At 60.0% G+C, this 54,864-nt stretch carries 62 protein-coding genes and 1 tRNA gene (1 of these 63 only partly in view); 12 read left to right on the plus strand and 51 right to left on the minus strand.

Annotated features, from left to right (window positions below):
- Positions 1–244: 244 nt before the first annotated feature.
- Together ACZO0A_RS02620 and ACZO0A_RS02625 are read right to left on the minus strand one after the other, a co-directional pair.
- Positions 245–1,681: a sensor histidine kinase gene (locus tag ACZO0A_RS02620; RefSeq protein ID WP_302377162.1), complete on the minus strand. Its 1,437-nt coding sequence runs from the start codon at positions 1,679–1,681 to the stop codon at positions 245–247.
- Entirely contained in the window at positions 1,678–2,367 is a 690-nt protein-coding gene (locus ACZO0A_RS02625) for a response regulator transcription factor (RefSeq protein ID WP_302377164.1), read from the minus strand. The genes ACZO0A_RS02620 and ACZO0A_RS02625 overlap by 4 nt, the downstream gene beginning before the upstream one ends.
- Positions 2,368–2,674: 307 nt before the next feature.
- Here ACZO0A_RS02625 and ychF point away from each other — a divergent pair, with 307 nt between their 5' ends.
- Positions 2,675–3,805: a redox-regulated ATPase YchF gene (ychF, locus tag ACZO0A_RS02630; protein WP_215693086.1), complete on the plus strand. Its 1,131-nt coding sequence runs from the start codon at positions 2,675–2,677 to the stop codon at positions 3,803–3,805.
- 13 nt (positions 3,806–3,818) lie between these two features.
- Positions 3,819–4,502 carry a 5'-methylthioadenosine/adenosylhomocysteine nucleosidase gene (locus tag ACZO0A_RS02635; protein ID WP_215693084.1) on the plus strand — a complete coding sequence of 228 codons (684 nt, stop codon included), beginning with the start codon at positions 3,819–3,821 and terminating at the stop codon, positions 4,500–4,502.
- Positions 4,503–4,683: 181 nt separating this feature from the next.
- Here ACZO0A_RS02635 and ACZO0A_RS02640 read toward each other — a convergent pair whose 3' ends face one another.
- Together ACZO0A_RS02640 and ACZO0A_RS02645 are read right to left on the minus strand one after the other, a co-directional pair.
- Entirely contained in the window at positions 4,684–5,871 is a 1,188-nt protein-coding gene (locus ACZO0A_RS02640) for a DEAD/DEAH box helicase (RefSeq protein ID WP_302375268.1), read from the minus strand.
- Positions 5,872–5,966: 95 nt separating this feature from the next.
- Positions 5,967–6,551: an RICIN domain-containing protein gene (locus tag ACZO0A_RS02645; protein WP_291212153.1), complete on the minus strand. Its 585-nt coding sequence runs from the start codon at positions 6,549–6,551 to the stop codon at positions 5,967–5,969.
- Positions 6,552–6,805: 254 nt separating this feature from the next.
- On the opposite strand from ACZO0A_RS02645, the gene ACZO0A_RS02650 reads away from it, so the two are divergent.
- Entirely contained in the window at positions 6,806–7,210 is a 405-nt protein-coding gene (locus ACZO0A_RS02650) for a methylglyoxal synthase (protein ID WP_215693078.1), read from the plus strand.
- 17 nt (positions 7,211–7,227) lie between these two features.
- Here the strand turns inward: ACZO0A_RS02650 and ACZO0A_RS02655 are convergent, their stop codons facing one another.
- Positions 7,228–7,407: a hypothetical protein gene (locus ACZO0A_RS02655; protein WP_291232436.1), complete on the minus strand. Its 180-nt coding sequence runs from the start codon at positions 7,405–7,407 to the stop codon at positions 7,228–7,230.
- A gap of 186 nt (positions 7,408–7,593) precedes the next feature.
- On the opposite strand from ACZO0A_RS02655, the gene ACZO0A_RS02660 reads away from it, so the two are divergent.
- The gene (locus tag ACZO0A_RS02660; protein WP_302375264.1) at positions 7,594–8,517 is read left to right on the plus strand and encodes an Ig-like domain-containing protein; all 924 of its coding nucleotides are present in this window, start codon (positions 7,594–7,596) and stop codon (positions 8,515–8,517) included.
- 164 nt (positions 8,518–8,681) lie between these two features.
- On the opposite strand, the gene ACZO0A_RS02665 is transcribed toward ACZO0A_RS02660, so the two are convergent.
- From ACZO0A_RS02665 to ACZO0A_RS02675, 3 genes are read right to left on the minus strand one after another with little or no spacing between them, the layout of a single operon-like run.
- Complete coding sequence (locus ACZO0A_RS02665; protein ID WP_215691711.1) at positions 8,682–9,236, minus strand: DJ-1 family glyoxalase III; 555 nt, start codon at positions 9,234–9,236, stop codon at positions 8,682–8,684.
- A 16-nt stretch (positions 9,237–9,252) separates the two neighbouring features.
- Positions 9,253–9,648, minus strand: a complete 396-nt coding sequence (locus ACZO0A_RS02670) for a hypothetical protein (RefSeq protein WP_215691712.1) — start codon at positions 9,646–9,648, stop codon at positions 9,253–9,255.
- Positions 9,649–9,651: 3 nt separating this feature from the next.
- A complete protein-coding gene (locus ACZO0A_RS02675) occupies positions 9,652–10,407 on the minus strand; it encodes an alpha/beta hydrolase (protein ID WP_291232237.1) in 756 nt (251 codons plus the stop codon).
- A gap of 142 nt (positions 10,408–10,549) precedes the next feature.
- On the opposite strand from ACZO0A_RS02675, the gene ACZO0A_RS02680 reads away from it, so the two are divergent.
- Positions 10,550–11,590: a PTS sugar transporter subunit IIC gene (locus ACZO0A_RS02680; protein ID WP_291232236.1), complete on the plus strand. Its 1,041-nt coding sequence runs from the start codon at positions 10,550–10,552 to the stop codon at positions 11,588–11,590.
- 148 nt (positions 11,591–11,738) lie between these two features.
- Here ACZO0A_RS02680 and ACZO0A_RS02685 read toward each other — a convergent pair whose 3' ends face one another.
- From ACZO0A_RS02685 to ACZO0A_RS02700, 4 genes are all read right to left on the minus strand, one after another.
- A complete protein-coding gene (locus ACZO0A_RS02685) occupies positions 11,739–12,170 on the minus strand; it encodes a hypothetical protein (protein ID WP_215691715.1) in 432 nt (143 codons plus the stop codon).
- A 69-nt stretch (positions 12,171–12,239) separates the two neighbouring features.
- On the minus strand, positions 12,240–13,031 hold the full coding sequence (locus tag ACZO0A_RS02690; protein WP_215691716.1) for a GGDEF domain-containing protein: 792 nt from the start codon (positions 13,029–13,031) through the stop codon (positions 12,240–12,242).
- A 153-nt stretch (positions 13,032–13,184) separates the two neighbouring features.
- A complete protein-coding gene (gene malQ / locus ACZO0A_RS02695; protein ID WP_302375333.1) occupies positions 13,185–14,708 on the minus strand; it encodes a 4-alpha-glucanotransferase in 1,524 nt (507 codons plus the stop codon).
- A 55-nt stretch (positions 14,709–14,763) separates the two neighbouring features.
- Entirely contained in the window at positions 14,764–16,020 is a 1,257-nt protein-coding gene (locus tag ACZO0A_RS02700) for a hypothetical protein (RefSeq protein WP_302375258.1), read from the minus strand.
- A gap of 134 nt (positions 16,021–16,154) precedes the next feature.
- Here ACZO0A_RS02700 and ACZO0A_RS02705 point away from each other — a divergent pair, with 134 nt between their 5' ends.
- Genes ACZO0A_RS02705 through ACZO0A_RS02715 form a run of 3 tightly spaced genes read left to right on the plus strand, consistent with a single transcriptional unit; the run spans position 16,155 to position 18,986 of the window.
- Positions 16,155–17,306, plus strand: coding sequence for an alanyl-tRNA editing protein (locus tag ACZO0A_RS02705; protein ID WP_337757586.1), 1,152 nt, complete (start codon positions 16,155–16,157; stop codon positions 17,304–17,306).
- A 14-nt stretch (positions 17,307–17,320) separates the two neighbouring features.
- Complete coding sequence (gene trmB, locus ACZO0A_RS02710) at positions 17,321–18,055, plus strand: tRNA (guanosine(46)-N7)-methyltransferase TrmB (RefSeq protein ID WP_302375255.1); 735 nt, start codon at positions 17,321–17,323, stop codon at positions 18,053–18,055.
- The gene (locus tag ACZO0A_RS02715; protein ID WP_302375253.1) at positions 18,042–18,986 is read left to right on the plus strand and encodes a putative ABC transporter permease; all 945 of its coding nucleotides are present in this window, start codon (positions 18,042–18,044) and stop codon (positions 18,984–18,986) included. Before trmB ends, ACZO0A_RS02715 begins: the two co-directional genes overlap by 14 nt.
- A 172-nt stretch (positions 18,987–19,158) precedes the next feature.
- Here the strand turns inward: ACZO0A_RS02715 and ACZO0A_RS02720 are convergent, their stop codons facing one another.
- The 9 genes from ACZO0A_RS02720 to ACZO0A_RS02760 all read right to left on the minus strand — a co-directional run bounded on the left by ACZO0A_RS02720 (position 19,159) and on the right by ACZO0A_RS02760 (position 30,243).
- The gene (locus ACZO0A_RS02720; RefSeq protein WP_215691722.1) at positions 19,159–19,992 is read right to left on the minus strand and encodes an ABC transporter permease; all 834 of its coding nucleotides are present in this window, start codon (positions 19,990–19,992) and stop codon (positions 19,159–19,161) included.
- Complete coding sequence (locus ACZO0A_RS02725; RefSeq protein WP_302375252.1) at positions 19,980–21,497, minus strand: FHA domain-containing protein; 1,518 nt, start codon at positions 21,495–21,497, stop codon at positions 19,980–19,982. The genes ACZO0A_RS02720 and ACZO0A_RS02725 overlap by 13 nt, the downstream gene beginning before the upstream one ends.
- A gap of 12 nt (positions 21,498–21,509) precedes the next feature.
- Positions 21,510–21,995, minus strand: coding sequence for an FHA domain-containing protein (locus ACZO0A_RS02730; RefSeq protein WP_302375250.1), 486 nt, complete (start codon positions 21,993–21,995; stop codon positions 21,510–21,512).
- A gap of 76 nt (positions 21,996–22,071) precedes the next feature.
- Entirely contained in the window at positions 22,072–23,793 is a 1,722-nt protein-coding gene (locus ACZO0A_RS02735) for an FHA domain-containing protein (protein ID WP_302375248.1), read from the minus strand.
- A 29-nt stretch (positions 23,794–23,822) separates the two neighbouring features.
- Positions 23,823–25,163 (minus strand): hypothetical protein, encoded by a 1,341-nt coding sequence (locus ACZO0A_RS02740; protein ID WP_302375246.1) that lies wholly within the window; start codon positions 25,161–25,163, stop codon positions 23,823–23,825.
- A 140-nt stretch (positions 25,164–25,303) separates the two neighbouring features.
- Positions 25,304–26,302, minus strand: coding sequence for a GGGtGRT protein (locus ACZO0A_RS02745; protein WP_078783606.1), 999 nt, complete (start codon positions 26,300–26,302; stop codon positions 25,304–25,306).
- A gap of 20 nt (positions 26,303–26,322) precedes the next feature.
- Complete coding sequence (locus ACZO0A_RS02750) at positions 26,323–27,024, minus strand: iron-sulfur cluster assembly scaffold protein (RefSeq protein WP_078783638.1); 702 nt, start codon at positions 27,022–27,024, stop codon at positions 26,323–26,325.
- A 200-nt stretch (positions 27,025–27,224) separates the two neighbouring features.
- Positions 27,225–28,904: an O-antigen ligase family protein gene (locus ACZO0A_RS02755; RefSeq protein WP_302375243.1), complete on the minus strand. Its 1,680-nt coding sequence runs from the start codon at positions 28,902–28,904 to the stop codon at positions 27,225–27,227.
- Between the two features lie 175 nt (positions 28,905–29,079).
- Positions 29,080–30,243 (minus strand): MFS transporter, encoded by a 1,164-nt coding sequence (locus tag ACZO0A_RS02760; RefSeq protein WP_486846008.1) that lies wholly within the window; start codon positions 30,241–30,243, stop codon positions 29,080–29,082.
- Between the two features lie 243 nt (positions 30,244–30,486).
- Here ACZO0A_RS02760 and hisS point away from each other — a divergent pair, with 243 nt between their 5' ends.
- Together hisS and ACZO0A_RS02770 are read left to right on the plus strand one after the other, a co-directional pair.
- Entirely contained in the window at positions 30,487–31,734 is a 1,248-nt protein-coding gene (hisS, locus tag ACZO0A_RS02765) for a histidine--tRNA ligase (RefSeq protein ID WP_215691729.1), read from the plus strand.
- Between the two features lie 270 nt (positions 31,735–32,004).
- A complete protein-coding gene (locus tag ACZO0A_RS02770; RefSeq protein ID WP_302375239.1) occupies positions 32,005–32,967 on the plus strand; it encodes a DUF4349 domain-containing protein in 963 nt (320 codons plus the stop codon).
- A 172-nt stretch (positions 32,968–33,139) separates the two neighbouring features.
- On the opposite strand, the gene aspS is transcribed toward ACZO0A_RS02770, so the two are convergent.
- On the minus strand, positions 33,140–34,921 hold the full coding sequence (aspS, locus tag ACZO0A_RS02775; protein WP_291232211.1) for an aspartate--tRNA ligase: 1,782 nt from the start codon (positions 34,919–34,921) through the stop codon (positions 33,140–33,142).
- A 186-nt stretch (positions 34,922–35,107) separates the two neighbouring features.
- On the opposite strand from aspS, the gene ACZO0A_RS02780 reads away from it, so the two are divergent.
- Both ACZO0A_RS02780 and ACZO0A_RS02785 read left to right on the plus strand, forming a co-directional pair.
- Positions 35,108–35,183: transfer RNA gene (locus ACZO0A_RS02780), tRNA-Lys, on the plus strand.
- 162 nt (positions 35,184–35,345) lie between these two features.
- The gene (locus ACZO0A_RS02785; protein WP_143402656.1) at positions 35,346–35,597 is read left to right on the plus strand and encodes an IreB family regulatory phosphoprotein; all 252 of its coding nucleotides are present in this window, start codon (positions 35,346–35,348) and stop codon (positions 35,595–35,597) included.
- A 176-nt stretch (positions 35,598–35,773) separates the two neighbouring features.
- Here ACZO0A_RS02785 and ACZO0A_RS02790 read toward each other — a convergent pair whose 3' ends face one another.
- From ACZO0A_RS02790 to rpmC, 29 genes are all read right to left on the minus strand, one after another.
- Complete coding sequence (locus ACZO0A_RS02790) at positions 35,774–37,036, minus strand: methionine gamma-lyase family protein (protein ID WP_330035345.1); 1,263 nt, start codon at positions 37,034–37,036, stop codon at positions 35,774–35,776.
- Entirely contained in the window at positions 37,033–37,818 is a 786-nt protein-coding gene (locus ACZO0A_RS02795) for a GNAT family N-acetyltransferase (RefSeq protein ID WP_294719098.1), read from the minus strand. The genes ACZO0A_RS02790 and ACZO0A_RS02795 overlap by 4 nt, the downstream gene beginning before the upstream one ends.
- Positions 37,815–39,212 carry a UDP-N-acetylmuramoyl-L-alanine--D-glutamate ligase gene (gene murD, locus ACZO0A_RS02800; RefSeq protein WP_417065865.1) on the minus strand — a complete coding sequence of 466 codons (1,398 nt, stop codon included), beginning with the start codon at positions 39,210–39,212 and terminating at the stop codon, positions 37,815–37,817. Before murD ends, ACZO0A_RS02795 begins: the two co-directional genes overlap by 4 nt.
- Before the next feature lie 108 nt (positions 39,213–39,320).
- Entirely contained in the window at positions 39,321–40,493 is a 1,173-nt protein-coding gene (locus tag ACZO0A_RS02805) for a ribose-phosphate pyrophosphokinase (RefSeq protein WP_215691735.1), read from the minus strand.
- 330 nt (positions 40,494–40,823) lie between these two features.
- Entirely contained in the window at positions 40,824–42,095 is a 1,272-nt protein-coding gene (locus ACZO0A_RS02810; RefSeq protein ID WP_486846010.1) for an HlyC/CorC family transporter, read from the minus strand.
- Positions 42,096–42,314: 219 nt separating this feature from the next.
- Positions 42,315–43,085: a hypothetical protein gene (locus ACZO0A_RS02815; RefSeq protein ID WP_308132458.1), complete on the minus strand. Its 771-nt coding sequence runs from the start codon at positions 43,083–43,085 to the stop codon at positions 42,315–42,317.
- Between the two features lie 1,031 nt (positions 43,086–44,116).
- Complete coding sequence (rplQ, locus tag ACZO0A_RS02820) at positions 44,117–44,458, minus strand: 50S ribosomal protein L17 (protein WP_147609819.1); 342 nt, start codon at positions 44,456–44,458, stop codon at positions 44,117–44,119.
- Between the two features lie 43 nt (positions 44,459–44,501).
- On the minus strand, positions 44,502–45,461 hold the full coding sequence (locus ACZO0A_RS02825) for a DNA-directed RNA polymerase subunit alpha (RefSeq protein ID WP_291232343.1): 960 nt from the start codon (positions 45,459–45,461) through the stop codon (positions 44,502–44,504).
- A gap of 75 nt (positions 45,462–45,536) precedes the next feature.
- Positions 45,537–46,139 carry a 30S ribosomal protein S4 gene (gene rpsD, locus ACZO0A_RS02830; RefSeq protein ID WP_147609817.1) on the minus strand — a complete coding sequence of 201 codons (603 nt, stop codon included), beginning with the start codon at positions 46,137–46,139 and terminating at the stop codon, positions 45,537–45,539.
- Between the two features lie 20 nt (positions 46,140–46,159).
- A complete protein-coding gene (rpsK, locus tag ACZO0A_RS02835; protein ID WP_078783580.1) occupies positions 46,160–46,564 on the minus strand; it encodes a 30S ribosomal protein S11 in 405 nt (134 codons plus the stop codon).
- A 14-nt stretch (positions 46,565–46,578) separates the two neighbouring features.
- Complete coding sequence (gene rpsM, locus ACZO0A_RS02840) at positions 46,579–46,950, minus strand: 30S ribosomal protein S13 (RefSeq protein WP_078783579.1); 372 nt, start codon at positions 46,948–46,950, stop codon at positions 46,579–46,581.
- A 113-nt stretch (positions 46,951–47,063) separates the two neighbouring features.
- The gene (gene rpmJ / locus ACZO0A_RS02845; protein ID WP_078783578.1) at positions 47,064–47,177 is read right to left on the minus strand and encodes a 50S ribosomal protein L36; all 114 of its coding nucleotides are present in this window, start codon (positions 47,175–47,177) and stop codon (positions 47,064–47,066) included.
- Positions 47,178–47,210: 33 nt separating this feature from the next.
- Positions 47,211–47,447, minus strand: a complete 237-nt coding sequence (gene infA / locus ACZO0A_RS02850; protein ID WP_078783577.1) for a translation initiation factor IF-1 — start codon at positions 47,445–47,447, stop codon at positions 47,211–47,213.
- A gap of 26 nt (positions 47,448–47,473) precedes the next feature.
- Positions 47,474–47,722 (minus strand): KOW domain-containing RNA-binding protein, encoded by a 249-nt coding sequence (locus ACZO0A_RS02855; protein WP_302375228.1) that lies wholly within the window; start codon positions 47,720–47,722, stop codon positions 47,474–47,476.
- Complete coding sequence (gene map / locus ACZO0A_RS02860) at positions 47,710–48,483, minus strand: type I methionyl aminopeptidase (RefSeq protein ID WP_215691741.1); 774 nt, start codon at positions 48,481–48,483, stop codon at positions 47,710–47,712. Before map ends, ACZO0A_RS02855 begins: the two co-directional genes overlap by 13 nt.
- Before the next feature lie 6 nt (positions 48,484–48,489).
- Positions 48,490–49,122, minus strand: a complete 633-nt coding sequence (locus tag ACZO0A_RS02865; protein ID WP_215691742.1) for an adenylate kinase — start codon at positions 49,120–49,122, stop codon at positions 48,490–48,492.
- Positions 49,123–49,139: 17 nt separating this feature from the next.
- Complete coding sequence (gene secY / locus ACZO0A_RS02870) at positions 49,140–50,444, minus strand: preprotein translocase subunit SecY (RefSeq protein WP_294720089.1); 1,305 nt, start codon at positions 50,442–50,444, stop codon at positions 49,140–49,142.
- A 1-nt stretch (position 50,445) separates the two neighbouring features.
- Entirely contained in the window at positions 50,446–50,883 is a 438-nt protein-coding gene (gene rplO / locus ACZO0A_RS02875; protein ID WP_215691744.1) for a 50S ribosomal protein L15, read from the minus strand.
- Between the two features lie 17 nt (positions 50,884–50,900).
- Positions 50,901–51,080: a 50S ribosomal protein L30 gene (gene rpmD / locus ACZO0A_RS02880; RefSeq protein WP_078783571.1), complete on the minus strand. Its 180-nt coding sequence runs from the start codon at positions 51,078–51,080 to the stop codon at positions 50,901–50,903.
- A gap of 13 nt (positions 51,081–51,093) precedes the next feature.
- A complete protein-coding gene (rpsE, locus tag ACZO0A_RS02885; RefSeq protein WP_215691745.1) occupies positions 51,094–51,597 on the minus strand; it encodes a 30S ribosomal protein S5 in 504 nt (167 codons plus the stop codon).
- Between the two features lie 16 nt (positions 51,598–51,613).
- Entirely contained in the window at positions 51,614–51,973 is a 360-nt protein-coding gene (gene rplR, locus ACZO0A_RS02890) for a 50S ribosomal protein L18 (protein ID WP_215691746.1), read from the minus strand.
- Between the two features lie 18 nt (positions 51,974–51,991).
- Positions 51,992–52,540, minus strand: coding sequence for a 50S ribosomal protein L6 (rplF, locus tag ACZO0A_RS02895; RefSeq protein ID WP_294720086.1), 549 nt, complete (start codon positions 52,538–52,540; stop codon positions 51,992–51,994).
- A 16-nt stretch (positions 52,541–52,556) separates the two neighbouring features.
- Entirely contained in the window at positions 52,557–52,955 is a 399-nt protein-coding gene (gene rpsH / locus ACZO0A_RS02900; RefSeq protein WP_007047282.1) for a 30S ribosomal protein S8, read from the minus strand.
- Positions 52,956–53,021: 66 nt separating this feature from the next.
- Positions 53,022–53,207 (minus strand): type Z 30S ribosomal protein S14, encoded by a 186-nt coding sequence (locus tag ACZO0A_RS02905; protein ID WP_215691749.1) that lies wholly within the window; start codon positions 53,205–53,207, stop codon positions 53,022–53,024.
- A 15-nt stretch (positions 53,208–53,222) separates the two neighbouring features.
- Positions 53,223–53,762 carry a 50S ribosomal protein L5 gene (gene rplE, locus ACZO0A_RS02910; protein WP_078783567.1) on the minus strand — a complete coding sequence of 180 codons (540 nt, stop codon included), beginning with the start codon at positions 53,760–53,762 and terminating at the stop codon, positions 53,223–53,225.
- 14 nt (positions 53,763–53,776) lie between these two features.
- Entirely contained in the window at positions 53,777–54,091 is a 315-nt protein-coding gene (gene rplX, locus ACZO0A_RS02915; RefSeq protein ID WP_294720083.1) for a 50S ribosomal protein L24, read from the minus strand.
- A gap of 15 nt (positions 54,092–54,106) precedes the next feature.
- Positions 54,107–54,475 carry a 50S ribosomal protein L14 gene (gene rplN, locus ACZO0A_RS02920; protein ID WP_007047286.1) on the minus strand — a complete coding sequence of 123 codons (369 nt, stop codon included), beginning with the start codon at positions 54,473–54,475 and terminating at the stop codon, positions 54,107–54,109.
- 33 nt (positions 54,476–54,508) lie between these two features.
- On the minus strand, positions 54,509–54,763 hold the full coding sequence (rpsQ, locus tag ACZO0A_RS02925; RefSeq protein ID WP_078783565.1) for a 30S ribosomal protein S17: 255 nt from the start codon (positions 54,761–54,763) through the stop codon (positions 54,509–54,511).
- 15 nt (positions 54,764–54,778) lie between these two features.
- Positions 54,779–54,864 carry the end of a 50S ribosomal protein L29 gene (gene rpmC / locus ACZO0A_RS02930; protein WP_078783564.1) on the minus strand. The gene runs 112 nt beyond the window's last position, so the window shows 86 of its 198 coding nt (coding positions 113–198); its start codon lies off the right edge, out of view — the gene reads right to left on this strand; the stop codon is at positions 54,779–54,781.

Genomic DNA, 54,864 nt, shown 5'->3' on the forward strand with positions numbered 1-54,864 from the left:
AAAGCATAGTCGGCAACTTCCATCATTTCGTCCAGCGGAAGATTGTACATTTGTTCATTTTCCCAATTGTCGGGTCAATTCCCGGTCTTTCATGTTGGTACCTCCTTTTTGTGGGTTCTGACTATATAGACCCGGGCGGGAGGAGAAATCTTACAGGGTTTCCAAAAAAACCTTCCCCCTTTGGGGGAAGCCTTTCCCGCGTACAAAAAAACAGACGCCGTTTTCACAGCGTCTGTTTTTTGTTTTACTGCCCTGCCGGCAGGGTGAACACGAACCGGCACCATTTGCCTTCCTCACTCTCGGCGTGGATCTGGCCGCCGGACAGGTTTATCAAAATCTTGCAGATGTGCAGTCCCAGGCCGCTGCCGCGGGTGTTCATGCCGCGGGAGCGATCCTCCTTGTAGAACCGCTCAAACACAAAGGGCAGGGCCTCCGGCGCAATGCCCGCGCCGGTATTCTCAATACGCACCTCCACCATGTTGCCGTGGCGCTCGGCGGCAAAGCTGATGGTGCCGCCCGCCGGGGTGAACTTGATGGCATTGTCTACGATGTTATACACGACCTGATGCACAAAATCCGGGTCGGCATAGATCGGCAGCGGGTCGCCGCCCAGCCCCTGTATGTCGATTTTGCCGTCCTCAATGCGCTGCTCGTCGGACAGCACCACGTCGGTGACAGTTTTCCACAGATCGTAAGTCTGGGCGTGGATAGGCACCTCGCCCGCCTCGAGCTTGGTGATGTCCAGCATATTCTGCACCAGCCGTGCCAGGCGGCCTGTCTCCTGCGAGACGATCCCCAGGTAATGCTTGGTTTCTTCCTGCGGAATCGTGCCGTCCAACATGCCGTCGATGAAGCCCTTGATGGTCGTCATCGGGGTACGCAGCTCGTGAGCAATGTTGCCCATGAACTGCCCGCGGGAATTGTCGATGGTTTGCAGCCGCGCGGCCATATTATTAAAAGTAGTCGCAAAGTCGGCCAGCTCCACACAACCGTCCACCGGGGCGCGGGCCGTGAAGTCGCCGCTGCCCAGCCGCCGCGCAGCCTCGCTGATATCCTCGATCGGCCCGGTGATGCGCCGTGCCAGCACCCAACACAGGATGCTGCACAAAATCAGAATAACCGCTGCCGAGATGCCGAACATCGCCAGCATATCGCTCATGTAGCCGCCCAGCGCTGCCATGGGGCTGGCGGCAAACAGGTAGCCGTCCTGCCCGCCCACTGTGATGCGCCGCCCGGCCGTGTAATACTTGGCGCAGTAAACACCGCCCAGCGTGCCGGTCTCAAAGATGTCGCGGCCCTCGTTCAGGTCGTCTATGTACTCGGTTGGCACGCTGCCGCCGGTGAAAGCGTCGTCGCCGGTGTGCAGTAAAATGTTGCCGTCGCCGTCCGCAATGAAAATCAGCGCCCCGGACGCCGTGTTGAACAGTTCAAACCCACTTTGGGCGCGCTCCATAATATCGTCATCCTGCAAAGGCTTTGTGACGATGGAGCCTTCGTCGGCAAACCGCTCACTCAATGCGGCCGCGCCGTTGAGCACATCGGTCAGCGAACTTTTGCGCTCGCTGATGAAGTACGCCGCCGAGAGTGCTGTCTGGATGGCGCACATCACGCTCAGCCCCAGCACAAGCACGGCGGCGATGGTGGCAAAAAATTCGCGGCTGATCGTGTTGCGGCGGCTCATTCCTTGACCTCAAACTTATAGCCGACGCCCCAGACGGTTTTCAGGCTCCACTGCTCGGACGCACCTTCCAGCTTCTCGCGCAGACGCTTGACATGGACGTCGATGGTGCGGGAGTCGCCGTAATACTCAAAGCCCCACACCTCGTCCAGCAGCTGGTCGCGGGTGTACACGCGGTTGGGGTGGCCCGCCAGGCAGGCCAGCAGTTCCAGCTCCTTGGGCGGGGCCTCGACGACTTTGCCCTTGACTTTCAGCTCGTAGCGGTTCATATCGAGGTGCAGGTTGTCGAAGTCGTAGACGCCCTTGTTTTCTTCCTCCTTGGCGGAGGAGCGGCGCAGCACGGCCTTGATGCGGGCCGTGACCTCTTTTGCGTCAAAGGGCTTGACGATATAGTCATCAGCGCCCAGTTCCAGGCCCAGCACCTTGTCATACGTCTCGCCTTTGGCGGTCAGCATGATGATGGGGGTGTTGTCCTTGGCACGGATTTTACGGCAGACCTCCCAGCCGTCCATCACCGGCATCATGACGTCCAGCAGCACCAGATCGGGGTGCAGCTTGTCGAACTCAGCCAGGGCGGCCGCGCCGTCGTGGGCCATCGTTACGTTGTAGCCTTCCTTGACCAGGTACAGGCGGAGCAGTTCGCAGATATTTTTATCGTCATCGACGACCAGAATTTTCTCATTTGCCATCTTGGTTTCCTCCCTAAGCCGCCAGGCGGCAGTTTATAAGGTTATTATACCGCATAATTGTGGACAAAAAAAGAACAGATGACCGTCTTTGTGCAAATTTTTCGTGACAGAACAAATTTATGGTATGCCCCCCTGCCGGGCGTTCTCAATAGCGATTTGGCTGCGCCGCCAGAAATCGCCAAAAGCCGCCACAAGCCCGTTGAAAGCGGTGCATTTCTGTGTTATAATTTAAATAGTATGTCATGATTCAGGGGCAACACCCCCCGCGCGATAAAAAGCAACGACAACAAAGGAGATATAGAACATCATGAAATTGGGCATCGTCGGCCTTCCAAATGTGGGCAAATCCACCCTTTTCAACGCGCTGACCAGCACGCAGAACGCGCAGGCAGCCAACTATCCTTTCTGCACCATCGAGCCGAACTCCGGCATCGTGCCGGTGCCGGATCCGCGGCTGGACAAGCTGGCCGAGATCTGGCAGACCGATAAAAAGACGCCTGCCATCGTTGAGTTTGTCGACATTGCAGGTCTGGTCAAGGGTGCCAGCCAGGGCGCGGGCCTGGGCAACAAGTTCCTGGGCCACATCCGCGAGTGTGACGCCATCGTCCATGTCGTGCGCTGCTTTGATGATGACAACATCATCCACGTCGTCGAGGACGTCAACAAGCCCGAGAGCGTTGACCCCATCCGTGACATTGATGCCATAGACCTGGAACTGATTCTGGCCGACCTGGAAGTCGTCAGCAACCGCCTGGGCCGCCAGCAGAAAGCCGCCAAGACCGGCAACAAGGCCGCCGCAGCTGAGGCCGCCTGGCTGGCCGACCTGGCCGCCTGGCTTGAGGGCGGCAAGCCCGCCCGCAGCTTTGCCTTTGACGAGAGCGACGATGCCGTGAAGGCCACCCGCAAGGAGCTGGGCCTGCTCTCCGCAAAGCCGGTCATCTACGCCTGCAATGTGGGTGAGGACGACCTGCTGGGCGGCCTCGACGAGAACCCCTACTATCCTCTGGTCGCCGCCCGCGCCAAGGAGGAAAACGCCCAGGCTATCCCCATCTGCGCCAAGACCGAGGAGGACATTGCCGGTTCCACGCAGGAGGAAAAAATCGCGTTCTTGCAGGAAATGGGCATCGAGTCCACGGGCCTCGACAAGCTCATCAAGGCCAGCTATGAGCTGCTGGGCCTCATCAGCTTTTTGACGGACGGCAAAAAAGAGTGCCGCGCCTGGACTATCAAGCGCGGCACCAAGGCCCCGCAGGCTGCCGGTAAGATTCACAGCGACTTCGAGCGCGGCTTCATCCGCGCCCAGGTCATTGCCTACAAGGATCTGGAGGACGCTGACTTCAACTACGCCGCCGTCAAGGCCAAGGGCCTGCAGCGCACCGAGGGCAAGGAATACGTCGTGAACGACGGCGATGTCATTGAGTTTTTGTTTAATGTATAAGGAGAATCCGACCATGATTATCGGCATTATGGGCGCCATGCCCGACGAAGTGGACCAACTGTGTGCCCGGCTGGAGAATGTGACCAGAGAGACCTACGCCGGGGTGGAGTACCACTGCGGCACCTTGCAGGGCAAGCAGGTCGTTGTCTGCTGCGCAGGCATGGGCAAGGCCAACGCCGCGTCCACCGTACAGGTGCTGTGCACGAAATACGGCATTGACAAGTTGATTTTTAGCGGCATCGCGGGCAACATGACCAGCAAAATCGGCATCGGCGACGTCTGCATCGGTGAGACGGTCGTCTACCACGACGCCGAGCTGAGTATGATTGCCCAGAGTGCACCGTTCCAGACCGAGTACCACGGCGACCCTGCGCTGGTCAGGGCTGCGCTGGACGCCTGTGCTGCCTGCGGCGTAAAGGCTATTGCGGGCAAGATCGCCACCGGCGACACCTTCGTCGGCGACGCCGAGACGAAAAAAGTCATTGAGGAAAAGTGTCATCCCGACTGTGTCGAGATGGAGGGCGCGGCGGTCAGCCAGGTGGCGGGCCGCAACGGCGTGCCCTGCGTGATTCTGCGTGCCATGAGCGACAACGCCGACGAGAGCGGCTATGAGGTGCTGGTGGTCAAGCAGTTCAGCATCACCGAGTACGTTAAGACGGCAACGGAAATCGTCGCGCGGATGATCGAGAGCGTGTAAGGTTCTACAAAAAATGCACCTGCCTGTGTGGAATAGGCAGGTGCGTTTTTTGTTGTAGGGGGGGCGGCGTCCTCGACGCCCCGCGGAAGGGCAAGGCCCCTCTCTACAATGCCAAAGATAAAGGGGCTATCCCCCTCACGTTGCGGGCCGGGCATGCCCGGCCTCTACGGCTTTTCTTTCCTCAAAAATACGCCTTGATCTGGAACTTATCCTCCTGCCTGGCCTCTTCCACCTTCAGATGCTCGTGGTTGAAGTCAAACTTCACGGCCTTGCAGTCGTCGGTGTTGCGGGTCAGGCGCAGCAGCTGATCCACACGCTTCTGCTCCTCTTTCGTGTAGAACAGGTAGCTTGCGCCCTGCTTGCGGGCGCGGCCCGTGCGGCCAATGCGGTGGGTGTAGTGCTCGTTTTCCTCGGGCACATCGTAGTTGATGACCGCATCCACGTCGGACACGTCGATGCCGCGGGCGGCCACATCGGTGGCGACCAGCACATCGATTTTCCCGGCCTTGAACCGCGTCATGATGCGGTTGCGCTCGGCCTGGGACAAATCGCCGTGCAGACAGTCCACATTGAAATTCAGCCGGGCCAGCTGGTTGGCCAGCATACCGGTGTTGTACTTGGTGTTGCAGAAGATCATGACCCGCTTGTAGCCCTCGTCAATGATGATCTGGGCGGCGTCGGCCAGCTTGTCGCGGCCGGTGGTCAGCAGCTTGTACTGGGCAATTTTCGGGCTGGAATCCTCCACCGGCTGCACGCTGACCTCAGCGGCGTTGTGCTGGTAGAGCCAGCCAATGTCCAGCACCTCACGGCTGATGGTGGCCGAGAACATCGACAGGCTCTCGCGGTGCTTCATCAGGTCGATGATGTACTTGACGTCCTTGTAGAAGCCCATGTTCAGCATCTCGTCGGCCTCGTCCAGCACGACGGTCTTGACGTCGGACACATCAATGGCGTGGTGGCGGTAGTGATCCATCAGGCGGCCCGGCGTGGCAACAACGATCTGGCAGCCCTGCTTGAGTTGACGCTGCTGCTTGTCCATGCCCGCGCCGCCGTAGACGCAGACGATTTTGATGGCAGGCAGAAACTGCGCCAGGTTTTGCAGGTCCTGGGCGATCTGCTGGGCCAGCTCACGCGTGGGGCTTAGGATGACGGCCTGCGGCTTGAGGCTGCCGGGGTCAACCCTGGACAGGATGGGGATACCGAACGCTACGGTTTTGCCGGTCCCCGTGGGGGCCTTGGCAATCATATCGTGCCCGCCCAGCATCAGCGGAATGGCCTTTTCCTGAATTTCGGTCATATCGGTAAAGCCCATCGCCTGCGTAGCGCGGATGATCTCGGGCGAAACATTGGTAAGTTCGGTAAACTGCATGGTTGGTACTGCCTTTCGGTTTTTCTTTTTATTATAACAACATTTTTCCGTTCCCGCAACAGAAAAAAAGCTTCCCCCGCAGGGGAAGGCTTTTCTCACTTGTTCTTACTTGTCCGCCGGGCGGCTTTGCCGGACGTTTTCTTCTCCGTCTGGGTGCGGGTCGTCTTGGGGGCGGCTTTCCTGGTGCCGGGCTTCGGGGCCGGTGGTTCCTTGTCCAGCAGGCGCGCGGGCACGGGATCCAGCTTCCACAGCTGGTTCTCGCCAAACACATCCTGCCAGATCTGGGCCTGGGTGCCGTTGTCCACGCGCATACCCACCAGGTCAATGACCTTGTCGGCCAGCACATTGCGCAGCTTCACCTTGCCGCCGCCTGCGTCCACAAGCTGCCAGCGCTGGCCCGCCCCGGCGGTCTGGCTCCACTGGTGGACCCAGGTGCCGTTGCACACGCCGGACATGGCCAGGTCCATGACCTTGCCGGTAAAGCGGTTCTTGATGCGGTACTCGCCCTCGCCTGCTTCCACAAACTGCCACTGCTGCCAGGGTTGGCCTTCGTAGCTCCACAGGCGAACGGACGCGCCGTTCTCGGTGTTGAAATCAGCCACTTCCAGCACACGGCCGTTGGCGGCGGCAATGGTGTAGTACGCATCCGGGCGGATGACGGTCTGGGCAGATTTCTTCATGGTTGAGCCTCCTTTTAGACAGAATACGATACAATGTTCTGTCCGTTTTTTTCATTATAGCACAACTGCGCCGCGCGGTTTCACCAAATTTTTGTTGCCGTCTTTAGCTATTACGCCAATATTTGTAAGGATATCGCGCAATTTTTGGCAATTTTTGCGGCCACGGCACTTGCAATTTTTATTCATACGTTATATTATATAGTATATGCTTGTTGTTCAGCCGCGCGGCGGCTTGTAGAGGGAGAGTTTCAGCCATGAGAATTGCCTTGATTGCCCACGATTCCCGCAAGGAATTGATGGCCCAGTTCTGCACGGCCTACGTGCGCATTTTGTCGGAGAATGACCTGGTCGCCACCGGTGTGACCGGCAAGATCGTCCATGACGCCACCGGCCTGCCGGTGCGCACGCTGTACCCGGGCGGGCGCGGCGGTGCCGAGCAGATTGCCGCCATGATCGGCTGCGGCGAGGTCGATATGCTGCTGTTCTTCCGTGACCCGGTGGGTGCCAAGCCCGGCGAGCCCAACGACATGACGCTGCTGCGCCTGTGCGATATGCACACCATCCCGGTTGCCACCAACATTGCCACCGCCGAGGTCCTCATCCACGGCCTGGAGCGCGGCGACCTGGCCTGGATCGAATTGCAGCGCGGGAGAAAATAAAATAGCAACGCCCCGGTTCACGTTCTTTCGTGAACCGGGGCGTTTTTAGTGGTGACTTCTTTATAATCATGCCCCAGCGCGTTGGTGTAGTTATCCTTATTGTCGGAATGGGCGGAAATGGGGGTATAATCGGGCAATAGCCCCCACGCCCCATAGTTGTAGGGGGCGGCGTCCTCGACGCCCCGCACGTTTGCCACCCACCGCCGTTTCGGGTAATTACCAGGCTCTCTCCCCCGCAGAGGGAGATAAACACGGCGGGCCTGCATTTCATCCCGATTCACCGTCGTTTCATCCCGCTTTGCCTGCAAAATCTCTCCCTTCGCGGTACACTGAAACCAACATAGGGGGCTACACCCCACCGAACCACAAAGGAGAATGCAGCTATGAAAAACACGAAATCGGTTCATCCCCACAAGCTGGCCGCTGCGGCGGTCATCCTTGCCTGTATGCTGGGTGCCGGGCTGACCGGCTGCAGCACCACCATCAAGCGGGCGGCCCCGCAGAGCGTTACCGCCAGTGAAGCCGCCACGCCGGAAACCGCCCCCACTGCCACGCCTGCCCCCACCGCGGCGGCCACCCCGGCCCCGACGGAAGCGCCCATCGTGCCCACCAGCGTGACGCTGGAACAGGAGGGCGGCATTTTGAACAAAGGCATGACCTGGACGCTGCACGCCACCGTCCTGCCCGAGGACGCCGCCGACAAGACCCTACACTGGACGTCCAGCGACGAGGGCGTTGCCACCATCGACGACAACGGCATTATCACGGCGCTGGCCCCGGGCCAGACGACCATCACCGCCGCCAGCACGGCGGGCGAGGCGTCCACCACCTACAACCTCGTCGTGCAGGAGGTCGTCAAGTGCAGCTACTGCGGCCTGACCGGCCACGCCGCCGACAACTGCACCGCCGCCAAGCAGGCCGCCATTGTGCAGCAGCAACAGCAAGCCGCCGCCGAGCAGGCTGCCGCCCAATCGGAGGAGGAAGCCCAGCCTGCCGCCGAACAGCCCGCTGAAGCAGCCCCCGCCCAGGACTACGCCGTGACCGCCAAGGGCGACCGCATCTACCCCGAGGGCAGCCCCGACATCCCCGAAGGCGGCGTGGTGCAGCGCCCCGACGGCTCGTTCTATGTAAAAGGCCCCCGCAATGTGATCTTTGGCTACGAGGAAGGCGACCCCGACCCCAATATGCCAGCATGGACCGGCCTGTGCGTGTTCTGCGGCGACGACGACCACGACGTCTACCACTGCCCCATCCTGGACGCCCAGGAAAACCCGGACGCGTTCTTGATCGAAGATTGGGAGAAGTAATGCGTTTTTTATAAGCCTTCCCCCTGGGGGGGAAGGTGGCCGAAGGCCGGATGAGGGGCGGACTTGCCACGTCAACCCAGTCATGGGCAATCATGGCAAAGCCGCCCCTCATCAGTCCGCTTCGCGGACAGCTTCTCCCGAGGGAGAAGCCATTTTCTTATTGGTTATTGGTACACGATTGCGGTCTTTACCTTATTCGCCGCATCGGCCCCGGCCAGCGTCCGGGCCAGGGCCAGGGCAAAGGGGATCGCCGCGCCCAGGGCTTCACCGGTGATGATGTTGCCGTCGATGGTGATGGGCAGGCCGGTGTAGCTGGCCCCGGCGGCGGTCAGGTCGGCGTCCATGCCCGGGTAGACCGTGGCTTTTTTGCCGCCCAGCACGCCAAATGCCGCCAGCGCCGTGGGCGCGGCGCAGATGGCCGCCACGATTTTGCCCTGCGCGGCAAAGTCTGTACAGACCTTGCGCACCGTGGCGTCGGCTTTCAGGTTCGGCACGCCGGGGATGCCGCCGGGCAGGATGCAGGCGTCAAACGCCGCGTAGTCCAGTTCCTCGGCCAGGGCGTCCGCCACAACGTTGACCTGCCGGGCGCTCTTGACGATGCGCTCCCCGCCCACCGCCGCGATGGTCACTTCGACCCCCGCGCGGCGCAGGATATCAACGCAGAGCAGCCCCTCGCACTCCTCCAGCCCCGGGGCAAAAAAGATGACAGCTTTAGACATAATACACACTCCTTGTTTAAGTAAACGGGTGAAACGACTTTGTGATGCGCCAGATCAGCGGCAGCGGGGTTTGCAGGCCGCGCAGGGTCTGCACCAGCCCGACGAGGGACAGGGCATCTACCAGCAGCGTCAGCGTCAGGCCCAGCTCGCTGCAATGCGGCAGAAAGCCAACGCAGGCGCAGACTGTGGCCAGCGCCAGCACCACAAGGCCCTGGTTCAGGTGGAACTTTACAAAGGCATCGTGCCGCTGTTTGCAACAGGCGGGTATCAGGATCAATACATTTAAATAGCACAGCGCCGCCAGCAGCCGGGTCTTGCGCGGCGGGGTATCCGGCGCGGGGGCGGGCCTGGCCGCCGGGGCGGCGGGCGCAGGGGGCGCGGGGCGCTTTTTCTTTTTGTGTGATTTTGCCACGGGCTACCTCCATCCAAACAGGAATTTGAAGCAGCGGCCCAGCTGCCGCCGCCAGTCGGCCTCGCAGTGTTTGCCGTCCAGCTGGCAGTAGGGGTAGACCGCCGCGCCCTGCGCAGTCAGCAGGTTGGTGACTTCCAGCGCTTTGGACGTGTACTGGGCCAGCGCGTGGCGGCCTTTGCCCTCGCGCTCACCCCAGCTGATGTAGACCCGCGTGCCGGGGGCCAGCTTTGCCTTTTTGATGTCGGCCTTGACTTCGGTAAAGCTGAACCGCACCGACGGTGACAGACAGGCCGCGCGGCTGAACGTCGCGTTGTGGGCCGTGACGCCGTACAGGCTCATCAGCCCGCCCATGCTGGACCCGCCGATAGCCGTGTTGCCGCGGTCGGGCAGCGTGGGGTATTTCGCGTCGATGAGGGGTTTTAGCTCGTTGACCATCCAGTCCAGATACGCCTTGCCCCGGCCGTGGATGGCGTTTTCCTGCCAGGTGAAGTCGTAGGGGCTGTACTCTTCCAGCCGGGCGTTGCCCTCGTGGTTGCACTCGGGCGCGACGATGATGGCCTCGCCGTGGGCGTCCATGTATTCTTTCAGCCCCCAGCAGGTGCCGTAGGTGGCCGTGGAATCAAAAAACAGGTTATGCCCATCAAACATATAGACGACCGGGTAGCGATTGCCGGAGGTCTGCCAGCCGTCGGGCAGGTAGACGAAGGTGTTGCGATCCAGCCCGAAGGGTGTGATGTGGGCGGTGAAGGTTTCGACCATAGGGTATCTCCCCCTTTTACACAAATTTTCTATTATTGTAGCGCATTTGCCCGGCTTTTTCAACAAAAATTGTGCGGGGTGGGTTGTATTCTGCGCGGCAAAATGTTACTCTTCTTTTAGCAAAAGAAGAGGAGTGTGTAAAATGGAAAATATCCGCGCATTTTTAAAGCGCAAGGACGTTATTATCTCGGCGCACCGCTACGGCATCGACGCCATGGGCGCGATGGCGCAGGGGCTGTTCGCCAGCCTGCTGATCGGCACCATCATCAAGACGCTGGGCCAGCAGACCGGCATTGCATTCTTGGTCACGGCGGGCGGCTATGCGGCGGCGGTCGCAGGCCCGGCCATGGCCGCATCCATCGGCTACGCGCTGCACGCGCCGCAGCTGGTTTTGTTCAGCCTGATTGCCGTCGGCGGCGCCGCCAATGAGCTGGGCGGTGCAGGTGGCCCGCTGGCCGTCTACCTGATCGCCATTGCGGCGGCGGAGATCGGCAAGCTGGTCAGCAAGGAGACAAAGGTCGATATTCTCGTCACCCCGGCTGTGACGATTTTGGTCGGCGTAGGTCTGAGCGCACTGTGTGCCCCGGCCATCGGTGCGGCGGCGTCCGCCGTGGGCAGCGTCATCATGTGGGCGACCGAATTGCAGCCGCTGCTGATGGGCATTCTCGTCTCGGTCCTCGTCGGCATGGCGCTGACGCTGCCGATTTCCAGCGCGGCCATCTGCGCGGCGCTGGGCCTGACCGGCCTTGCGGGCGGTGCGGCCGTAGCCGGCTGCTGCGCCCAGATGGTGGGCTTTGCCGTGATGAGCTATAAAGAAAACGGCATCGGCGGCCTGGTCAGCCAGGGCCTGGGCACCAGTATGCTGCAGATGCCCAACATCCTGCGCAACCCCCGCACCTGGATCCCGCCGACGCTGGCAGCGGCCATCACCGGCCCCATTGCTACCTGCCTGTTCCATCTGGAAATGAACGGCCCGGCCGTGTCCAGCGGCATGGGCACCTGCGGTCTGGTCGGTCAGATCGGCGTGTACACCGGCTGGGTCGAGAGCGGCAAGGTCATCACCGCCTTTGACTGGACCGGCATGGTGCTGGTCTGCTTCATTCTGCCCGCTGTGCTCAGCGTCATCTTCTGCGAGGTGCTGCGGAAGAAGGGCTGGATCAAAGAGGGCGATCTGAAATTGTAAGTAAAGAGGCTTCCCCCGAGGGGGAAGCTGTCTGCGAAGCAGACTGATGAGGGGCGGGTTTGCCATTATTGCCCATAAACGGGTTGTAACGGCAGGCCCGCCCCTCATCCGGCCTACGTCCACCTTCCCCCAAGAGGGGGAAGGCTTTTTACACGAAACCGCGCCAGGTCTGCTCGGCCTCGCTTTGGAAGCAGCCCAGTTCATGGCAGAGCTGCATGGCCCCGGGGCTGGCCGTGGGGTAGTCTTTCTCGGCGCGCTTGCAGTCCAGCACGCCCTGGCCGCTGCCCTCGGCCAGCATTGTGGCCAGGTTGCGGGTCGATTTGTCCATCATCGTCCGGGTGCGGATGCCCATGCTCACGCTCATCCTGGCAGCAGCGCTCTGGCCGTGGGCCTCGGCCCCGATGGCATCCAGCGCCGTGTGCGCCGCCTGGTTGAAACGCCGGTACTCCCGCTTCTGGCGCATCATCTCATCCTTCAATTTCTGGTCGTGGGTCAGGCCCATCAGCTCATCCAGCGTGTTCTTGCCCATCTCGGTGTTCTGGACAATTTCCTGCAGCATTTTTTCATTATCGGTCTGCATAACAAAATCCCCCTTGTGTACGTTTGGCGGTCAATGCCAGTATGTACACAAGGGGGATCGTTTATTCAGTTACAGGCGCTGCTGTGCCAGCGAGAGGGTCATGTCCCAGGACGCCGTCTCGCCCCACTCGGCGGAGGCGATCTCCACCGTGAAGCTGCCGCGGCGGGACAGCGAAATGTTGAACTCCCGGCGGGAATCGTTCATCGCCTCGCGCACGGTCTGGGCCATCCTGGCGGCGGGCGTTCCAATGGTGACGATAGCGAAGAAACCGTCGTTCAGGCGCGCCAGCACGGCCTTGTCGTGGTCAGGGCCGACAGCCAGCTGTAAGATACCCGCCGCCATGTTCAGGCAGCAGTTGGCGGCGGAGTCGTTTTCATGCTCGCGCAGTTGCCAATACTCGTTGACGCGGACCATCACGACGCCGACCGGCGTGCCGCTCATGGCAGCGCGCTCGGCAATGGGGCGGTACTGTTCGTTCAGGTAGACTGCGTTGTACGCGCCGGTCACGTAGTCGCGGCGCAGGTCGTCCTGCATCTGGCTCAAGGTGCGGATGAAGGAATCCTCCGCCCCTTCGGCCTGCAGGCTGCGGGGCAGCGGCATCTGCATCAGCAGCATACAGGGGGTGCCCTCCACGTTGATGCCCTGGGCCAGCACGGTTTCCAGGCCGTCATTCCCCTTCACGACCTGCATACCGCGGCCGGTGCTGTCCAGCGCAGGCATGGCGGCCACCTTGTTCAGCGGCTGCAGGGTGGCGGGGTCCAACAGACCCATGCGCGGGTCTGCCAGCGTAACATTGTCAAAAACCTGCTGCAGGGCGGTCATTTCTGCCTGCAATTCGGCAATGGTGTAGTCCTGTTTCATTTTGTTTCCTTCTGCCGTGTGTTCCGGCATTGTGGCCTATACAGCTTTTCTCTCGTAACTCATATAGTTTACCACAATGCCGGCAATTTTCCTAGCCTTGCATTGCACAAAGATTTTTCGGCCAGGCGAAAAATACCATGCGAACTACACAAATTATTTATCGGTATGACGGAAGTACCGCACCGCCATGGTGCGCATTTCCTTTGCCAGCGCGGGGGTCAGCTTTTTGGCGTCGGCGCGCCACTGCCAGTTGCCCTGGGCCATGCCCGGGGTGTTCATGCGGCTGGCAGCGGGTTCCTCCAGCCAGTCGGCCATCGGGATAATCGCCAGCGCCGCCGTGCTGGCCTGCACGCCGCGCAGCATACCGCGCACAATGCCCTCCTGCTTGGTCAGAACGAAGTATTCCTCCACCTGCTTGCGCTGGGCAGGGGTCAGTTCCTCGCCGAACCAACCGGAGAGGGTGTTGTTGTCGTGGGTGCCGGGGTAGGCCACGCAGTTGCGCGGGTAGTTGTGGGGCAGATCCACGCTGTCCTCGCCGGTAAAGGCGAACTGCAATACTTTCATGCCGGGGAAGCCGCTCTCCGCCAACAGCTGGCGGACCGAGTCGAACATCTCGCCCAGGTCCTCGGCCACGATGGGCAAGCTGCCCAGGGCGTTGTGCAGCGCGCGGAACAGATCCATGCGGGGACCCTGCTCCCAGCGGCCATTGCGGGCGGTCGTCTCCCCTGCCGGGATGGCCCAGTAGGTGTCGAACCCGCGGAAGTGGTCGATGCGCAGGATGTCATAGATGGACAGCGCATGGCGGATGCGGCGGATCCACCAGGCATAGCCGGTGCTGCGGTGGTAGTTCCAGTCGTAGAGCGGGTTGCCCCACAGCTGGCCGTCGGCGGCAAAGTAGTCCGGCGGGCAGCCTGCCACGCGGCGGGGCTTGCCCTCGGCGTCAGTCTCGAACAGCTCGCGGCCTGCCCAGGCGTCGGCGGAATCCGCTGCGACGTAGATGGGGATATCGCCCATGATGGCAATGCCCTTGGATTTTGCATAGGCGTGCAGGCTGCGCCACTGGCGGTCGAACTCGTACTGCAAAAATGCCCAGAACTCGATCTCCTCGGCGTGCTCGGCTCTGAACCTGGCCAGGGCTTCCGGCTCACGGACGCGCAGGGCGCGGGGCCACTGTTGCCAGTCCACCATGCCGTTGTCCTCTTTGATCGCCATGTACAGGCAGTAATCGGGCAGCCAATCGCTGCTCAAAAATTGGAAACGATACCAATCGTCCGAGTAAGGGGTGTCATAGCCGGGGACCGGGCGCTGCCGCATAAAGTTGTGGTAGGCCTTGCGCAGCACGGTAAAGCGCTTTTCATACAGGGTGCCGTAATCGACCTTGGCGGCATCGCCGCCCCAGTTGATGTTCGCGTAGTCCTTTTTGGTCAGCAGGCCGTCGGCGGCCAGCAGATCCAGATCGATAAAATAGGGGTTGCCCGCAAAGGCCGAGCAGCTCTGGTAGGGGCTGTCGGCGTAGCCCGTGGGGCCGACCGGCAGAATCTGCCAGATCGTTTGCCCCGCCCTAGTGAGAAAGTCCACAAAATCACGAGCCGGTTTGCCCATGCTGCCAATGCCATACCCGCCGGGCAGGCTGGAAATCGGCATCAAAATACCACTGCAACGTTTAAATTCCATGATGTTCCTCTTTTCCTTCGATAAAGGCTTCCCCCTTGGGGGGAAGGCATGGGGTTTATTACTCCGCCGTCTCCCCTGCCCCCAGCGCTGCCAGCGCCGCCTTTACAAACGCTGTGCGCTCGGCTTTGGTGCGGCTCTCGCTGCCTTGCAGGGCCAGTTCATTGGCGGTCAGGGCGTCGGCAGTTGCGGCGTCCAGCGCGGTGCCGGGCAAAATGCCTATACCCGCCTGTTCCACCTGCATGGCCCCCAGCGCCGTTGCATCCGACGCCGTGTTCCAGGGGGTGATGACCCCCAGCGTCTCAGTCAGGGCGTCCTCGCCCTCGCCGTTGGAGTAGAGCCACAGCGCGGCACCCTTGGCGGCTTTCAGGCCGTCAGCGCTGGTACCTGCGTTGATGGCAATGCAGCCAACGTCAGCCAACACCGGGTAATCCAGCAGACCATCCAGGTTGTACTCCTCGGTGGTCAGATCGCTCTCGTCAAAATTGCACTTGAACGGCACCAGCACCATGCCCTGGCAGGCGTCGCTGCCGTACTCGGCCAGCAGGTCGGTCAGTTTGGCACGGCGGAACACCGCATTGGCCTCGCTGTCGGCCATGTTGTCCCATTCCAGCACCACGGCGCTGTACACACCGTTCAGCGGGCCTGTCAGGGCGTCGGCAGTGTAGGTGCCGTCGGCAGCCAGGATGGCGGCGCTGTACCCGGCGGCGCGGTCGGCAGGCTGGGCAAACACGCCGGTGGCTTTCACGGCGTCGGGCTTTGTCTCGGGCAGGGTGTAGTCCTGGCCGGAGAGCGTTACCACAGCAGCTTTCGGCGCAGCCAGCCAGGCGGAGAGTATCTCGACGAAGTCGCTCCACTCGTCCCAGGTCGCCCCCTGCAGCGCCGTCACGGCGTCATCGCCCAGCAGGGCGGTCAGCGCGTCTTTGCTGGCCCAGTAGCCGTACAGGCTGCGGCCCAGCGGCAGGGTGTTGGCGTTGTCAGTGATGTCAGCCCGGGCGGCAGCTGCGGCCAACAGCGTGTCGCTGGTCACATCCAGCAGGCTGCCGCCGGAGGCGTGATCCACCAGCAGCAGGTCGGCCGCGCCGGCGTCGTCCGTCTCGGTCAGCGCTACCCCCTGGGCATCGGCGTAGGCCCTGGCCGCCGGGGCCAGCGACGCCGACGCATAGACAGTCAGCGATTGCGGCGCGGCGGTGGGAGCCGTCTCAATGGTCGCGGTATTTTCGGCGGGCAGCACGGCGGCCTGTACGTCGGCCAGCGAGCACCCCGCCAGCAGCAGCGCAGGCAATGCCAGCGCCGCAGCAGTTTTCCTAGTTTGCATTACGCAGTTTTCCCTCATAAATGGTTGTAAAATTTCAGGCTATCCTTTATTATATAGGATAAGATAACTTTTTTCCACACCTGTTTTATGTTATAATAAAAAAAATCGCAAAATTTTGAAAGGTTCTGCCTATCGTGACACAAAAATTATACGAAACAGATTCCTATGTGCAAACGTTCACCGCGCAGGTGCTGGCCTGTACCCCGGTACAGGGCGGCTTTGCGGTCGTGCTGGACCGCACGGCCTTCTTCCCCGAGGGCGGCGGCCAGCCCTGCGACACCGGTACATTGGGCGCAGCGCGTGTGCTGGCCGTGCATACCGACGGTACCACCATCACCCACACCACCGACGCCCCGCTGACTGTGGGCGGCACCGTGGAGGGCTGCATCGACTGGCCCGCACGGCTGGACGCGATGCAGCAGCACACCGGTGAGCATATTTTAAGCGGTACGCTGCACCGATTGTTCGGGGCCGAGAACGTCGGGTTCCACATCGGCACGCCCTATGTGCGGATGGACACGAGCATTCCGCTCACCGCCGCACAGCTGGCCCAGGCCGAGGCTGAAGCCAATGCCGCTGTGCGTGCCGACACCCCGGTGCGCTGCTGGGTGCCCGACCCGGAAACGCTGGCCCACACCGAGTACCGCAGCAAAAAAGCGCTGGACGGCGACGTGCGGCTGGTGGAGGCCGGCGGCGACTGCTGCGCCTGCTGCGGCACGCACCTGGCCCGCACCGGCGAGGTCGGGCTGATCAAGATTATCTCGTATGCCCACTACAAATCCGGTATGCGGCTGGCCGTGGCCTGCGGGCAGCGCGCCTATGACGCCGTTGCAGGCATCTGGGCCGACACCGAGGCCGCCGGGCGGCTGCTAAGTTCGCCCGTTGGCTCCCTGGCTCCGGCACTTGAACGGCTGCAAAACGGCGAGGCGGTACTGAAAGCCCGCCTGGCCGCGCTGCAAAACACGCTGGCAGATGCTTACGCCGCCGCAGCGGAACCGGGCCAGCCCGCCGTGCTGTGGGTGGACGGTGCCGACGGCGACGGCCTGCGCCGTGTGGCAATGTCCATCACAGCCAAGACCGGCGCGGCCTGCTGCACTTTAGCCCCCGGCGGGCAGGGCCTTGCCTATGCGCTGGCCTCTGCCCCGGGCGGCGATCTGCGCGAGACCTGCAAAGCGCTGAACGCGGCCTACCAGGGCCGCGGCGGCGGCAAACCAGGCTTTTGCCAAGGCAGCCTGGCGAGCGGCAGTTTTGAACAAGTGAAAGTTTTTTTGTTGAATACATTGTAAGGAGACACCCCACCATGCGAATGCGTTTTAAACCCTATGCCCGGCCGGAGCTGCTGGCCTGCGATTTCCACGTTCACGAGCCGCTGACCCACGGCGGCCACTGGCACGAGCTGTACGCCCGGCCCGACCAGCCCTGGCACCTGGAGCTGGGCTGCGGCAAGGGCGGATTTTTGGCCCAGATCGCCCCGGCCCACCCGGATATCAATTACCTCGGCATCGACATTACCGACAAGGTGCTGATCCTCGCCAAGCGCAAGGTCGAGGCCGCCTATGCAGAGCGCGGTATTCCCTCCGACAACGTGAAAATCGCCAGCCTGGACATTGAGCGCCTGGGCAATGCCTTCACACCAGACGACCGTGTTTCGCGCATCTACATCAATTTCTGCAACCCGTGGAGCAAGAACGCCGGCAGCAATAAGCACCGCCTGACCCACCCGCGCCAGCTTTTGCAGTACCGCGGCCTGATGGATGAGGGCGCGGAGATTTGGTTCAAGACCGACGACGACGACCTGTTCCGGGACAGTCTCTCTTACTTCCCCGCCGCCGGGTTTGAAATTACCTGGCAGACCTTTGACCTGCACAAAAACGAGCCGGACTGGAATCTGCGCACCGAGCACGAGGGCATGTTCAGCGAGCAGGGCATCCCCATCAAGGCGCTGATTGCCCGCAAAGGCCCCGACAGCGCCGTGACCTGGGTGGAGCCGAAAGCTCTTGCCAAACAGCAGGAGGGCGAAGATGCCGCCGAGTGAATTTGTCGTTAAGACCGTCTACTGGTTTTTCCTGTACGGCTGCATCGGCTGGGGCGTCGAGGTCGTTTACGCCGCCATCAAAGAGCACAAGCTCGTCAACCGCGGGTTTCTCTGCGGGCCGATCTGCCCGATTTACGGCTTCGGCATGGTGGGGCTGGTGTACAGCGTCAGCCTGATCCCGATGCCAAGCAGCGGCAGCATGAGCGCCGTTGCCATCTTCTTTATCGGCATGATTCTGACCACCGCCATTGAGCTGGTGGGCGGCTGGGCACTGTTCAAAGTCTACCGCATCCGCTGGTGGGACTACTCTAACATGAAGTTCAACCTGGGCGGCTACATCTGCCCGCAATTCTCGCTTTTGTGGGGGCTGGGCAGCGTGCTGATGATCAAAGTCGTACACCCGCTGCTGGCCCGCGGCTCCAACCCGATGCCGTTCAAGGCCATGCTGATTTTGGACATTGTGCTGTTCATTTTCTTTGTGGCGGACGTCATTGTTTCCACCGCCGCCGCCATCGGCCTGAACAAGTACCTGCGGGAAATCGATGAGCTGCGTGCCCGCCTGCGTGTGACCAGCGACAAACTGACCACCGTGCTGGGCACCAGCGCCATGACCGCAGACGCGATTCTGGACGAGCAGAAATTGCAGCTGGCCCTTGCCAAGCTGGAGGGCCGCGAGAACGCTGCCGAGCTGCGGGCCGAAGTCACCGCCCGCGTGGGCGAACTGCGGGAGAAGCTGACCGCCGCCGACCACGACTTTATCGGTGCGCACCGTCTGCTGCGGGCTTTCCCGGATATGAAGAGCCTGAACTACGCCGACACGCTGGCCGCGACCCGCGCCGCCACCCAGCGCCTGCGTGAGCTGGCCGCCGCTGCAAAGGCCGCCGCCAAAGAGACCGCCGCGAATGCTGCGGAAAAAATCAAAAAGGCATAATTTTCAACAAATACGCCCCGAGCTGTTAAAAGCTCGGGGCGTTGGTTTATGTTGTACTAAAGCAAGCGGCCGGAATCCCCCAGTCCGCTTCGCGGACAGCCCCTTTGACAGAGGGGCCATTAAAGCTTCCCTTGTTAAAGCGAGGTCGGAGAAATTCCGCCCGCACCGCCTCTTATGCCTTCTTCCTGTCGAACGCGATCTGCAATACCAGCCAGGCCGCTACAAGGCAGACTACCGAAATCAGCCCCAGCATCTGCCAGGAGTGGGTCAGGTTTTCAACAGTCGCGTCGTACATCGGGCCGTCCAGCCCGGCTTGCAGCCAGGCCATGCGGCTGTTCAGGTCGGTGGATGCGCCCAACGCACCCATGCCCCAGCGGCAGACAATGATGTTGGAAATCGTCGCCGCCGCACCAGTCACAGTGAACATAACATTGCTGAACACGACCTGCCCAATCATCAGCACCAGCACAGCCAGGATCGCGCTTTCACCGTTGGTGAACAGCGCCGAAATCAGCAGGCCAACGCAGCTGGACGAGAACATCGTCAGCAGCAGCGTGACAAAAATCTCCATGTCGGTTTCCAGCAGCAGGTGGTTCTGCGGCACATGGACGATGGACACAAACCCCAGCGCCAAAATGGCCGCCTGGGCAATTTCCACCAGCAGCAGCACCGCCGCCTTGCTCAAAACAACGGCCTGCAGGCTGACGCCGACCGAGGCTTCGCGCAGGATGATCTCCCGCTCCTTACAAATTTCGCGGTAGGAGTTCAGCGTGCCCATAAACGTCGCCATGGCGGCCAGAATGAACAGCGCCGTGCGGCTGCCGATGTTGACAAGGTTCGAGGTAAAGCAGTTGGGGTCCGCCGTCAGCTTGACGACCAGCACCATAAACGGCGATTGCAGCGCCAGGCTTGCCAGCAGCAGCTTGTCGTTCCAAATCAGCTGCAGATTGCGCTGGATCAGCACCCCAAGCTGGCGCAGGAACTTCAAAAATTTTACTGGCTGCATCGTTTATCCGCCTCCTGCGCTGCCTCCGGGCAGGCCGCCAGCAGGCGGTTGAACTCGGGGGTCGTGTAATATTTTTCGCGGTACAGTTCAATTTGCTCCGGATCGCGCAGCTTTTCAAAGATATCGCTGGTCATTTCCACATCAAAATAGTCGTTCAGCTTCTCGGGCGCACCGTAGTAGCATAGCACGCCGCCCACGCCCAGAAATGCGATTTTGTCACATAGGTTGATGTTGGACATATTGTGTGTGACCATCAGCACTGTGCAGTTCTGGTGGCTCAAACGGCGGCACAGCTCCATCATGCTGCGGTCCAAATCAGGGGAAAGGCCGCTCGTCGGCTCGTCCAGAATCAGCAGCCGCGGGTTGGCCAGCAGCTCCATCGCAATCGAGACACGCTTTTTCTGGCCGCCGGACAGGCGGGAGATAAACGTTTTCTCGCGGCCCTGCAAATCGACCGCCTCGATGGCGTGGGCCACAGCGGCGGCGATTTCGGCGCGGGTCGCGTCGTGGGCAATGCGCAGCTTGGCCGTGTAGGTCAGGCTTTGCTCCACGGTCAGGTTGTCATGCATGATGTCTTTTTGCGGCACATAGCCCAGCGCGGCCTCAAAGGCGTTGCGGTTGGAGCGGGTGTCCAGCCCATCAAACCGCACGCTGCCCGCCGTACAGGGGGCTGTGCCGGTGATGCAGGTCAGCAGGCTGGATTTGCCCGTGCCGGACCCGCCCACCAGCACCACAAAGCTGTTCGGCTCCACCTGAAAGCTCGTTCCGTCCACGATGTTCAGCGGGCGGCCTGTGTTGGCATTTTTTACCGTTTTGTACACATTTACAAGTTGGATACTAATGCCGCTCTGGTGCGCGTGGTAGTGCAGCATCCCGCCGGTAAAGGCGAAAACCTGCGCAGGGACGTTGATGACCGCGCCGTTGCGCAGCACCGTGCGGGTCACACGCACGCCGTCCACATAGGTGCCGTTGGTCGAGCCGAGGTCGTGCAGTTCGTAGTGGCCGTCTTTGTACAAAATCTCGCAGTGGTGGCGGGAGACGCGGTCACTGACGAGCTTGATGTCGCAGTCATCGCCGCGGCCGATGAGCACCCGCTTCTTGCGGCGGACGTCCACCTCCCGCAGGACGGCGTCGGAGGTCTGTTCTTTTATCGGGGTCGCGCCGTCGCCCTGCACGTTGGTGATTTCTTCCACGCGGAAGGTGATTTCCTGCGTGTCGGCGTCGCCGTCTGTGTTCAAACCGATGACATCGCCGCTCTGCAGGACGCTCGTCTCACCGGAGTCCAAATAGCGATTGTTGAACCAGGTACGGTAGTCGCTGCCGTCGTCGGTGACGACCCACCGGCCGTTCTCGAAGGAGACGGTGAACTGGTTATCGCCCACACTGTTGCGGCGCAGCACGTACTCACACTGGGCGCTGCGGCCAAAGCGGTAGCTGCCCGCAGGCAGTGTGATACGCTGTTTGTTGCGCAGTTCCGTAATTAAAATGACGATCTCACTTGTCATGGCGCAGCCCCCTTACCAATGGAAGTCTGCACCGCAAAACGGCACAAATTGCAGCGCGGCACCGCCCAGGCGCAGCACTTCCCCGCCGGTCAGCGGCTGGGGTTCCAGCAGGGCATCCTCGCCCAGGTAGCAGAGTTCCTGGGAGGAACCGGGCAGCAGCGTGAAGGCGTTCTTCTCGGCATCGTAGGCGACGGCGGCCTGGCGGGCGCTCAAGGGCGCGTCGGCGCTTAAGGTAACCGGCGTGCCGTCGGCGTCCAATCCCAGAAAGCTGCGGCCGATGCCCAGCCGCAGGTCACGGCCCTTGGCCACGCCGTCCAGCACCACCAGCCAGCCGGCCACCGGCCCCGCCGGGGCCGCCTTGTCCACGGCGGCGGGCTGCTCGGCCTCGCCCTCATGGACGATAGAATGGTCTTTCAGCAGTTCGGTGTTGCAATAGGGGCATTCGGGGTATTTGTCGCTGTCGTAAAAATGGCCGCTTTCGCATTTGGATAGCTTCATAAGAAGGCTCCTTTGTGTGGTTTTTCGATGCAGGGGGGGCGGCGCTCTCGACGCCCCGCGGAGGGAGCAAGCCTCCCTACAAAACTAACCTTATCGTCGTCTTGCCGATGCGCAGGGTATCGTTATTTTGCAGGCGGTGTTCGCCCTCAATGCGTTCACCGTTCACATACACCTTGGCCCGGTCGGTCAGCGTCTGCACCAGCAGCGAGTCCCCCTGGGCCGCCAGCACGCAATGCTGGGGTGAGAGCTTGCGATCCGGGATGCACAAATCGCACTGGGCTGCATCGCTGCCGATGATAAGGCTGCTCTCCACCATACCGGCCCAGCGGCTCTCGGCGATGGAGGGCCGCTGGCTCCAGAACAGCGTGACCCAGCGGCGCGGCAGGGCGTCCGGCTCCCCCGCCCCGGCCAGCAGGTGTTCGGCCTCGGCCTCTTTTTCGGCAGCGCGGTCACGGCGGCGCACACCGTACCAGCTGCCGAACAGCGTCAGCAGCAGCACGGTGGCCAGCAACAGCGGCACCCGGAACCGCGCAAAATAAAATTTCTTATCTCGCGGCCAGACGACCACTTTAAACGTCGCCGTCTGCCGGTTGCTGCTGACGTTGGCGGCGCTCATCTTGCTGGAGACCCGGTTCAGCGCCACGGTGTATTCGCCCTTGTACAGCGGCTCGATCTCCAGTGTTGCGGTGCGGCCATCCTCGGCAATTTCTACCGATTTGACCTGCACGCGCCAGTTCCAGATATCCTTGGAGCGTATCTCGTAGAGTTGTATCTTGTCGGCATTCTCGTGGATGGGCTGGTTGAAGGTCAGGCGCAGCTTGTCGCGCCGCAGCGTCTCCACGTTCGTGACCTGGGGTTTTGTGAGTTTGTAGCCCATGTAAACGGTCTGGCTGTTCTTGATGGCACTGCCCAACTGGGGCATGGCCAGCGTCAGCGTTTCCAATCGCTCGCCGTACATACTCTCGGGGACCTCGGTGCGGATTTCCAGTGCTGTGGCAAAATAGGCCTGTTTTTTCTTCAGTTCATCCCCCAGCGTCGATGCTTCACACAGCACCAGCTTACCGTCTGCCGCCTGTGCCAATGTTTCAAAAAACTTCGGTTCTTCGGTCATCAGGTAGACGTAGGCCGCCATGCCGATCTGGTCGCCGACATCGCTGGCCAGCGTGCCGAACAGCGCCATATTGGACAGCACCTGCCCGGCATCGGTCACGATCATGGCCGCTTTACGGGGGGCCAGCGCCTGGTAGTCGCTCTGTATCTCACTGTATACGGCCGAGACAAGCTGCGCTGTATCCATACTGCCCTCAGCCTGCTGGATATGTGCCAGTGCCTTGTACATCAGGTCTTTGTCCGATGTGGCGGGCAGCACGCATTCGGTCGCCCCCGCCGTCGTGTACAGCATCAGCTGGTCATTCTCGCCCATCACCGCGATGAGCTTGCGTACGCCGCCCAGCATTGTGTAAAAGTCTGCTGTGCTGATGCCGCTGCTGTTATCCAGCGCGACGATATAGCAAATTGGGTCATTGGCAATGCCTACTGACCGTACCTCGAGCTTGCGGTCGCCCAGCGTCAGTTCTGGCCCGGCGGCCTGCACCTGGATGGAGGAATAGGGGTCGCCGTCGCCGTTCAGTGCGTAGAAATACACATCCAACTCCGGCACGTTGACGTAGGCCTGTTCCATTTTAAAGGTGCCCGCGCCGGTCACGCCAACGGTGGTATCCGCCGCCGCGCCAAAGGCGCACAGTGCCGCCAGGGCCAGCACAGCCAGCAGGCAGCACCAGAGTTTATGCAGTCTCACGGGCATCCCTCTTTTCTGATCGACAGCGCCTACACGCCAAGTTTTTTATGTAAGGCACGCAGCGCCATGATAGCCTTGCGGCGGCGTTTGGTCTGGGGTCTGGCGGGGGCGGGCATGGGGGCCGGGGCCGAGGCGGGCACGGCGTCCCCCCCGTCCTCATCGTCGTCTGCCAGCGTAAAGCTGGGCATGACCGGCTTGTGGGGCACTGGTGCGGGGGGCGCACCCTCGTCCAGAATCGGCTCGCCCTGCTGGCGCAAAATCGGATAGGAGAAAATTGCGCCGGGTATCTCAACTTCCTCGTTGGGGTCGCCGGGCTGGGCTTTCGGCTCGGTGTCAAAATAGTCGGGCGACGGCGTCACAACGGTGTTCGTGCGCGGCTCATCGTCGTCCATGCCGGGGGCCACCACGCGGTTCGTCGTCTCGTCAGCGGCGGGCTGGGCCGGGGTATCGGGTTCCGGCTCGCTGTCCCGCAGGGCCGAGGCCGCCGCATCCACCTTGAGGGCCGACAAATCGAGCTGCGGCTCGGCGTCGGCCTCCTCCAAATCCTCTTTGTGGACGATCAGCGGCGCGGTGCGGCTGGCGTAGTCCTGGGCCTTCTGCAGATCCCCAATGACTTTTGCCAGGTAGTCCATCATCTCACCGCGGGCTTTCTCCATCTCGGTGATGCGGCTCTTCAGGTCTTGCAGCCGCAGGCGGTGGGCGTTCTGTATCTCCCGCGTTTCATCGGTGGCAGACTGCACCATCTGGCGCGCCTGGGCAATGGCCTGTTCCCGGGCCAGCTGGTCGATGGCCTCGGCTTTCAGGTTCGTGTCCTTGATGATCTTGTCAGCGTCATCCTTGGCCTGCTGACGGATGCGGGCAGCCTCGGTCTCGGCATCGGAGATGACCTTGTCGCGGTCGGCCAACACCTGCTGGCGGGCCTGGTCATGGGCGCGACCCTTGACCCGCAGGGCGGAGTTTGCCTCCTCGCACTGCTCGGTCAGTTCCTTATTTTCCCGCACAAGGTCGCTGTTTTTCAGCCGTAGCATATCCACCTGATTTGTCAGCGAGTGGTTGCGCTCTTTGGCAGTGGAAAACTGGGTTTCCAGGTTGGCGCGGTAGCTTTGCAGCTTGTCTACCTGCCCGGCCAACGTTGCGTTCTGGCCAGAAAGCGTCTGGTTCTGCATCATCAGGTTTTGGGCGTGGCGGCGCAGGGCGTCGTTCTCCTGCCGGGCAGCGCGGGCCTCGGCGGCAGCTGCCGCCAGATGCTGCTCATAGTCGGCGCAGAGGTCCAGCATGGCCTGGCGCACATCCTCCGGCTCATAGCCGCCGAACCGCGCCTTGCGCATACCGCTCTGTTCTATGTAGTTGTCGATGTCAATTTTGGGCATTGGTAGTTTCTCCCAAGATAAATTTACACATACTCGATTTTATTATAGAACATGATACGCTGTAAAGCAAGTAAAACCCACAAAAAAGCCGCCCTTTCCTTGCGGAAAGGGCGGCGAAAAGCCTAATGGTTCAGTTCAAATCAAGCGTTGGCCTGAGAAGCAGCAACAGCGCAGGCGACGGTCATGCCGACCATCGGGTTGTTGCCGGCGCCGATCAGACCCATCATCTCGACGTGAGCCGGGACGGAGGAAGAACCAGCGAACTGGGCATCACCGTGCATACGGCCCATGGAGTCGGTCAGACCGTAGGAAGCGGGGCCTGCAGCGACGTTGTCCGGGTGCAGGGTACGGCCCGTGCCGCCGCCGGAAGCGACGGAGAAGTACTTCTTGCCGTTCTCGATAGCCCACTTCTTGTAGGTACCGGCGACCAGATGCTGGAAGCGGGTGGGGTTGGTGGAGTTACCGGTGATGGAAACCTCAACGCCCTCAGCCTTCATGATGGCAACGCCTTCCAGAACGTCGTTGGCGCCGTAGCACTTGACAGCAGCGCGCTCGCCGTCGGAGTAAGGGATGGTCTCGACGACCTTCAGCTCGCCGGTGGCGAAGTCGTAGTCGGTCTTGACGTAGGTGAAGCCGTTGATACGGCTGATGATCTGGGCAGCGTCCTTGCCCAGGCCGTTCAGGATGACGCGCAGGGGCTCTTTGCGGACCTTGTTGGCGGTACGGGCAATGCCGATAGCGCCCTCAGCGGCGGCGAAGGACTCGTGGCCAGCCAGGAAAGCGAAGCAGTGGGTGTCCTCATGCAGCAGCATGGCACCCAGGTTGCCGTGGCCCAGACCGACCTTGCGCTGCTCAGCGACAGAGCCGGGGATGGTGAAAGCCTCGAGGCCCTCGCCAATGGCGGCGGCGCAGTCAGCAGCGCTCTTTAGGCCGCGCTTGACGGCGATAGCGGTGCCCAGGGTGTAAGCCCAGACGGCGTTGTCGAAGCAGATGGGCTGGATGCCGCGGATGATCTTATCGCAGTCGATGCCCTTGGCCAGCAGCATTTCGTTGCAGGCGTCAAGGCTCTCCAGGCCGTTGGCCTTGAGGCAAGCCTCGATCTTGGGCATACGGCGATTCTGGGATTCAAAAGTTGCCATAATCTATGTTCCTCCCTCTCTTATTCTTCACGCGGGTCGATGTACTTGACAGCGCCCTGCTCGGCAGAGAAGCGGCCGTAGGTGCCGATATTCTTCTCGTAGGCTTCCTTCGGGTCCTTGCCGTGACGGATGTCCTCCATCATCTTGCCCAGACGGACGAACTGATAGCCGATGACCTGGTTGTCCTTGTCCAGAGCGGTCTTGAGGATGTAGCCCTCGGTCAGCTCCAGATAACGGACGCCCTTGGCCTTGGTGGAGAAAATGGTACCGGTCATGGAACGCAGGCCCTTGCCCAGGTCGTCCAGGCCAGCGCCGACAGGCAGGCCGTTCTCAGAGAAAGCGGTCTGGCTGCGGCCGTAGACGATCTGCAGGAACAGCTCACGCATAGCAACGTTGATAGCGTCGCAGACGAGGTCGGTGTTCAGAGCCTCCAGGATGGTCTTGCCGGGCAGGATCTCACCGGCCATAGCGGCGGAGTGGGTCATGCCGGAGCAGCCGATGGTCTCAACAAGGGCTTCCTCGATGATGCCGTTCTTGATGTTCAGGCTCAGCTTGCAGGTGCCCTGCTGGGGAGCACACCAGCCCACACCATGGGTGTAGCCGCTGATATCCTCAATTTTATACGCCTTGACCCACTGGCCCTCTTCGGGGATGGGCGCGGGACCGTGCTTGGGTCCTTTTGTGATCGGGCACATTGCGTTGACCTGTGCGGAGTATTCGATCATAATTTTCTCTCCTTTGCATATTGTTAGGCTTTTCACAGCTATCTTTATTATAAAGGGTCGAATCCTGTTTTTCAAGATGTTAGTTTAAGCTAACCTTTGGTTTTTTGGCATTTTCTCTGACCGGGCGGCATGGCAGGCGGCGGATGGGCATGGTGGAGCAAATAAAAAAGCCTCCCTTGTCAAAGGGAGGCTTTTCCTTAAAACAGAAACCCAAAGATCACCCGCGAGGCTGCACCGCAGACAGCCATCATCACAATGCCTGCCACAATCGGCGGCAGCCATTGCCGCAGCAGGCCGGGCTGCTGCACCGGCTCGGCAGATTTCGTCTTTTTGCCTTTGCCGTACCGTACAGGTTTCTCCGCCGTGGCGGAGTTTTCCTCCTGCTCCGGCGGCAGACAAAACACCTGCAAAAGCGCAAACAGCAGCATGATCTCGGGGAAAATCATCGACACGCGTATCGAGATGACCGCATGGGCCAGGTAGCTGACCAGCGCCAGTGTGACCGGGGCCACGCCGGGGCGCAGCCAGTTATGGGCGGCCTTGCGCAGGTGGGCGATCACAAACCACAGCCACGCGGCCAGCCCCGCCACGCCGGTGGTCAGCAGCAGTTCCAGGTACTCGTTGTGGGCGGCGTAAAAGGTGCGCATCCGCTCGGTGATGTCCGCGCCCGCCCACTGGGCCACCGCCGTGTGCATCATGCCGGGGCCGACGCCGAACAGCTTGCGCCACACAGGCTGCGCCAGCCAGCTTTCGGCGGTGATGCGCCAGGCCGTGCCGCGGTAGGTGCCCCAGTCATCGTTAAAAACCAGCAGGTCATCCAGGCGGCCCAGGCTGGGGAAGCCCGGCATAAAATTGGCAAGCAGCGTCAGCACTGCCGCGCCGAGCACAATGACCGCCGCCAGTGCCCGGCCCAGTTTGTACAGCGGCATTTCCCGCCCGCGCAGGGCAAACCGCAGCACGGCCCAGACTGCCAGACAGACCGTGAACCCGAACTGCGCCACATGACCCAGCGCCGCCAGCATTGGCTTACCGCCCTGGGTGTAGACATGGGTGCGCATATACTGCATCCACCCGGCGTGGAAGAAGAAAAACGCCCCGATGACCGCCAGCCGCCGCAGCGTGCGGGTGGTGAAGTTTTTCTGGCAGATGAGCACCAGCACCGCCGCGCCGATGCCCAAAGTCAGGCCCTCGGCGTCCACCACAGCCAGCGCTAACCCGCCAAAGAACGCAGGCACGCCGTAAAACAGTGTGTGTCGCACGCCCCGCGCGACTAAGAACGCATAGAACACCAGCGGCAGCGCGAACGCCATGAACCCGGAGCAGAAGTTTTTCTGCCCCAATGTCGAGAAAAACTGCGCGCGCTCCACGACCGCCGTGTCCGCATAGGTACCGATGAGGTCGATATTAAATATGTTGAGGACGTACAGCACCGTGACGATGGCGGTAGCAACGCCGACGCAGAAGGTCAGGCCGTTTAAAATTTTTTGCGGCGCAAAGGCGCGGACGGCCAGATAGCCCGCCGCCGTGAACAGCACCATCATACAGCCGCCGTAGTAGCCGCCCAACCCCCAGAAGGACGCCGCAGGCGACAGCGACAGCACCGTGGACAGCACGCCCGATGCCGTGACCGCCCCCAGTGCCCCGAGGCCGGGGTCGCTTTTCCAGGGCAGGCGACCCGGCATCGGCTTGGCACCGACGACGGCCAGCGCACCGAGCCAGAGCGCAAACGCCCAACTGACCGTGCAGATGCCGGTGAATTTGACAACACCGAGGTTGGAGAATTTATCGATATACAGTGGGAACGCACAGAGCGCCGCCACCAAAAATGCCGCGGCCGACTGTGCAGCCAGGCGGCGAAGCTGTTGGGTTTGGGTCATAGTGAAAACCTCTTAAAGCACGTAATTTATTGCCGGAGCTGCTATGTAGGGGCCGCACATGTGCGGCCCGCAACGCAACGGAAATCGACCGTCTGCGGGAAGGCCGCGGGCCGCTTATGCCCGGCCCCTACAAGTTCCCGGCAAATCCATATTGTACCCTGCCGCGCATAAAAATTCAACCATTCTCCACAGGTTTTACAAGACTGACACAAACCAGCCCCGCCGCAGCACATCCCCCGGCCAGCCAATGGCGGGCGGCCAGGGGCAGGGCCTGCGCCCCGATATAGCTCAAAATACTGCCGCCGCTCATGCCCAAGGCGATGAATCCATAGTTCACCCCGGCGTGGGACAGGCCGAACAGATCCGTGTTGAAGGACGGCTGCACGGCCGCGCCGCCGGAGTAGAAAAACGTAAGCACCGCATAGGCCGCCAACACCCACCACTGCCCCGCAAAGGCAAACCATGCGCTGCCCGCCGCAAGACCCAGGTACACGGCGTACAAAACCGGCTTGCGGCCCAGCTTGTCACTGAGGGCGGGCAGCAGCATCCGCCCCGCCGCACTGGCCGCCGACCCCAGCACGATACTGTACGGCGCGGCGCTCTCGGGCAGGCCGCGCTCGGTGGCAATTTTGAAAATTTCCGGGCTGAACAGCAGCACCGCCGGGGCGGACAGCGCTACCGCCGCCACACACAGCTTGTACTGCGGCGTGCGGAGCATCTGCTTGTAGTCAAAATCCGGCCCCGGCTGGGGCTTGCCGCTCTGGGGTTTAGGCGGCGGGTCTTGCAAAATCAGCGCCCCCGCACCGCAGACGACGAGCATGACCACCCCCAGCGCCGCAAAGCAAACGCGGATGCCCCACACCCCGCCGACGCCCTTGACAAACACCGTAAAAAACGCACCGGACAGCCCCATGGCCACCCCCGCCACGCCGGTGGCCCAGCCTTTTTTGTCCTGATACCATTTTTGGGCGCAGGCCAGCACCGCCGGGGCCAGAAACGCACTGCCCAGCCCGGCGGGCAGACTGTACACGACAAGAAACAATGCGGCGCTGGCGGGCGGCACGAACGCCGCCGCGAAGAACCCGCCCGCCAATAGGGCCGTGCCCCACAACCCGGCGAAACGCGGACCGCGGGCATCCTGCAGCAAACCGCCCACTGCGCAGCCCACACCATAGGCCGCGACCAGCACCGCAAACCCCAGCATAGCCTGCCCGCGGGAAAAGCCGTACCCCTGCATGACCGGCTGCTGGAACACGCCCCACGCCGCAGGGATGCCGGTGAGCAGCTGTGCCGCCGCCCCCGCCGCTAAAATATACGGCCCGCGATTTTGTTTTGGCACACGCATCCCCTCCCCTTTTCGGGATAGTATGCCCGGTTTGGATTGACAAAATGCGGTTTGGGCGATATGATTATATATAAAAAGCCTTCCCCTGTGGGGGAAGGTGGCCGAAGGCCGGATGGGGGCAGGCTTGCCTCTATTGCCCATTTGTAGGTCACTATGGCAAACGCGCCCCTCATCAGTCACCTTCGGTGACAGCTTTCCCCCAAGAGGGGGAGCCAATTTGCAATAAGGAGAACCACCATGAAGACACAACCTTTAAAAGGTATGCGCGATCTGCTCCCGCGGGAACAGGCGCTGCGTGATTATATCCAGGGCCAGATCCTGGCCACCTACCGCGCCGCAGGCTTCCAGCGCATCTCCACCCCGATTTTGGAGGACATGGAGAACCTGGACAAGAGCGACGGCGGCGATAATCTGAACCTGATTTTCAAGGTTCTCAAGCGCGGCGACAAGCTGGAGCACGCGCTGGCAAGCGGCAACGAGAAGCAGCTGTCCGACATGGGCCTGCGCTATGACCTGACGCTTCCGCTGTCCCGCTACTACGCGGCCAACCGCAACGAGCTGCCCAACCCCTTCAAGGTCATCCAGACTGACCGCGTCTACCGCGCCGAGCGCCCGCAGAAGGGCCGCCTGCGCGAATTCGTCCAGTGCGACATTGACATTCTTGGCGATTCTTCCCCCAACGCCGAGGTCGAGCTGATCGACGTGACGGCCCGCGCCCTGCTGAAGATCGGCTTTACCGGGTTCACCGTCAACATCAACGATCGCCGCATCCTGCGCGCCATGCTGGAAAAGATGGGCTTTGCCGAGGACCAGCTGGATTCCGTCTGCATCAGCTTTGACAAGATGGACAAAATCGGCGCGGACGGCGTCAAGGCCGAGCTGACCGAGAAGGGCTTTGCCCCCGAGGCCGTGCAGGCGCTGGACGACTTCCTGCGTGCAGGGGATTTCAGCCTGGACACCGTCGCCGCCAAGGTGGACGACGAGGCACTGACCGCCGACCTGCGCTATGTCATTGCCGCCAGCGAGAAGGTCGCAAACGGCCGCTACGGCATTGCCTACGCCCCCAGCCTGGTGCGCGGCCAGGGCTACTACACCGGTATGGTGTTTGAGGTCACCTGCCCGCAGTTCAGCGGTGCCGTGGCCGGCGGCGGCCGCTATGACAACATGGTCGGCAAGTTCATCGGCCAGCAGGTCCCGGCCGTGGGCTTCTCCATCGGGTTTGAGCGCGTCTGCGGCATTTTGCTGGAGCAGGGCTATCAGATCCCCGGCGCAAAGCCGAAGATGGCGCTGCTGTATTTGAAGGACGCCGACTTTGCCGCCGTGCTGGCCAAGGCTGAGCAGCTGCGCGCCGACTACGATGTGACCGTGCTGCCCCAGGCCAAAAAGCTGGGCAAGCAGTTCGGCACGCTGGAAGCCGCCGGGTACAACGCCGTTGCCTTTGCCGACAACGACGACGTCAAGCTGCTTGGGCAGAAAGCCGAATAAGCAACCAAAAATTTGTGGGATGTGCCAAAATTGCGGCACATCCCACTTTTTTGTATTTGGTTTGTAACACACAGCTGGCATTTTCCGTGTTATATTGGTGAAAAGGGAAATGCCTTCCCCCCGAGGGGAAGGTGGCCGAAGGCCGTATGAGGGGCGGCGTTCCCGACACCGAGCCGTAAAAAGGCGGCAAGACAAACTTGCCCACATCAGTCCGCTTCGCGGACAGCTTCCCCCTCAGGGGAAGCCTTTACGTAGAAAGGAGCATCCAACATGAAAAAGCGCATCACCCGTATCACCGCTGCGCTGGCCGCCGCCGCACTGCTGGCGGGCTGCGGCAGCATCAGCAGCAGCGACGGCGGCTACTACGCCACCGAGGCCGCCGCGCAGGAAAGCTGCAATTATGACAGCGCCGCAGGCGCGGTAGACAGCAGCCTGATGCCCGCCAACGCCGCCGAAGCCGCTACCGATGAGACCGCGCAGAAAATCATCTACAACGCCAGCCTGTCGATGGAATCCACCGACTTTGACGCCGCCCGCGAAACCCTGATGGCTGCGGTCGAGGCCAACAATGCATGGATGGAGTCCACCAGCGTTTACGGCACTGAAAAGGATCACGACCGCAGCGCCGACTACACCGTGCGGGTGCCGGTGGACAACTACCGCGCGTTTTTGGCTGCCGTGGGCGAGGCAGGCAGCGTGCGCAATGTCAGCGAGAATGCCCAGAACATCACCAGCAGCTACATTGATGTGGAATCCCGGCTGGCGGCACTGGAAGCCCAGCGCACCCGCCTGAATGAACTGGCAGACCAGGCCGAGACAACAGCGGATCTGCTGGAAATCGAGAGCCAGCTTTCCGATGTGCAGTACCAGTTGGAGAACTACACCCGCCAGCTGCGCAATATGGACCAGCAGGTCAGCTACTCGACCGTAGACATCTATCTGGAAGAGGTCGCAACCCTGACCCCGACCGGCGTGACCTTCACCGAGCGCATTGCCGATGCGTTCGGCGGCGGCTGGGACGCCTTCGTTGGGTTTGTGCAGGGGCTGGTCATTGCGCTGGTCTACCTGTGGCCAGTGGTGCTGATCGTCATTGCAGTCATTGCGGCTCTGCGATTCTGGCGCAAGCGCCATCCGAAAGCCCTCAAGGCCCCCAAAGCGCCCAAGCCCATCCAGACCCCGCCGCCAGCGGAGTATGCGGTGAAGAGCGATAACGAGCCGAAGCCGAAATATTGACAGAAACCACAAAAACCTGCCCAGCCGCGTGTATGCGGTTGGGCAGGTTTTTGTCTTGGTGTGCGGTAGGGGCGAGGCATGCCTCGCCCTGCACCTACCCGCAAAAGGGAATCCTGCGGGTAGGCCGCGGGCCGGGCATGCCCGGTCCCTACACAGCAGCCAAATTTTCAGGTTAGTCCTTCAGCGTCAGCGCGATGCTCAAATCCTTGAGCTGCTGCTCGTCCACCACGTCCGGTGCGCCGCTCATCGGCTCGCCGGCATTCTGCACCTTCGGGAAGGCAATGACGTCGCGGATGGAATCCTTCTTCAGCATCAGCATGACCATACGGTCCAGGCCGTAGGCCATACCGCCGTGCGGGGGTGCGCCGAACTTGTAGGCGTCCATCAGGAAGCCAAAGCTCTCGCGGGCCTTCTCCTCGGTGAAGCCCAGGGCATGGAACATACGATCCTGCAAAGCGGGGTCGTTGATACGCATGGAGCCGCCGCCCATCTCGACACCGTTCAGCACGATATCGTAGGCCACAGCGTGGCAGGCACCGGGGTCGCTCTCGACCTTGTCCAGGTCTTCGGCCTTGGGCAGGGTGAACGGATGGTGCATGGCCATCCAGCGGCCCTCCTGCTCGGAGTACTCGAACAGCGGGAAGTCAACGACCCACAGGAAGTTGAATTTGTCGGGGTCGATCAGGCCGTGCTTGCGGGCAATGTCCAGGCGGACCTGGCCCAGCGCGGTGCATGCCTTGACCCAATCGGTATCGCTGACCAGCAGCAGCACGTCGCCGGTCTCGGCGTTCAGTGCGGCATACAGCGCAGCTTTCTCGGCGTCGGTCAGGAATTTTTCAAAGCTGGAGGAAGTACCGTCGGCAGTCAGGCGGCTGTACGCCAGGCCCTTGGCACCGTAGGTCTTGGCGACCTCGCCCAGCTTATCGATGTTCTTGCGGGACAGCTTATCGGCCAGACCTTTGGCGTTGATGGCGCGGATGGTGCCGCCTGCTTCCAGCACGGCGGCGAAGGGCTTGAACTCGGTGCCCTTGAACACCTCCGTCACGTCCTGGATTTCCAGACCAAAGCGGGTGTCGGGCTTATCGGAGCCGAAGCGGCCCATAGCCTCATCCCAGGGCATACGGTAGAACGGCGTCTCGACGTCGACGTTCAGCATTTCCTTCCACAGGCGCTTGATCAGGCCCTCGTTCAGGGTCATGATATCGTCCTCGGAGACAAAGCTCATCTCCTCGTCCACCTGGGTGAACTCAGGCTGACGGTCGGCGCGCAGATCCTCGTCGCGGTAGCAGTGCGCCAGCTGGAAATAGCGGTCAAAGCCGGACAGCATCAGAATCTGCTTATAGAGCTGCGGGCTCTGGGGCAGGGCGTAGAAGTGGCCCGGCTGCACACGGCTGGGCACCAGATAGTCACGCGCACCCTCGGGCGTGGACTTGATGAGGGTAGGCGTTTCGATCTCGGTGAAGTGGTTCTCGCAGAAATAGTTGCGGATGATCTGCATGATCTTGCTGCGCAGCACGATCGGCTCGTGCATGGACGGGCGGCGCAGGTCAAGGTAACGGTAGCGCAGGCGCAGGTCGTCGTTGACGTTGATCTCGTCGCGCAGCTCAAACGGCGTGGTCTGGGCCTCGCTCAGGATGCGCAGCTCGGTAACGTAGAGCTCCACGTCACCGGTTGAAATCTTGTCGGTCTTGGCGGCGCGCTCGCGCAGCTTGCCGCGGCAGATGATGACGTACTCGCTTTTCAGGCTCTCGGCCTTGGCGAAAACGTCCTTGGGGGTATCCTCATCGAACACCAGCTGCAAAATGCCGGTGGTATCGCGCAGGTCGGCAAAGATGATGCCGCCCTTATCGCGGGCGCGGGCGATGGAGCCGCAGACGGTCATTTCCTGACCCGCCATGGCAAGGCTGACTTCCCCGCAGTAATTGGTACGGCGCAGGCTGCCCAAAGTTTCCATATTTCCAAATCCCCTTTACGGTTTTTTCTACTCTAAAAACCTATTATACCGCGCTGTCCTGCGTTTGGCAAGGGGCGCGGGGCGAAAGGCTGAGAAAATCCGCGTAAAATGTTTTCAAAAGTGTATTGACAAGCGGGGCCGGACTTGCTATAATAGTAGGGCTGTGAGACCCACAGTGCAATAGATGTGCCCGTAGCTCAGTTGGTAGAGCATCTGACTTTTAATCAGAGGGTCCAGGATTCGAGTTCCTGCGGGCGCACCAAAAACCGCTTGAAGCCGCAAGGTTTCAAGCGGTTTTTTGCATTATACAACAGCAAGGACGAAATTTGCATTTCTGTATAAAATTTTATGGTTTTCGTCTTGCAAATTTGGCGCGTGTTGAGTATAATAGGGCTAATGATATCTTGTAAAGGGGAGAATTGAAATGCCGATCTCTGAACCAACCGCCGTATTTTCCATCCGTGATGACCGTGATATGGAGATCAAGCAGGCGGTGCTGCAAGTGTACCGCGCGCTGGAGGAGAAGGGCTACAACCCCATCAATCAGCTCGTCGGCTACATCCTGTCGGAGGATCCGACCTACATCACGACCTACAAGAACGCCCGTGCCATCATCCGCCGCATTGACCGCGACGACCTGCTGCAGGCGCTGGTTCGCGATTTTGTGAAGCATTAAAGGTTTGGCAAAAAATTCCCGCATATCCGATTTGGATATGCGGGAATTTTTGTAGCTAAAGCCTTCTCCCTCGGGAGAAGGTGGCCCGCAGGGCCGGATGAAGGGGAATCACGGGCAGGCTGCCCCTCATCAGTCCGCTTCGCGGACAGCTTCCCCCAAGTGGGAAGCCTTTTTTCTTATTCCGCAAAAAACGCGTTCTGCACGGCGTTCAGGACAGCGGCACGGCCGGCGGTAAAGTTGACGCCGCCCTGCAGGTAGCAGGTGTAGGGGGCGCGCAGCGGGCCGTCGCAGCTGATTTCGATCGTACTGCCCTCGGTAAAGCTGCCGCTGGCCATGACGACCTTGTCCGTGTAGCCCGGCTCGTCGGCGGGTTCGGGGCTGGCGAAGCTGTCCACCGGGCTGTTGTGCTGAATGCCCGCGCAGAAGCCAGTCAACGCGGCGGCACTGCCCGAGTCAAAGCAGGTCACAATATCGTTGTGGTCAGCCGTATAGCGCGGTACCGGGTTGACGCCCGCCAGTTCCAGCAGACACTGGGCATAAATCGCGGTTTTCAGCGCCTCGCAGACAACACCGGGCGCGTAGTAGAAGCCCAGGAAGGTATCCCGCAGGCTGTCCTGGGTGCAGCCCAGGTCGCCGCCGATGCCGGGAGCTGTGAAGCGGTGGCTGCACTTTTCCACCAGGTCGCGGCGGCCCGCAATGTAGCCGCCGGTGGGGGTGATACCGCCGCCGGGGTTCTTGATGAAGCTGCCTGCCATGATGTCCGCGCCGAAGGATACCGGCTCGGCGGTCTGGGTGAACTCGCCGTAGCAGTTGTCCACAAAGATCACAGCGTTGGGGTTGGCCCTGCGGGCGGTGTCGGCCACCTTTTGAATCGTCGCCAGGTCAAAGGCGTTGCGCTGGGTGTAGCCGCGGCTGCGCTGAATGTGCACCACTGTCGCGGTCTTGGCCTTCTCGGCAATCAGGTCATAGTCGGGCGTAAAGTCCGGCAACAGCGGGCACTCGTCGTAGTTTACACCGAACTCCCGCAGCGTACCGCAGCCCTTGCCCGCATCACCGATGCCGATGACGCCTTCCAGCGTGTCATAGGGGCGGCCGGTGGCGGCCAGCAGGGTGTCACCGGTGCGCAGCAGGCCGAACAGCGCCACGGTCAGCGTGTGGGTGCCGCTCATAAACTGCGGGCGCACGAGGGCGGCCTCGGCCCCCATGCAGCGGGCAAAGACCTCTTCCAGCTTGTTGCGGCTGTCGTCCCACACGCCGTAGCCGCTGGACCCCCAGAAATGCCGCGCCTCGACGCCGCAGTCGGTGAAGGCGCGCAGCATTTTCAGCTGGTTGTAGTCGCGAATCTCCTCCACATGGGCAAACTGCGCACGGCAGAGGTCAAGGGCTTTGCGGTCCAGCGCCAGCACTTCGGGGCGCAGGTCATAAAATTGTTCGATCATTGAGTATTCCAATCTGTACTATAATGTTGAATTTTGCCGATCTGTAAAAATCCTAGCTGGGCATAAAAATCGCACAGTTCCGGGAAACAGGCGAACCGCACAGTGCGGTCGGCGGCCAGCTCGTTGGCAAGGCTCACGATGAGCCACCGGGCCAGTCCCCTGCCCCGCCAGGCGGGGTCGGTAACACCCGCGGCCATGTAGCATTCGGCAGGGGATGCCTCATAGCAGCCCACGGTGCAGACAGGCTTGCGACCGTGCAGCAGGGCACGGCAGTTACCCACGCCATGGGCCAGCGCCGTGCAGGCGGTGGAGTAGAACTCGTCAGCCTCGGCGTCACTGTCAGGAAACACCAGGCGGCTGATGGGCAGCATCGACGGCGCTTTGTCCAGCATCAGTTCTGCCGGGGGCGCTGGCGGCAGGGGCAGCGTGCGCCCCCGGGGCAGTTCCCACAGGGCCAGCGGCGCGGCGGGTCGCCAGCCGTCAAGGGCCAGCGGATGCTCGCTGCGCAGCGTATCGGCGTGGAGGAATTGCAAGAAACCCCGCAGTTCCTCCCGGGCGTCGCCACCCGCGTCTCCGCCGGGCAATTCGCCGCAGAGCACAGCCGAGCCGCCCCGCAGTTCCAGCACAGCCGAGCCGGGCAGCAGGTAGAACGCCCACCCGCTGGCCGGGTGCTGGCCAAATAAATTCAGATGCGTGCCGAGGTTGGCCGCAAAGTAGGGCTTATCGGCAAGGCGGCGGAGGTATTCTGCGCGGAGAGCGGAGGTAGAGGCGGATTGAATCATTTCAGTGCATTCACGATATTCTTGTAATCCTTCCCGCGCACCTCAAAGTTAGGGTACAAATCAAAGGACGCGGAGGCGGGCGACAGGCTGACCACGTCGCCGGACTTTGCCGCGGAACGCGCCAGCTCAACAGCGTGCTGCATATTGTCGGCGTGCAGGATCGTCAGGCTGCTCTCGGCAAAGCCCGGGCACTCGCGGACAGCCTTCTCGATGCGGGGGCCGGTCGCGCCCATCAGCACCAGCGTCTTGACGTGGGCCAGAATCTCCGGGGCCAGCGGCTCATAGGGGATCTTCTTATCATAGCCGCCCGCGATCAGAATAATTTTCTGGTCAAAGCTGCGCAGACCCGCGATCGTGCGCGTCGGGCTGGACGCGATGGAGTCATTGTAGTAGGTCACGCCGTCCAGCGTGCGCACCGGCTCAATGCGGTGTTCGACGCCGGTGAAGGTCGAGCCGACCTGACGCATGGCCTCGATGGGCACACGGCCCCAGACGGCGGCACAGGCGGCCAGCAGGTTTTCCACATTGTGCAGGCCGCGCAGTTTAATATCCTTGCGGGGCAGAATCGGCGTTACCACGCCGTTCTCGGCATAGCAGAGCGTGTCGTCGCTTTCCCGCAGGAACGCACCGTTGTCCGTCTCGTGCAGGCGGGTGAACCAGACCTGCTCGCCCTTGCAGTCGCTCTGCATACTGCGGGAAACGTCGTTCTCATAGCCCAGCACGGCGCGGCAGGGCGGGGTCTGCCACAGCAGAATGTTCCGCTTGGCGTCGATATACTCCTGCATATCCTTGTGATGGTCCAGGTGGTTGGGGGTGACGTTGGTCACGACCGCCACCTTCGGGCTGCGGCGCATACTGATGAGCTGGAAGCTGGACAGCTCGACGACCGCCACCGCGTCGGGGGTGACGTCGGACAGCTGGGGCAGCAGTGCCGCACCGATGTTGCCGCCCAGGAACACCCTGCGGCCTGCGGCTTCAAACATCTTGGAGATCAGCGTCGTGGTGGTGGTCTTGCCGTCAGAGCCGGTCACGGCCACGATTTCGCAGGGGCAAAACGCAAAGAAAAGCTCCACCTCGCTGGTGACCAGTGCACCGGCAGCCTTGGCGGCCTGCAGCTCGGGCTTGTAGTACTCGTAGCCCGGCGTGCGCATGATGATATCCTGTCCGGCAAAGCCGTCGGTGTAATGCTCGCCCAGGCTCAAATTCACATTCAGGCGGCGCAGCGTGTCGGCGTAGTCGCCGAAGTCGTCCAGGCTCTTTTTCTGGTCGCAGAGCGTGACCTGCGCGCCCAGTTCCACAAACTGCGCAATGCAGCGCTTGTGGCTGACACCAGCACCGATAAAGGCAACCTTTTTGCCCTTGATAAGTTCTTGCAGCTGTTCGATCGGCAGCATAATAATCTCTCCCCTGCTTATAATCTAACCACATTATATACGAAATGCCGTATTCCTGCAACAAAATTCGGCCCGCCGAAGCGAGCCGAGGTGGGATTTATTTTGCGCTTACTGCTCGCCGCCCATGGGGATGCCGTGCTTGTCCAGCAGGGCGCGGATCTTCGTCATCGGGTCGATGATGGAAGAAACGCTCTTGTCATGGTTGATGGCGGCGATGAAGTAGGCGGTGTACTTGGAGACGTCCACGTCATAGTACCACTCGCGCTCCAGCAGCTCCGGCTTGCGGTAGGTCAGGTTCGTGCCCAGCACAGCCTTGATGATGCCGTCGTTGTAGGCCTTGTCGAACTTCTCGAGACCGGCGGTGAACAGCGGGAAGGTGCAGCAGGTGAAGATGTTGCGGGCACCGCGCATCTTCAGCTCATAGGCGATATCCAGCATGGACTCACCGGAGGCGATGATGTCATCGGCGATGAACACGTCCTTACCCTGCACGCTCTCGCCCAGGTACTCATGGGCAACAATGGGGTTGCGGCCATTGACGATGCGGCTGTAATCGCGGCGCTTGTAGAACATGCCCAGGTTGCAGCCCAGCACGCTGGAATAGTACATATTGCGGTTCATCGCGCCCTCGTCCGGGGAGACGATCATGAAGTTGTCCTTGTGGAAGGAGACGTCCGGCACGTGATGCAGCAGGCACTTGAGCACCTGGTAGGTGGGCATGACGTTGTCGAAGCTCATGGTGGGCACGGCGTTCATGACGCGGGGGTCATGGGCGTCAAAGGTGATGATGTTCTTGACGCCGACGTCGCGCAGCTGCTGCAGCGCAAAAGCGCAGTCCAGGCTTTCGCGGCTGACGCGGCGATGCTGGCGGCCGCCGTACAGGCTGGGCATGATAACGCTGATGCGGTGGGCGCGGCCTGCAACAGCCTGGATCAGGCGCATCAGGTTCTGGAAGTGGTCGTCCGGGGAGAGGTGGTTCTCATAGCCGAACAGCTGGTAGGTAACGCTGTAATTGCCCGGATCGACGAAGATATACAGGTCGTCGCCGCGGGTCGAGGCCTTGACCAGGCCCTTGGCGTCGCCGGACTGGAAACGCGGGCAGTCAGACGGGATGATGAAGGTGTCAACATCGGTGTTGCCGACTTCACGCGCCCAGCGGACAAGGTGACTATCAACGAGTTTGCAAAGTTCCTCTGCACCGGGGCAGGCGATCAGGCCGAGATCAGCGATCGCATCCTCCTTGGCAAAGAAATCACGCGGGCCAAGATTCTGTTCAGCCATTACAGGTACTCCTTACTTCCATCTTGTATTCATTTGCGGCGGGGCGGCGCGGCGTGCCGCAATGCCCCATTTACTAGTATTGTAGCACAGCGGCGGGATAAAATCAGCCCTGCAAGGCAAGAATTTCAGCAATTTCTACATTTTCCGCACTTTAGACATTGTGTTGGCCGCGGCCAACAAAAAATTCTGTCGGATTTTACAAAAAATTTGCAAAGGGAATTTTCACAAACATTTACAGTAACATTTTATCGGTCAGCTGGCGCCGTAGGAGCGGGGCTCTGCTCCTACAAAAAGGCTCCTGCTGGAATCCAGCAGGAGATTTCATTCTATTTACTTCTCGTTCTCGTCCTGGACTTTGCGGGGGGTCAGGCGGACTTCCTGGACGCGGCGGTTGGTGGCGCGGGTGACGGTGCCATCAAAGTCGCCCCAGATGAACTTATCTCCTACCTTGGGCAGGCGGCTGAGCTTTTCCTGAACCAAGCCGCCGATGGCAACAGCGTCGATATCATCATCCTCTTTGATGCCCAGTTCCTCGGCGGTGTCGTCCACGCTGGCGCTGCCGGAGACAAGCCAGCTGCCGTCGGACTGCTGGCGGACATCCTCGACCACGTCGTCATGTTCGTCCCAAATCTCACCGACCAGCTCCTCCAGAATATCCTCCAGCGTGATGATGCCCGCCGTGCCGCCGTACTCATCGACGACGACGGCCATGTGGTGCTTGCTCTCGCGCAGGGTGCGCAGCAGCGCGGAAATCTGGGTCACGCTGGTGGTGTAGAGCGTCGGGCCAATCAGGTTCTCCAGCTTGACGTTCTTGTCGTGTTTTTGCAGAGCCGCAAAGCAGTCCTTCTCATGCACCACGCCGATGATGTTATCGATCGTGTCATGGTAGACCGGCAGACGGGAATAGCCGCTCTCGGCAAAGCGCTCGATGACCTCGTCCATCGGGGTATCGTCCTCGACGGCGACCACATCCACGCGGGGGGTCAGCACATCCTGGGCCTCGACGTCGTCAAACTCGATGGCACTGCGGATCAGCTCGCTTTCGCGATTGGTCAGCTCGCCGTCCTTCTCGGCTTCGCTGACCATCGTGACCAGCTCGCCTTCGGTGATGGTGTCTTTCTCGCCAGTGTCAAACCGCTTGGCGAGGAACTTTTTCCACGCACCGAACAGGGCGTTCAGCGGCGTAAAAATCGTGACCAACGCACTGAGCACCGGGGCAAAGGCCATGGCCAGGGTTTCGGGCATTTCTTTTGCCATGCTCTTGGGGGTGATCTCGCCGAAGGTCAGGACCAGCAGGGTCATGACGATCGTGGAGACCGTGGGGCCGTATACACCGCCCACCAAGCGGGTAAACAGCACGGTGGCAAGCGAGGACGCACCGATGTTCACGATATTGTTTCCAATCAGAATGGTGCTGAGCAGGCTGTCATAGCGCTCGACCAGGGCCAACGTATGGGCGGCTTTCTCGTCACCATCATCCGCTTTGCTTTTCAGACGAATCTCGTTCAGCGAATTGTACGCTGTTTCGGCCGCTGAGAAAAACGCGGATAAACCAATCAGAACTATCAGTGCGACGATCATAAATGTACTGCCATCGTCCATGGGGGAACTATCAACTCTTTCTATTCTTTATTTATGTGCAAAAATACACATTTTAGCTATTATATCATAGATATGCGGGATACGCAAAGGGTATACCGTCAAATTTGGGTAAAAACGTCTATTTATCTATATTTGGAGTTTCTTCGGTTCCTTCTTTGCAAAGAAGGAACAAAAATCGCCCCGACCCAACCGGGCCGGGGCGGCACTGCCTATGCAGATTTACTTTTTCTTATCTGTGCGAAGGACAACCGTGATGCCAAGGCCAACAATCGCGACCAGCATCACAATGACCAGCGCCACAGCCGGGAAATTGTCGCCGGTCTGCGGGATGGTCGTTGCAGCCCGGGCCGCTGCCGGGGCGGCAGTCGGCGCAGGGGCGGGCGTGGCCGTGGGTGCGGCGGTCGCCGTCGGGGCCGGGGTTGCGGTGTTCTCCGGCGCGTTGTCGTCAGTGCTCGGCGCTGCCGTCGGCGCGGGCGTCACAATGGGCGTCGGTGTCGGGGTCGGCGTGGTATCGGGGTTCGTCTTGGGGTCAACCGGGTCAGGCGTGGTTTTTTCCGTGACCGTCAGGGTGCCGCATTGGGTGGTAATGTTGTAGTTGCCTGCCTTCGTGTTGCTGTTCAGCGTGTAGTTGAATTTATTCTCGGAAGAACCAACTTCGGTCTGCGTGCCGGTGACGGTGTAGGTCGCACCCTCACCGTTCACGAAACCTTCCGCCGTAACGGTGTTGTTCGTCAGCGCAGTTCCGTCGTATTCTTTCTCGGCGCTGCCGCTGGTCAGCGTAACATCGCGCGGGGTGATGGTGTAGGTAGCCTGGCCGACGACATCCCGCGGTTCCGTCTTGGTCTTCCCTTCAAAATCAGTCAGGGTAACAATAACTTCCTGCTTGGCATAGAGTGTATAACTACCAGCATCGACAAACTTAAACCCACTTAATTCTGTTGTCCAAGAATTTTTATCAGTTGAGTACTGAATCGGACTCTCGAAATTCAAAAATTCTTTATACTGCGTCGCGTATGTATCTGACAATGCCACATTATTTAGTGCGAAGGACGCTTCTTTCACATCAATGGGCCGTCCATCATACACCTTTGAATCACCCTCAATGGAGAGACTGCCCCATAAAGCATCCAGTGTATAGGCTTCGTTGTTCTTATAGTAGTATACTATTTTCGAGCCAGCCTCACGGATTGCTGCGAGTTGATCACCACGTTTTTTATCTCCCCACCCCAAAAATGTATGTTCACTTAGTACGGGCACCAAAGTGGTAACAGTGGTTTCAGCGCCCTTTTTTACACGTGTCATTTCTCTATATTTTGTTTTTCCATTATCCTTATATTGTTCCACATTATAAGGATACGTTTCCTTTCCGTTTCCATCTAGCGGCCATTTCGCATCTTCACTACTCAAATAATAGCCAAAATAACCTGACGCCTTCTCCTCGCCCTGCACTGTGCCATCCTTCGTGACGCTAATGTTTGCACCATCTGTATTAGACTCCTGCCCACCGGACGGATCAGCAAATGCCGTAGTGCCAAAGCTAAAGAGCAAACACGCTGTCAAAAGTACAGCAATCAAATGTTTTTTCATACCCGATTTACTTCTCCTTTTTACATATTTACGCTGCTGTTCCTGCGCTATGGAACTGCTCATTGCCTTTTAGAAGCGATCTTATAATGCGCATTCTATATAACAAATATAGAATACATAAAATCAATACAACAGTCAAGAGTTATTTGCAATTATGTTTCAAATCAGCATCATGAACAAATACAAAAGCCTGTTTTGTGCACTTTTTCAGTAGTATCTATTACAGTTTTTACGGATTGTATGACAATTTTTCCACTTTGTCAAATCATGTAAACGCACATATATTGCTCCACGCATTTGTACGGTTTCACTGCGCAAAAGACTTACGGCATCGGTTGTAGGGGGCGGCGTCCTCGACGCCCCGCCGCAAAAACAAAAAACACCGCTCACCCTTTCGGGCAAACGGTGTTTTTCTATCAACTTATCTGATTAAATCAGACCAGCTCAATAATTGCCATCTCGGCGGCGTCGCCGCGACGAGGGCCGGTCTTGTAGATGCGGGTGTAGCCGCCGTTGCGGTCAGCATACTTGGGGCCGATCTCATCAATGACCTTCTTGGCAACGTCCTCCTTGGTGATGTAGGAGAAGACCTGACGCTTTGCGTGCAGATCGTCCTGCTTACCAAGGGTGACCATCTTCTCGGCCATGGAACGAACTTCCTTGGCGCGGGTAACGGTGGTCTCGATCTTGCCGTTCTCAAACAGGTAGGTCACCATAGCGCGCAGCATAGCGTTGCGGCTGTCGGTGGCACGACCGAGTTTACGGGTACCGGGCATTTCGATTCACTCCTTATCAATAGAATCCGCGTGTCGCGGGGGGTTAGTTTTCGTCTTCCTTGGTCAAAGAGAAACCAAGGCTGTCCAGCTTTGCCATGACCTCTTCCAGAGACTTGCGGCCCAGGTTGCGGACCTTCATCATCTCATCCTCGCTCTTGCCGATGAGGTCACCCACCGTGTTGATGCCGGCGCGCTTGAGGCAGTTGAAGGAACGGACGCTCAGGTCCAGCTCCTCAATGGTCATCTCAAGGGCCTTCTCACGGCCCTGGTCGTCATTGTCCACCATGATCTCGGTTTCGCCGGTCTCATCGCAGAGGTTGACAAACAGGTTCAGGTGCTCAGTCAGCACGCGGGCCGCCAGGCTCAGGGCCTCCTGCGCGTTGCAGGTGCCGTCGGTCCAGACTTCCATAATCAGCTTATCGAAGTCGGTGATCTGGCCTACGCGGGTACGGTCAACGGTGTAGTTGACCTTGAGGACAGGGGTATAAATGCTGTCCACAGGCAGGGTGCTGACGTCGTTTTTCTCGATCAGCGCCTGCTTGTTGCGCTCGGCGGGGACATAACCGCGGCCCTTGTCAAAGGTCAGCTCCATGACCAGCTTAGCACCCTCGCCCAGGGTGGCGATGTGCCACTCGGGGTTCAGGATCTCCAGGTCATCGCCGCCCTTGATGGTGCCGGCAGTGACCTCGCAGGGGCCAACGGCCTCGACGCGGACGGTCTTGGGGCTTTCGCCGTAGATCTTAGCGGCGATGCCTTTGAGGTTCAGGACGATCTCGGTGACATCCTCGCGCACGCCCTCGATGGTGGAAAACTCATGCACCACGCCGTCGATCTTGACGCTGGTGACAGCCACACCGGGCAGAGAGGACAGAAGCACACGACGCAAGCTGTTACCCAAAGTCGTGCCGAAGCCGCGCTCGAGGGGCTCGACGACGAACTTACCGTAACGGCCATCCGGGGAAAGGGCAGCCGTTTCGATCTTGGGGCGTTCGATCTCCATCATAAAAACCCTCCTTGTTAAGCCGACGCTAGGCAGCGCCGGTTCGGTTGGAAAAATCGTAGAAAACAGTTAAGAGGATTACTTGGAGTACAACTCGACGATGAGGTGCTCAGCGATGGGCACATCAATGTCCTCACGAACGGGCAGCTTGGTGACAGTGCCCTTCAGGGCGTTCTTGTCGCGCTCCAGCCAAGAAGGCAGCAGAACGACAGGAGCTTCCTCGCCCAGCAGCTTGCTGAACTTGACGGAAGAACGGCTGGACTCGATGACTTCGATCACATCGCCCGCCTTAACCTGGTAAGAGGGGATGTTGACACGCTTGCCATTGACAGTGAAGTGGTTGTGGGAAACCAGCTGGCGGGCGTCGCGGCGGGTCTTGGCAAAGCCCAGACGGTAGACGACGTTGTCGAGACGGCGCTCGACCAGGACCAGCAGGTTGACACCGGTCTGACCGGGCATGCGGGAGGCCTTCTCGTAGTAGGTATGGAACTGGTTCTCCAGGATACCGTAGACGAACTTGACCTTCTGCTTCTCGTTCAGCTGGGTGGCGTACTCGCTCTTCTTCTTTCTCATCTGGCCGCCGGGGTTACGATTGGTGGTCTTTTTGCCATAACCCATAACAGCAGGAGAAATGCCGAGAGCACGGCAGCGCTTAGCGATAGGTTGGGTATTCTTAGCCATATCTCATGTTCTCCTTTCAATCAAACGCGGCGGCGTTTGGGCGGGCGGCAGCCATTGTGGGGGATGGGGGTCACGTCACGGATCATGGTGACCTCCAGGCCGGTTGCCTGCAGGGCGCGGATAGCGCTCTCACGGCCGGAACCGGGGCCCTTAACGTAGACCTCAACGGTCTTCATGCCATGCTCGATGGCGGCCTTGGCAGCGACCTCAGCAGCGCTCTGCGCAGCGTAAGGAGTGCTCTTACGGGAGCCACGGAAGTTCAACGCACCAGTGCTGCACCAGGAAACGGTGTTGCCCTGGGTGTCGGTGATGGTCACGATGGTGTTGTTAAAGGTGCTCTGGATGTGAGCAGCACCGGCGCTGATATTCTTGCGCTCTTTTTTCTTAGTGCGGGTTTTTGCCGCAGTAGCTTTGTTAGCAGCCATGTCTCAGTTCCTCCTTACTTCTTTTTGTTAGCGACAGTGCGCTTGGGACCTTTGCAGGTACGCGCATTGGTCTTAGTGCGCTGGCCGCGGCAGGGAAGACCCTTGCGATGGCGCACACCACGGTAGCACTGGATCTCGGTCAGACGCTTGATGTCAAGCGCGACGTTACGGCGCAGGTCGCCCTCTACCATGATGTTGTTTTTGTCGATGTAGTCGCGGATCTTGGCCTCTTCATCAGCAGTCAGATCCTTGACGCGGGTATCAGGGTTAATTCCGGTACCGGCGAGAATCTCGTCGGCAGTGGACTGGCCAATGCCGTAAACATAAGTCAGACCAACCTCGATCCGCTTCTCGCGAGGCAGATCAACACCAGCAATACGTGCCATAAAGCACCTCCATTAGTAACATCCCATGTCCTGGTCGGGGCCTGCGCCGGGAATCTACGCACTTGGCCCCCAAGCGTTTTGGGTACGGTTTCCGCGGAATGCTCCGCGGACCTTTAGCCCTGACGCTGCTTATGCTTCGGATTGGCGCAGATGATCATCACGCGGCCTTTGCGCTTGATGACCTTGCACTTCTCGCAAATGGGTTTCACGGAAGGTTTTACCTTCATGATGTTAACCTCCTTTATAACACAAGGCGCTTCTTATTTGGAACGCCAGGTGATCCGGGCTTTGGTCAGGTCGTAGGGAGACATTTCCATCGTGACCTTGTCGCCGGGCAGGATGCGGATGAAGTTGGTCCGCAGCTTGCCGGAAATGTGAGCCATAACCACATGGCCGTTGGGCTTACCCTCTTTGTTGAGGAGTTCAACCTTGAACACAGTGTTGGGCATGGCCTCCCGAACGATACCTTCTACTTCGATGACATCTTCTTTAGACAAGCTGATTGCCTCCTTGAAGGGTTCCGTCAGTTCTGCGCCGCGTCATAGGCGCGGATGGCATCCCTGAGTTGTTGATCGCTTTTCAGAAGCTCGTTCTCAAGAACGGTGGTCGTAGGTGCAACGTGCTGTATCTTTTTGCGTTTGGGGTTGTCCAGCTTGTGCAGGTCCCCATCCGCAACCAGAAGCATCGATCCATCCACAGCCAGAACAGCCAGCGTGCGGGTCTTATCCCGCCCGGCCTTTGAGCGGACCAATTGGCCTTTTACAAAGTCCATCCGGGTTCCTCCCAGCCGTGGGTCAGGACCTCGGCACCGGCCGTGGTGATGGCCATGGTGTGCTCAAAATGAGCCGCCAGGCCGCCGTCACACGTTTTGACCGTCCAGCCGTCCTTCAGCGTCTTTACCGCGTACTTGTACTGGCAGACCATCGGCTCAATGGCAATGCACATACCCGGCACCAAGCGCGGACCGCGCCCGGCGTTGCCGAAGTTCGGGACTTCGGGATCCTCGTGCAGCTCCTTGCCGACGCCATGGCCGACAAAGGTGCGGACGACCGAGAAGCCGTTCTCCTCAACATAGGTCTGTACTGCGTGGCCGATATCCCCTACCCGGTTGCCGCCGCGCGCCATCTCAATGCCGCGATGCAGGCTCTCTTTGGTAACATCCAACAGCCGCTGGGCTTCCAGGTCGAGCTTGCCGCACCCATAGGTGCAGGCATTATCGCCGTTGAAGCCGTCTATCTTGCAGCCGGTATCGATCGAAACGATGTCACCGGGGCGGATCTGCTGCTGTTTTGAGGGGATACCGTGAATGACGGTGTCATTCACGCTGATGCACGCCGTGGCCGGAAAGCCGTACAGGTGCAGGAAGTTGGGTCTTGCACCGTGGCGCACGATAAAGTCGTAGATGATTTTGTCGATCTCAGCGGTAGTGATACCGGGTTCGATCGCTTCGCCACCTGCTTTCAAGGCAGCTGCGCTGATAGCGCAAGCCTTGCGCATTTTTTGCAGCTCGGCAGCATTTTTGATTTGGATCATGGATGATTAAGCCTCCAAAAGCTTGAGAAGGAACGCCGTAGTGGCCTCAATGGAGCCCTGGTCGGGCACCTCCACGAGCTTGCCGCGCTGGCGATAGAACTCGACCAGCGGTTCAGTCTGCTCATGGTAAGCCTTCAAGCGATCCAGTACGGTGGCAGGCTCGTCATCCTTGCGGATGGCCAGCTCACCGCCGCAGCGGTCACAAACGCCCTCTTTGGCGCTGGGTTTGTTTACGATGTGGTAGCTGGCGCCGCACTTTGCGCAGACGCGGCGGCCGGACATACGGCGGGTGATGGCCTCGTCGGGCACGATCAGGTTCACGACCTTATCGATGTCCACGCCCATCTGCTCCAGGGCCTCGCCCTGAGCGATGGTGCGCGGCATACCGTCGAGGATAAAGCCCTTCTCGCAGTCAGGCTCTGCCAGGCGCTCTTTCACGATGCCGACGATAACATCGTCAGGCACCAGAGCACCGGCATCCATAAAACTTTTTGCCTTTTTGCCCATCGGCGTGCCTTCCTTGACGGCGGCGCGCAGAATGTTGCCGGTGGAAATGGTCGGGATGCCCAGCTTATCGCAGAGGATCTCTGCCTGGGTACCCTTGCCAGCGCCGGGAGCGCCCAAAAGGATCAGTTTCATCGCACATTCCCTTTCTCTTATTCCAAGAACCCTTTGTGGTAACGGGCGGTCATATAGCCTTCCAGAGAACGGCCGGTCTCAAGCGCCACACCCACGACGATCAGCAGCGTAGTACCACCCAGCTGGATGGAAGTGCCGGTGATGTTGCCGAGGATGATGGGGAAGCCAGCAACGATGGCCAGGAAGATCGCGCCGATCAGAGTGATCTTGGACAGGGTCTTCGTGATGAAATCGCTGGTGGGCTTGCCCGGACGGATGCCGGGAATGGTACCGTTGTTTTTGCGAAGCTGGTTGGCAATGTCCACGGGGTTGTACTGGATCGCAACGTAGAAGTAGTTGAACGCGACGATCAGCAGCACGTAAACGATGAGGTAAAGAACGCTGTTGTAGTTAAACACGCTGAAGAAAGCGTACAGCGCCGGATGCGAAGCTGCATCCAGATTGATGAACCGGAAGATCAGACCGGGCAGGCTGCACAGCGTCGAAGCAAAGATGATGGGCATAACGCCGGTCATGTTCACTTTAATGGGGATGTAGCTGGCCTGACCACCATACATCTTGCGGCCCATAACGCGCTTGGCGTACTGGACCGGGATGCGGCGCTCTGCGTTCGTCAGGATGACGACGAAGACCACAGCGACCAGAGCCAGGACAACCAGCAGAGGCAGCATGATGTAGAAGAACGGCTCACCGTTCTGGGCGCGGGCCAGAATGTTGGTCGTAGCAGTGTAAATGCTGGACCAGCGGGCCACGATGCCTGCGAAAATCATCAGCGAGATACCGTTGCCGATACCCTTGCTGTCGATCTGGTTGCCCATCCAGGCGCAGAGCTGAGAGCCTGCCGTGAAGGCCAACACGATGACGACCGCGCTGAAGATGCCCGCAAAGCCCTCGGTGTAAGACAGAGCGCCCATATTGCGGATGATGAAGTAGTAGCCGATGGACAGCATCAGACCGATGCCCGCGCCAACATAGTTGGTGATGCGGCGCATCTTGCGCTGGCCCTCCTCACCTTCCTTGGTGAGGTTTTCCAGATACGGAATGGCTACCGCCAGCAGCTGCATAATGATGGAGGCGTTGATGGCGGGCTGCACACCCAGGGCGAACAACGTGCATTCGCTCAGAGCGCCGCCGCTCATCATATTCAGATACTCCAGCATATCGCCGGTGCCGCCGGCAAACATCGAGGTCAGTGCGCCTGCGCTGATGTACGGCACAGGAATCGCACAGCCAAGACGGAACAGGACGAGGATCAGAAGGGTGAACAGAAGACGCTTGCGCAGATCTTCAATCTTCCATGCGTTACGGAAGGTTTCCAGCACCTTACATCACCTCAGCCTTCCCGCCCGCTTTCTCGATTTTTTCCTTGGCGGAGGCTGTATAAGCAGCGACCTTGACATTGACAGCCTTGGTCAGCTCGCCGTTGCCCAGCACCTTGACGCCGTCCAGCGTCTTGGAGATGATGCCGGCCTTCAGCAGGGCCTCGGTATCAACGGTAGAACCGGCCTCGAACTTCTCGAGGTCAGACACCTTGATGGTAACATACTTGGTTGCGAAAATGTTGTTGAAACCGCGCTTCGGCAGACGACGCTGCAGAGGCATCTGGCCGCCTTCGAAGCCAGCCTTCTTGACGCCGCTGCGGGCCTTCTGGCCCTTGTGGCCGAAGCCAGCGGTTTTGCCGTTGCCGGAACCAGCACCGCGGCCCTTGCGGGTCACGGCCTTGCGGGCACCAGCGGAAGCTTTCAGTTCGTGAAGTTTCATGCTTGCACCTCCTTGCATTAGCCCTTGGTCACGACGACCAGGTGGGCGATCTTGGCGATCTTGCCCTGGGTAGCCGCGTTGTCGGGCTGCTCGGTAACCTCACCGGGGCGGTTCAGGCCCAGGGAGTGCGCAACGGCGATCTGCTCTTTGCCGCGGCCGATCAGGCTCTTGGCGAGACGAATGGTAACTTTCTCCATTGTAGTACCCTCCTTAGCCCAGGATCTCGGCAACGGTCTTGCCGCGCTTAGCAGCGACGCTCTCGGCGTCGGTCAGGCCGCACAGGCCTGCGAAGGTAGCAGCAGTGACGTTGATGGGGTTGTTGGAACGCAGGCTCTTGGCGCGGATGTCCTTGATGCCAGCGCACTCGAGCACGGCACGGACAGGACCGCCGGCCAGAACGCCGGTACCGGGGGCAGCGGGACGCATCAGGACGCGGCCTGCGCCGAACTCGCCGACGATCTCGTGAGGAATGGTGGTGCCCTTCAGGCAGACCTTGCGCATGTTCTTCTTGGCAGCGCCCTCACCCTTGCGGATAGCCTCGGGAACTTCGCCGGACTTGCCGACACCGTAGCCGATGTTGCCCTTGCCGTCGCCCACGACGATCAGAGCAGCGAACTTCATAACGCGGCCGCCCTTGACAGTCTTGGAAACGCGGTTGATGGAGACGACCTTAGTGATCATGCCGTCATCTTCTTGTCTTCTCTGCATGGCCATTGTATCTTCTCCCTCCTTACAGCTTCAGACCGGCCTCGCGGGCACCCTCAGCGAGAGCCTGCACACGGCCGTGGTAAACGAAGCCGCCACGATCGTAGACGACCTCAGTAATGCCCTTCTCCAGGCACTTCTTGGCGATGGCCTCGCCAACCTTCTTAGCAGCGTCAATATTGCCGCCGTAAGCATTGAAATCTTTGTCCATGCTGGACGCGCTGGCCAGGGTCACGCCCTGCTCATCATCGATGACCTGAGCGTAGATGTGCTTGGCAGAGCGGAAAACATCCAGACGGGGACGAGCAGCAGTGCCGCTGATCTTGCCGCGGACACGACGGTGGCGGCGCAGACGAGCAACGTTCTTATCAGCCTTGTTGACCATAATGTTTCTCCTCTCCTATTATTTACCCTTGCCGGCTTTGCCTTCCTTACGGATGACATACTCGCCAACATAGCGGATACCCTTGCCTTTGTACGGCTCGGGCGGGCGGACACCGCGGACCTCGGCAGCGAACTGGCCGACTTCCTGCTTGTCGATACCAGTGATGCTGAAGTGCAGCGCATCTTTCAGCTCGATCTTGATGGTATCGGTGTCCTCGAACTCAACGGGATGAGAGAAGCCCAGGGTCAGGGTCAGCTTGCTACCCTGCTTGGCGGCACGATAACCGACGCCCTGAATTTCCAGATCCTTGCGGAAGCCTTCGGTAACACCGACGACCATGTTATGGATCAGGGTGCGGGTCAGGCCATGGAGGCTGCGTGCCTCCTTCTCGTCATTGGGGCGGGTAACCAAAATCTCATTGCCCTCGACAGCAACATTCATCAGAGGATGAAATTTGGAATGCAGGGTACCCTTGGGGCCCTTAACGGTGATAGCGTGCTCGGCCGCATCGACCTTCACTTCCACACCGGCGGGAATGACGATGGGTTTTCTTCCAATTCTCGACATTGTCTATACCCCTTTCTTACCACACAAAGGCGAGAACTTCACCGCCGACATGAGCAGCGCGGGCTGCCTTGTCGGTCATGACGCCTTTAGAGGTGGAGATGATTGCGGTGCCCAGGCCCTTCATGACCTTGGGCATATCCTCGCAGTTGGTGTAAATACGCAGGCCAGGCTTAGAAACGCGCTTCAGGCCGGCGATGACCGGAGTACCATTCTCCTGGTACTTCAGGGTCAGGGTGATGGTCCCCTGCTTGTTGTCCTCGGTCACTTTCATACCCTTGATGTAGCCCTCGTCAACCAGGATCTGGCAGATCGCCTTCTTCAGGTTAGATGCGGGGATGTCCACGGAAGGGTGTTTGGCAGTGCTAGCATTGCGGATGCGGGTCAGCAGGTCCGCGATAGGATCGGTGATTTGCATGCCACTAACCTCCTTAGGTTGTGTTTAAGAGTGTTGTTATTCGTTCAGACAGAAGCAATCAAGGGCTTACCAGGAAGCCTTCTTGACGCCGGGGATCTCGCCCTTGTAAGCCAGCTCACGGAAGCAGATACGGCAGACACCGTACTTGCGCAGGTAAGCGTGGGGACGACCGCAGATCTTGCAGCGGTTGTAAGCGCGGGTCGAGAACTTGGCGGGCTGCTGCTGCTTGAGCTTCATAGAAAGTTTAGCCATTTACAGTTCCCTCCCTTAGTTTGCGAACGGAGCGCCCAGAGCCTTCAGCAGCTCCTTGGCTTCCTCGTCGGTCTTTGCGGTGGTGACAAAGCAGATGTCCATGCCGCGGATCGCGTCGACCTTGTCGAAGTCGATCTCAGGGAAGATGATCTGCTCTTTCAGGCCGAAAGCGTAGTTGCCGCGGCCGTCGAAGCTGTTGCCGTTGATGCCGCGGAAGTCGCGGACACGGGGCAGCGCCACATTGAAGAGGCGGTCGACGAACTCGTACATACGCTCACCGCGCAGGGTGACCTTAGCGCCGATGGGCATACCCTCGCGCAGCTTAAAGTTTGCAACGCTCTTGCGGGCCTTGCAGACGATAGCCTTCTGGCCGGTGATCTGGCCCAGGTCGGCGACGATGGCGTCGATGACCTTGGCGTTCTCCTTAGCCTCACCAGCTGCAACGTTGATGATGACCTTATCCAGCTTGGGGATCTGCATAACGCTCTTGTAGCCGAACTTCTTGTTCAGGGCCGGAGCGATCTCGTTGACATACTGTTCTTTCAAACGTGCCATTGTGTACTCCTCCCTTACAGTTCAGCGCCGCACTTGCGGCAAACGCGGACGGTCTTGCCGTCCTTGACAGAATGGCCCACGCGGGTGGCCTTGCCACACTTGGGGCAGACGGGCATGACCTTGCAGGCGTAGATAGCGCCCTCGGCCTTGACGATGCCGCCCTGCTCACCCTGACGGCGAGGCTTGACGTGCTTCGTGACCATGTTCAGGCCCTCGACGATGACCTTGCCCTCTTTCGGGGAGGTCTGCAGGACTTTGCCGGTCTGGCCCTTGTCCTTGCCGGAGATGACCATAACGTTGTCGCCGGTTTTAACATGAAGATTGTTCATTTAATTAAAACCTCCTTACAGCGATTCCGGAGCCAGGCTCAGGATCTTGGTGAAGCCAGCGTCGCGCAGTTCGCGAGCGACAGGTCCAAAGATACGAGTGCCCTTGGGGCTCTTGTCGGCCATGACGATAACGGCGGCGTTCTCATCAAAACGGATGTAGGAACCGTCGTCACGGCGCAGGCCGTGCTTGCTACGGACGATGACGGCCTTGACCACGTCGCCCTTCTTTACAGTACCACCGGGAGCAGCCTTCTTGACGCTGCAAACCACGATGTCACCGATGTTTGCGTATCTCTTGCGGGTACCGCCCAGTACACGGAAGCACATTAACTCCTTAGCACCGGTATTGTCGGCCACTTTGAGATAAGTTTGCATCTGAACCATCTTTCAGGTCCTCCTTTCAAAGTACCAGGCTGATTATTTTGCCTTCTCGATGATCTTGACCAGACGCCAGTTGACGTCCTTGGAGATCTTGCGGGTCTCCATGATCTCAACGCGGTCGCCGATGCCGGCTTCGTTGTTCTCGTCATGGGCCTTGAACTTCTTGGTGCGCTTCAAGATCTTCTTGTACAGAGGGTGCTGGACGCTGTCCTTAACAGCGACAACGATGGTCTTGTCCATCTTGTCGGAGACAACGACGCCCACACGGGTCTTTCTCAGATTACGTTCCATGCTTTACCCTCCCTCTTACGCGTTCTTAGCATTCTTCTCAGCCAGGACGGTCATCACGCGGGCGATGTCCTTCTTAACGGCCTCGATGCGAATGGGGTTGT

Source organism: Gemmiger sp., assembly GCF_057431175.1.

Coding starts and splice junctions, on each gene's coding strand:
- ACZO0A_RS02620 (WP_302377162.1), bottom strand. CDS start 1,681: ATGAGCCGCCGCAACACGATCAGCCGCGAATTTTTTGCCACCATCGCC.
- ACZO0A_RS02625 (WP_302377164.1), bottom strand. CDS start 2,367: ATGGCAAATGAGAAAATTCTGGTCGTCGATGACGATAAAAATATCTGC.
- ychF (WP_215693086.1), top strand. CDS start 2,675: ATGAAATTGGGCATCGTCGGCCTTCCAAATGTGGGCAAATCCACCCTT.
- ACZO0A_RS02635 (WP_215693084.1), top strand. CDS start 3,819: ATGATTATCGGCATTATGGGCGCCATGCCCGACGAAGTGGACCAACTG.
- ACZO0A_RS02640 (WP_302375268.1), bottom strand. CDS start 5,871: ATGCAGTTTACCGAACTTACCAATGTTTCGCCCGAGATCATCCGCGCT.
- ACZO0A_RS02645 (WP_291212153.1), bottom strand. CDS start 6,551: ATGAAGAAATCTGCCCAGACCGTCATCCGCCCGGATGCGTACTACACC.
- ACZO0A_RS02650 (WP_215693078.1), top strand. CDS start 6,806: ATGAGAATTGCCTTGATTGCCCACGATTCCCGCAAGGAATTGATGGCC.
- ACZO0A_RS02660 (WP_302375264.1), top strand. CDS start 7,594: ATGAAAAACACGAAATCGGTTCATCCCCACAAGCTGGCCGCTGCGGCG.
- ACZO0A_RS02665 (WP_215691711.1), bottom strand. CDS start 9,236: ATGTCTAAAGCTGTCATCTTTTTTGCCCCGGGGCTGGAGGAGTGCGAG.
- ACZO0A_RS02675 (WP_291232237.1), bottom strand. CDS start 10,407: ATGGTCGAAACCTTCACCGCCCACATCACACCCTTCGGGCTGGATCGC.
- ACZO0A_RS02680 (WP_291232236.1), top strand. CDS start 10,550: ATGGAAAATATCCGCGCATTTTTAAAGCGCAAGGACGTTATTATCTCG.
- ACZO0A_RS02685 (WP_215691715.1), bottom strand. CDS start 12,170: ATGCAGACCGATAATGAAAAAATGCTGCAGGAAATTGTCCAGAACACC.
- ACZO0A_RS02690 (WP_215691716.1), bottom strand. CDS start 13,031: ATGAAACAGGACTACACCATTGCCGAATTGCAGGCAGAAATGACCGCC.
- ACZO0A_RS02700 (WP_302375258.1), bottom strand. CDS start 16,020: ATGCAAACTAGGAAAACTGCTGCGGCGCTGGCATTGCCTGCGCTGCTG.
- trmB (WP_302375255.1), top strand. CDS start 17,321: ATGCGAATGCGTTTTAAACCCTATGCCCGGCCGGAGCTGCTGGCCTGC.
- ACZO0A_RS02715 (WP_302375253.1), top strand. CDS start 18,042: ATGCCGCCGAGTGAATTTGTCGTTAAGACCGTCTACTGGTTTTTCCTG.
- ACZO0A_RS02720 (WP_215691722.1), bottom strand. CDS start 19,992: ATGCAGCCAGTAAAATTTTTGAAGTTCCTGCGCCAGCTTGGGGTGCTG.
- ACZO0A_RS02725 (WP_302375252.1), bottom strand. CDS start 21,497: ATGACAAGTGAGATCGTCATTTTAATTACGGAACTGCGCAACAAACAG.
- ACZO0A_RS02730 (WP_302375250.1), bottom strand. CDS start 21,995: ATGAAGCTATCCAAATGCGAAAGCGGCCATTTTTACGACAGCGACAAA.
- ACZO0A_RS02740 (WP_302375246.1), bottom strand. CDS start 25,163: ATGCCCAAAATTGACATCGACAACTACATAGAACAGAGCGGTATGCGC.
- ACZO0A_RS02745 (WP_078783606.1), bottom strand. CDS start 26,302: ATGGCAACTTTTGAATCCCAGAATCGCCGTATGCCCAAGATCGAGGCT.
- ACZO0A_RS02755 (WP_302375243.1), bottom strand. CDS start 28,904: ATGACCCAAACCCAACAGCTTCGCCGCCTGGCTGCACAGTCGGCCGCG.
- hisS (WP_215691729.1), top strand. CDS start 30,487: ATGAAGACACAACCTTTAAAAGGTATGCGCGATCTGCTCCCGCGGGAA.
- ACZO0A_RS02770 (WP_302375239.1), top strand. CDS start 32,005: ATGAAAAAGCGCATCACCCGTATCACCGCTGCGCTGGCCGCCGCCGCA.
- aspS (WP_291232211.1), bottom strand. CDS start 34,921: ATGGAAACTTTGGGCAGCCTGCGCCGTACCAATTACTGCGGGGAAGTC.
- ACZO0A_RS02785 (WP_143402656.1), top strand. CDS start 35,346: ATGCCGATCTCTGAACCAACCGCCGTATTTTCCATCCGTGATGACCGT.
- ACZO0A_RS02790 (WP_330035345.1), bottom strand. CDS start 37,036: ATGATCGAACAATTTTATGACCTGCGCCCCGAAGTGCTGGCGCTGGAC.
- ACZO0A_RS02795 (WP_294719098.1), bottom strand. CDS start 37,818: ATGATTCAATCCGCCTCTACCTCCGCTCTCCGCGCAGAATACCTCCGC.
- murD (WP_417065865.1), bottom strand. CDS start 39,212: ATGCTGCCGATCGAACAGCTGCAAGAACTTATCAAGGGCAAAAAGGTT.
- ACZO0A_RS02805 (WP_215691735.1), bottom strand. CDS start 40,493: ATGGCTGAACAGAATCTTGGCCCGCGTGATTTCTTTGCCAAGGAGGAT.
- ACZO0A_RS02810 (WP_486846010.1), bottom strand. CDS start 42,095: ATGGACGATGGCAGTACATTTATGATCGTCGCACTGATAGTTCTGATT.
- rplQ (WP_147609819.1), bottom strand. CDS start 44,458: ATGCCCGGTACCCGTAAACTCGGTCGTGCCACCGACAGCCGCAACGCT.
- ACZO0A_RS02825 (WP_291232343.1), bottom strand. CDS start 45,461: ATGATGGAGATCGAACGCCCCAAGATCGAAACGGCTGCCCTTTCCCCG.
- rpsD (WP_147609817.1), bottom strand. CDS start 46,139: ATGGCTAAGAATACCCAACCTATCGCTAAGCGCTGCCGTGCTCTCGGC.
- rpsK (WP_078783580.1), bottom strand. CDS start 46,564: ATGGCTGCTAACAAAGCTACTGCGGCAAAAACCCGCACTAAGAAAAAA.
- rpsM (WP_078783579.1), bottom strand. CDS start 46,950: ATGGCACGTATTGCTGGTGTTGATCTGCCTCGCGAGAAGCGGATCGAG.
- rpmJ (WP_078783578.1), bottom strand. CDS start 47,177: ATGAAGGTAAAACCTTCCGTGAAACCCATTTGCGAGAAGTGCAAGGTC.
- ACZO0A_RS02855 (WP_302375228.1), bottom strand. CDS start 47,722: ATGGACTTTGTAAAAGGCCAATTGGTCCGCTCAAAGGCCGGGCGGGAT.
- map (WP_215691741.1), bottom strand. CDS start 48,483: ATGATCCAAATCAAAAATGCTGCCGAGCTGCAAAAAATGCGCAAGGCT.
- ACZO0A_RS02865 (WP_215691742.1), bottom strand. CDS start 49,122: ATGAAACTGATCCTTTTGGGCGCTCCCGGCGCTGGCAAGGGTACCCAG.
- rplO (WP_215691744.1), bottom strand. CDS start 50,883: ATGAAACTTCACGAACTGAAAGCTTCCGCTGGTGCCCGCAAGGCCGTG.
- rpmD (WP_078783571.1), bottom strand. CDS start 51,080: ATGGAGAAAGTTACCATTCGTCTCGCCAAGAGCCTGATCGGCCGCGGC.
- rpsE (WP_215691745.1), bottom strand. CDS start 51,597: ATGGCCATGCAGAGAAGACAAGAAGATGACGGCATGATCACTAAGGTC.
- rplR (WP_215691746.1), bottom strand. CDS start 51,973: ATGGTCAACAAGGCTGATAAGAACGTTGCTCGTCTGCGCCGCCACCGT.
- rplF (WP_294720086.1), bottom strand. CDS start 52,540: ATGTCGAGAATTGGAAGAAAACCCATCGTCATTCCCGCCGGTGTGGAA.
- rpsH (WP_007047282.1), bottom strand. CDS start 52,955: ATGCAAATCACCGATCCTATCGCGGACCTGCTGACCCGCATCCGCAAT.
- ACZO0A_RS02905 (WP_215691749.1), bottom strand. CDS start 53,207: ATGGCTAAACTTTCTATGAAGCTCAAGCAGCAGCAGCCCGCCAAGTTC.
- rplE (WP_078783567.1), bottom strand. CDS start 53,762: ATGGCACGTTTGAAAGAACAGTATGTCAACGAGATCGCTCCGGCCCTG.
- rplX (WP_294720083.1), bottom strand. CDS start 54,091: ATGAACAATCTTCATGTTAAAACCGGCGACAACGTTATGGTCATCTCC.
- rplN (WP_007047286.1), bottom strand. CDS start 54,475: ATGGTTCAGATGCAAACTTATCTCAAAGTGGCCGACAATACCGGTGCT.
- rpsQ (WP_078783565.1), bottom strand. CDS start 54,763: ATGGAACGTAATCTGAGAAAGACCCGTGTGGGCGTCGTTGTCTCCGAC.